General features: G+C 44.3%; 57 protein-coding genes, 2 tRNA genes and 1 pseudogene (1 of these 60 running past the window's edge). 46 read left to right on the top strand and 14 right to left on the bottom strand.

The window, feature by feature from the left end:
* The 9 genes in view from BLS58_RS02890 to BLS58_RS02850 are tightly spaced (at most 56 nt apart) and all read left to right on the top strand, a layout consistent with a single transcriptional unit that may run on beyond the window.
* Positions 1 to 605: the 3' end of a VirD4-like conjugal transfer protein, CD1115 family gene (locus BLS58_RS02890; protein WP_090396063.1), read on the top strand. The gene continues 1,945 nt to the left of window position 1, outside the view; 605 of the gene's 2,550 nt are visible here — the last part of the coding sequence; the start codon falls outside the window, past its left edge; the stop codon is at positions 603 to 605.
* A 19-nt stretch (positions 606 to 624) separates the two neighbouring features.
* Positions 625 to 819: a hypothetical protein gene (locus BLS58_RS02885; protein WP_090396062.1), complete on the top strand. Its 195-nt coding sequence runs from the start codon at positions 625 to 627 to the stop codon at positions 817 to 819.
* Positions 820 to 840: 21 nt separating this feature from the next.
* Positions 841 to 2,682 (top strand): pLS20_p028 family conjugation system transmembrane protein, encoded by a 1,842-nt coding sequence (locus tag BLS58_RS02880; protein ID WP_090396061.1) that lies wholly within the window; start codon positions 841 to 843, stop codon positions 2,680 to 2,682.
* A 56-nt stretch (positions 2,683 to 2,738) separates the two neighbouring features.
* Complete coding sequence (locus BLS58_RS02875; RefSeq protein ID WP_090396060.1) at positions 2,739 to 3,047, top strand: DUF5592 family protein; 309 nt, start codon at positions 2,739 to 2,741, stop codon at positions 3,045 to 3,047.
* Positions 3,044 to 3,679 (top strand): hypothetical protein, encoded by a 636-nt coding sequence (locus BLS58_RS02870; protein WP_090396059.1) that lies wholly within the window; start codon positions 3,044 to 3,046, stop codon positions 3,677 to 3,679. Before BLS58_RS02875 ends, BLS58_RS02870 begins: the two co-directional genes overlap by 4 nt.
* 20 nt (positions 3,680 to 3,699) lie before the next feature.
* On the top strand, positions 3,700 to 5,628 hold the full coding sequence (locus BLS58_RS02865) for a VirB4 family type IV secretion system protein (RefSeq protein ID WP_090396382.1): 1,929 nt from the start codon (positions 3,700 to 3,702) through the stop codon (positions 5,626 to 5,628).
* Position 5,629: 1 nt separating this feature from the next.
* The gene (locus tag BLS58_RS17910) at positions 5,630 to 6,724 is read left to right on the top strand and encodes a C40 family peptidase (RefSeq protein WP_245723035.1); all 1,095 of its coding nucleotides are present in this window, start codon (positions 5,630 to 5,632) and stop codon (positions 6,722 to 6,724) included.
* A gap of 20 nt (positions 6,725 to 6,744) precedes the next feature.
* Positions 6,745 to 7,365 (top strand): hypothetical protein, encoded by a 621-nt coding sequence (locus tag BLS58_RS02855; RefSeq protein ID WP_090396058.1) that lies wholly within the window; start codon positions 6,745 to 6,747, stop codon positions 7,363 to 7,365.
* Positions 7,362 to 7,556: a hypothetical protein gene (locus BLS58_RS02850; protein WP_090396057.1), complete on the top strand. Its 195-nt coding sequence runs from the start codon at positions 7,362 to 7,364 to the stop codon at positions 7,554 to 7,556. Before BLS58_RS02855 ends, BLS58_RS02850 begins: the two co-directional genes overlap by 4 nt.
* A 180-nt stretch (positions 7,557 to 7,736) precedes the next feature.
* On the opposite strand, the gene BLS58_RS02845 is transcribed toward BLS58_RS02850, so the two are convergent.
* Positions 7,737 to 8,856 (bottom strand): IS3 family transposase gene (locus tag BLS58_RS02845; RefSeq protein WP_090396056.1). Its coding sequence is split into 2 segments (ribosomal slippage): positions 7,737 to 8,589 and positions 8,588 to 8,856, totalling 1,122 coding nucleotides; the frame shifts between segments, so codons are not numbered across the junction.
* A gap of 86 nt (positions 8,857 to 8,942) precedes the next feature.
* Here BLS58_RS02845 and BLS58_RS02840 point away from each other — a divergent pair.
* The 8 genes from BLS58_RS02840 (at position 8,943) to BLS58_RS02805 (ending at position 15,527) form a co-directional block, all read left to right on the top strand.
* Positions 8,943 to 9,575 (top strand): hypothetical protein, encoded by a 633-nt coding sequence (locus BLS58_RS02840; RefSeq protein ID WP_090396055.1) that lies wholly within the window; start codon positions 8,943 to 8,945, stop codon positions 9,573 to 9,575.
* 309 nt (positions 9,576 to 9,884) lie between these two features.
* Positions 9,885 to 10,139, top strand: a complete 255-nt coding sequence (locus tag BLS58_RS02835; RefSeq protein WP_090396380.1) for a hypothetical protein — start codon at positions 9,885 to 9,887, stop codon at positions 10,137 to 10,139.
* Entirely contained in the window at positions 10,136 to 11,314 is a 1,179-nt protein-coding gene (gene mobP2 / locus BLS58_RS02830; protein WP_090396054.1) for a MobP2 family relaxase, read from the top strand. Before BLS58_RS02835 ends, mobP2 begins: the two co-directional genes overlap by 4 nt.
* 8 nt (positions 11,315 to 11,322) lie before the next feature.
* Entirely contained in the window at positions 11,323 to 11,766 is a 444-nt protein-coding gene (locus tag BLS58_RS02825) for a hypothetical protein (protein WP_090396053.1), read from the top strand.
* Entirely contained in the window at positions 11,767 to 12,054 is a 288-nt protein-coding gene (locus BLS58_RS02820; RefSeq protein WP_090396052.1) for a hypothetical protein, read from the top strand.
* Positions 12,032 to 13,726 (top strand): ImmA/IrrE family metallo-endopeptidase, encoded by a 1,695-nt coding sequence (locus BLS58_RS02815; RefSeq protein ID WP_090396051.1) that lies wholly within the window; start codon positions 12,032 to 12,034, stop codon positions 13,724 to 13,726. The genes BLS58_RS02820 and BLS58_RS02815 overlap by 23 nt, the downstream gene beginning before the upstream one ends.
* Positions 13,727 to 13,808: 82 nt before the next feature.
* Positions 13,809 to 14,786 (top strand): toprim domain-containing protein, encoded by a 978-nt coding sequence (locus BLS58_RS02810; protein ID WP_425433665.1) that lies wholly within the window; start codon positions 13,809 to 13,811, stop codon positions 14,784 to 14,786.
* A 60-nt stretch (positions 14,787 to 14,846) separates the two neighbouring features.
* Entirely contained in the window at positions 14,847 to 15,527 is a 681-nt protein-coding gene (locus tag BLS58_RS02805; RefSeq protein WP_090396049.1) for a restriction endonuclease, read from the top strand.
* A gap of 1,354 nt (positions 15,528 to 16,881) precedes the next feature.
* Here BLS58_RS02805 and BLS58_RS02800 read toward each other — a convergent pair.
* From BLS58_RS02800 to BLS58_RS02785, 4 genes are all read right to left on the bottom strand, one after another.
* Complete coding sequence (locus BLS58_RS02800; protein ID WP_090396048.1) at positions 16,882 to 17,085, bottom strand: hypothetical protein; 204 nt, start codon at positions 17,083 to 17,085, stop codon at positions 16,882 to 16,884.
* 14 nt (positions 17,086 to 17,099) lie between these two features.
* Positions 17,100 to 17,573, bottom strand: coding sequence for a hypothetical protein (locus BLS58_RS02795; protein WP_090396047.1), 474 nt, complete (start codon positions 17,571 to 17,573; stop codon positions 17,100 to 17,102).
* 200 nt (positions 17,574 to 17,773) lie between these two features.
* Entirely contained in the window at positions 17,774 to 18,832 is a 1,059-nt protein-coding gene (locus BLS58_RS02790) for a replication initiation factor domain-containing protein (protein ID WP_176764572.1), read from the bottom strand.
* Between the two features lie 268 nt (positions 18,833 to 19,100).
* A complete protein-coding gene (locus tag BLS58_RS02785; protein WP_090396045.1) occupies positions 19,101 to 19,325 on the bottom strand; it encodes a helix-turn-helix domain-containing protein in 225 nt (74 codons plus the stop codon).
* Positions 19,326 to 19,547: 222 nt separating this feature from the next.
* On the opposite strand from BLS58_RS02785, the gene BLS58_RS02780 reads away from it, so the two are divergent.
* From BLS58_RS02780 to ald, 11 genes are all read left to right on the top strand, one after another.
* On the top strand, positions 19,548 to 20,141 hold the full coding sequence (locus BLS58_RS02780; RefSeq protein WP_090396044.1) for a helix-turn-helix domain-containing protein: 594 nt from the start codon (positions 19,548 to 19,550) through the stop codon (positions 20,139 to 20,141).
* A gap of 68 nt (positions 20,142 to 20,209) precedes the next feature.
* Positions 20,210 to 21,343, top strand: a complete 1,134-nt coding sequence (locus BLS58_RS02775) for a tyrosine-type recombinase/integrase (protein ID WP_090396043.1) — start codon at positions 20,210 to 20,212, stop codon at positions 21,341 to 21,343.
* Positions 21,344 to 22,402: 1,059 nt separating this feature from the next.
* Positions 22,403 to 23,164, top strand: coding sequence for an IclR family transcriptional regulator (locus BLS58_RS02770; RefSeq protein WP_090396042.1), 762 nt, complete (start codon positions 22,403 to 22,405; stop codon positions 23,162 to 23,164).
* 294 nt (positions 23,165 to 23,458) lie between these two features.
* Positions 23,459 to 24,556, top strand: a complete 1,098-nt coding sequence (locus tag BLS58_RS02765; protein WP_090396041.1) for an amidohydrolase family protein — start codon at positions 23,459 to 23,461, stop codon at positions 24,554 to 24,556.
* Between the two features lie 303 nt (positions 24,557 to 24,859).
* The gene (locus BLS58_RS02760; protein ID WP_090396040.1) at positions 24,860 to 25,189 is read left to right on the top strand and encodes a Rieske (2Fe-2S) protein; all 330 of its coding nucleotides are present in this window, start codon (positions 24,860 to 24,862) and stop codon (positions 25,187 to 25,189) included.
* A complete protein-coding gene (locus tag BLS58_RS02755) occupies positions 25,186 to 26,409 on the top strand; it encodes an NAD(P)/FAD-dependent oxidoreductase (RefSeq protein WP_090396039.1) in 1,224 nt (407 codons plus the stop codon). The genes BLS58_RS02760 and BLS58_RS02755 overlap by 4 nt, the downstream gene beginning before the upstream one ends.
* Before the next feature lie 58 nt (positions 26,410 to 26,467).
* Positions 26,468 to 26,836: a Rieske (2Fe-2S) protein gene (locus BLS58_RS02750; RefSeq protein WP_090396038.1), complete on the top strand. Its 369-nt coding sequence runs from the start codon at positions 26,468 to 26,470 to the stop codon at positions 26,834 to 26,836.
* Between the two features lie 65 nt (positions 26,837 to 26,901).
* Positions 26,902 to 28,101, top strand: coding sequence for a M20 metallopeptidase family protein (locus tag BLS58_RS02745; protein WP_090396037.1), 1,200 nt, complete (start codon positions 26,902 to 26,904; stop codon positions 28,099 to 28,101).
* 20 nt (positions 28,102 to 28,121) lie between these two features.
* Entirely contained in the window at positions 28,122 to 29,363 is a 1,242-nt protein-coding gene (locus BLS58_RS02740; protein ID WP_090396036.1) for an SLC13 family permease, read from the top strand.
* 15 nt (positions 29,364 to 29,378) lie between these two features.
* Positions 29,379 to 30,227 carry an isocitrate lyase/PEP mutase family protein gene (locus tag BLS58_RS02735; protein ID WP_090396035.1) on the top strand — a complete coding sequence of 283 codons (849 nt, stop codon included), beginning with the start codon at positions 29,379 to 29,381 and terminating at the stop codon, positions 30,225 to 30,227.
* 168 nt (positions 30,228 to 30,395) lie between these two features.
* On the top strand, positions 30,396 to 31,523 hold the full coding sequence (ald, locus tag BLS58_RS02730) for an alanine dehydrogenase (RefSeq protein ID WP_090396034.1): 1,128 nt from the start codon (positions 30,396 to 30,398) through the stop codon (positions 31,521 to 31,523).
* Between the two features lie 59 nt (positions 31,524 to 31,582).
* Here ald and BLS58_RS17170 read toward each other — a convergent pair.
* From BLS58_RS17170 to BLS58_RS02710, 3 genes and pseudogenes are all read right to left on the bottom strand, one after another.
* Positions 31,583 to 32,175 (bottom strand): annotated as a pseudogene (locus BLS58_RS17170) (IS1634 family transposase); the annotation flags it as partial.
* 390 nt (positions 32,176 to 32,565) lie between these two features.
* Positions 32,566 to 32,641, bottom strand: a tRNA-Thr gene (locus BLS58_RS02715).
* 1 nt (position 32,642) lies between these two features.
* Positions 32,643 to 32,717, bottom strand: a tRNA-Asn gene (locus tag BLS58_RS02710).
* Between the two features lie 129 nt (positions 32,718 to 32,846).
* Between BLS58_RS02710 and BLS58_RS02705 the strand changes: the two genes are divergently transcribed.
* The 8 genes from BLS58_RS02705 to BLS58_RS02670 all read left to right on the top strand — a co-directional run bounded on the left by BLS58_RS02705 (position 32,847) and on the right by BLS58_RS02670 (position 40,264).
* Positions 32,847 to 33,245 (top strand): MBL fold metallo-hydrolase, encoded by a 399-nt coding sequence (locus BLS58_RS02705; protein ID WP_090396031.1) that lies wholly within the window; start codon positions 32,847 to 32,849, stop codon positions 33,243 to 33,245.
* A complete protein-coding gene (locus BLS58_RS18305) occupies positions 33,242 to 33,451 on the top strand; it encodes an MBL fold metallo-hydrolase (RefSeq protein WP_090396030.1) in 210 nt (69 codons plus the stop codon). Before BLS58_RS02705 ends, BLS58_RS18305 begins: the two co-directional genes overlap by 4 nt.
* A gap of 138 nt (positions 33,452 to 33,589) precedes the next feature.
* Entirely contained in the window at positions 33,590 to 35,431 is a 1,842-nt protein-coding gene (locus BLS58_RS02695) for an AMP-dependent synthetase/ligase (protein WP_090396029.1), read from the top strand.
* Positions 35,432 to 35,587: 156 nt separating this feature from the next.
* On the top strand, positions 35,588 to 36,409 hold the full coding sequence (locus BLS58_RS02690; RefSeq protein ID WP_143018855.1) for an esterase/lipase family protein: 822 nt from the start codon (positions 35,588 to 35,590) through the stop codon (positions 36,407 to 36,409).
* A gap of 7 nt (positions 36,410 to 36,416) precedes the next feature.
* Positions 36,417 to 37,157, top strand: coding sequence for an MBL fold metallo-hydrolase (locus BLS58_RS02685; protein ID WP_090396028.1), 741 nt, complete (start codon positions 36,417 to 36,419; stop codon positions 37,155 to 37,157).
* Between the two features lie 203 nt (positions 37,158 to 37,360).
* Positions 37,361 to 38,881: an acetaldehyde dehydrogenase ExaC gene (gene exaC / locus BLS58_RS02680; protein WP_090396027.1), complete on the top strand. Its 1,521-nt coding sequence runs from the start codon at positions 37,361 to 37,363 to the stop codon at positions 38,879 to 38,881.
* Between the two features lie 16 nt (positions 38,882 to 38,897).
* Positions 38,898 to 39,263, top strand: coding sequence for a DUF779 domain-containing protein (locus BLS58_RS02675; RefSeq protein ID WP_090396026.1), 366 nt, complete (start codon positions 38,898 to 38,900; stop codon positions 39,261 to 39,263).
* Between the two features lie 62 nt (positions 39,264 to 39,325).
* A complete protein-coding gene (locus BLS58_RS02670) occupies positions 39,326 to 40,264 on the top strand; it encodes an MBL fold metallo-hydrolase (protein WP_090396025.1) in 939 nt (312 codons plus the stop codon).
* A gap of 42 nt (positions 40,265 to 40,306) precedes the next feature.
* Here BLS58_RS02670 and BLS58_RS02665 read toward each other — a convergent pair whose 3' ends face one another.
* The gene (locus BLS58_RS02665) at positions 40,307 to 40,600 is read right to left on the bottom strand and encodes a hypothetical protein (protein WP_090396024.1); all 294 of its coding nucleotides are present in this window, start codon (positions 40,598 to 40,600) and stop codon (positions 40,307 to 40,309) included.
* Positions 40,601 to 40,713: 113 nt separating this feature from the next.
* Here BLS58_RS02665 and BLS58_RS02660 point away from each other — a divergent pair, with 113 nt between their 5' ends.
* Together BLS58_RS02660 and BLS58_RS02655 are read left to right on the top strand one after the other, a co-directional pair.
* Positions 40,714 to 41,205, top strand: coding sequence for a DinB family protein (locus BLS58_RS02660; RefSeq protein WP_090396023.1), 492 nt, complete (start codon positions 40,714 to 40,716; stop codon positions 41,203 to 41,205).
* Between the two features lie 212 nt (positions 41,206 to 41,417).
* Positions 41,418 to 42,359, top strand: coding sequence for a nuclease-related domain-containing protein (locus BLS58_RS02655; protein WP_090396022.1), 942 nt, complete (start codon positions 41,418 to 41,420; stop codon positions 42,357 to 42,359).
* Between the two features lie 132 nt (positions 42,360 to 42,491).
* Here BLS58_RS02655 and BLS58_RS02650 read toward each other — a convergent pair whose 3' ends face one another.
* The 5 genes from BLS58_RS02650 to BLS58_RS02630 form a co-directional block, all read right to left on the bottom strand.
* Positions 42,492 to 43,022, bottom strand: coding sequence for a chromate transporter (locus BLS58_RS02650; RefSeq protein WP_090396021.1), 531 nt, complete (start codon positions 43,020 to 43,022; stop codon positions 42,492 to 42,494).
* Between the two features lie 7 nt (positions 43,023 to 43,029).
* Entirely contained in the window at positions 43,030 to 43,602 is a 573-nt protein-coding gene (locus tag BLS58_RS02645; protein ID WP_090396020.1) for a chromate transporter, read from the bottom strand.
* Positions 43,603 to 43,617: 15 nt separating this feature from the next.
* On the bottom strand, positions 43,618 to 45,222 hold the full coding sequence (locus BLS58_RS02640) for a gamma-glutamyltransferase family protein (protein ID WP_425433664.1): 1,605 nt from the start codon (positions 45,220 to 45,222) through the stop codon (positions 43,618 to 43,620).
* A 114-nt stretch (positions 45,223 to 45,336) separates the two neighbouring features.
* Entirely contained in the window at positions 45,337 to 46,605 is a 1,269-nt protein-coding gene (locus BLS58_RS02635; RefSeq protein WP_245723033.1) for a hemolysin family protein, read from the bottom strand.
* A 251-nt stretch (positions 46,606 to 46,856) separates the two neighbouring features.
* Positions 46,857 to 47,762: an LCP family glycopolymer transferase gene (locus BLS58_RS02630; protein WP_090396018.1), complete on the bottom strand. Its 906-nt coding sequence runs from the start codon at positions 47,760 to 47,762 to the stop codon at positions 46,857 to 46,859.
* 650 nt (positions 47,763 to 48,412) lie between these two features.
* Between BLS58_RS02630 and BLS58_RS02620 the strand changes: the two genes are divergently transcribed.
* The 8 genes from BLS58_RS02620 (at position 48,413) to BLS58_RS02585 (ending at position 57,469) form a co-directional block, all read left to right on the top strand.
* Entirely contained in the window at positions 48,413 to 50,245 is a 1,833-nt protein-coding gene (locus tag BLS58_RS02620) for a phosphoenolpyruvate hydrolase family protein (protein ID WP_090396017.1), read from the top strand.
* A gap of 204 nt (positions 50,246 to 50,449) precedes the next feature.
* Entirely contained in the window at positions 50,450 to 51,667 is a 1,218-nt protein-coding gene (locus tag BLS58_RS02615) for a Tm-1-like ATP-binding domain-containing protein (protein WP_090396016.1), read from the top strand.
* 31 nt (positions 51,668 to 51,698) lie between these two features.
* On the top strand, positions 51,699 to 52,529 hold the full coding sequence (locus BLS58_RS02610; protein WP_090396015.1) for a phosphoenolpyruvate hydrolase family protein: 831 nt from the start codon (positions 51,699 to 51,701) through the stop codon (positions 52,527 to 52,529).
* Between the two features lie 101 nt (positions 52,530 to 52,630).
* Positions 52,631 to 54,004 (top strand): ABC transporter substrate-binding protein, encoded by a 1,374-nt coding sequence (locus tag BLS58_RS02605; protein WP_090396014.1) that lies wholly within the window; start codon positions 52,631 to 52,633, stop codon positions 54,002 to 54,004.
* Positions 54,005 to 54,125: 121 nt separating this feature from the next.
* The gene (locus BLS58_RS02600; RefSeq protein ID WP_090396013.1) at positions 54,126 to 54,977 is read left to right on the top strand and encodes a branched-chain amino acid ABC transporter permease; all 852 of its coding nucleotides are present in this window, start codon (positions 54,126 to 54,128) and stop codon (positions 54,975 to 54,977) included.
* On the top strand, positions 54,974 to 55,948 hold the full coding sequence (locus BLS58_RS02595) for a branched-chain amino acid ABC transporter permease (protein ID WP_090396012.1): 975 nt from the start codon (positions 54,974 to 54,976) through the stop codon (positions 55,946 to 55,948). The genes BLS58_RS02600 and BLS58_RS02595 overlap by 4 nt, the downstream gene beginning before the upstream one ends.
* The gene (locus BLS58_RS02590) at positions 55,945 to 56,739 is read left to right on the top strand and encodes an ABC transporter ATP-binding protein (RefSeq protein WP_090396376.1); all 795 of its coding nucleotides are present in this window, start codon (positions 55,945 to 55,947) and stop codon (positions 56,737 to 56,739) included. The genes BLS58_RS02595 and BLS58_RS02590 overlap by 4 nt, the downstream gene beginning before the upstream one ends.
* Positions 56,740 to 56,755: 16 nt before the next feature.
* Positions 56,756 to 57,469 (top strand): ABC transporter ATP-binding protein, encoded by a 714-nt coding sequence (locus tag BLS58_RS02585; protein WP_176764569.1) that lies wholly within the window; start codon positions 56,756 to 56,758, stop codon positions 57,467 to 57,469.
* Positions 57,470 to 57,671: the final 202 nt, after the last annotated feature.

Genomic DNA, 57,671 nt, shown 5'->3' with positions numbered 1-57,671 from the left:
ATGAACTGATGGAACTTGAAAAAGGAAGTACGGTGGTCTTTCGGACGATGAAACGTGAAACGCAAGACGGGAATCAACTTATCCGTCCGTTTCCGATTTATAACAAACGCATGCCTTACGCTTATCAATATCTCAATCTCGATCCAGAGTTATCTATCACAGACATTGAAGTAGATACCCCCCATCGTCACCTGCGTTTATCCGATCTCATCATCGATTTTGGCTTTGACAGTGAAGATGAAGGGATGTTGTCGGCGATGGCAAATAAAGAAACGAAGGCAACAACGCCGACACAAGTCGCAACCTCAAATGAACCGGACGAATGGAAACAAACCGCCATATCTCACGTCTTAACCGGTTCGTTATGGACGATGGTGATGGATCGCGTGGCGCCACGCTTGCATGCGGAAGAATCAACGATGCAGACGATGACCGTCAATGATTTTATGCAAACCCTACGGATGCTCGGTGACTCAGACGAGGTCGATCAAAACACGTATGCCTCAATCCGAAAAACGATTGATCAATATCATGCATCGTTGGAGGAAAACGCGGAAGAAATAAAGGATGAAAAGCAACAAGACATACACCAGGAAGCTATTTAGCTCAAACAAGGAGGCAGCGATGAAACTGAATATTATGCAAACCATCCAACGTTATCGCGATCAGATCGAGGATGGCGAGGTGATCACGATCGCCCTTCAAGATGCTGTGGTGACGTTGCAACCCGGTCAGGATCAAGCGCCGGTCGATGTCTTGATTCAAAATATTGACGAGAGAATTGATATAGACCGAGATGCTTTTATGGAAGATGCCTAATGTCAGGAAAGGAGGGAAACGGTGGAAGGAGAAGAACTGCTCGATATCTTACGCCAATTTGATGACGTCTTAAATACCGGGGATATTATAAGCTACCTATTCCGATTTGTCGGTTGGTGGCTGCTTTTAGGTTTTCGGGCGCTGGTGAGTGGTATGGAGGGCGTGATTGATGGTGTGCTTGTCCTCCTGGACTTCTTTCAAACCGATCCGGTTCTAGACTTTCTACAAACGGTCCAACCGGTGTTGTATATTTTACTTGCCCTCGCTCTCGCCTTTATTGGCTATCAACTCATCTTTCAAAGAAATCAGCAGCGTTCCCAGATTCCGGTCAACATCTTCATTTCGATCATGACGGTGACGCTTTTGACTTGGGGGATGGATCAAGCCAGCAGTTTTACCGATGATGCAGTGGAAGTGGCATCGGTCGGTGACGATGCCTTTGATATGGCCGATCAGATCGTTCACGACCATATTACCGATGTAGCCATTTATGATGAAACCGGCTGGCAAAGCCCGGATGTGGATACGCAACACCATGTCGATCCGGAAAACATTGACCAAATTGATATAAATGAGGAGATTACGGATGACTTTGAAAGGGCAGACGGAGAACCCCTTTCTAATAGTGGCCAAGAAATATTAACGAATAAGATTGGAATTGAATCCAACGGCGAAGAAGGACTTGTCAGCATAGGCGATGACGGCTGGTTTGATTTCTTCCCCGAAAACTATTATCGCTGGGACATCAATTGGGGTACAGCTTTAATTACACTTGGCGTTATGGCATTGACGATGATTTTGGTTTCGATCAAAATCGCTAAGTTGTGCTTTGAACTTGCGTTTAACAAAGTTGTCGCTCTGATTATGGCCTATGCAGATATTAGTAGTGGCCAACGGCTTAAAGAAATTTTGAAAAACATCGGCAGCATTTTTGTCTCCATCATCATGGTATTTCTCAGCTTGCGGATGTATATGTACTACACGGAGTTTATCGCGGACCAACTAAGTGGGTTTGGATATTTAATCGCAATGATCGCCGGAAGCCTGGCCGTGATCGACGGCCCGAACATTGTGCAAAAACTGTTTGGTATTGACGCCGGTTTACGGAACGCTTGGACGGTGGCCGCCGGTTCCTATTTCGCCGGAAAAGCTGCCAAACCGGCGATACAAGGGGCTGGCCAATTAGCGAGTAAAGGAGCGAAAGGGGCTGCCACAGGTGGCGTAAGCACGGCGGCGGCAACGGCTGGAGGTATCAAAGGACTGGCGAATGGTCAAGGCGGTGGCCAAGGCGCGAGTCCAACCAACAACGGGGTGACCGGCCAACAGGGATCGCCCGCGAAAGCCTCGACAGGTCAAGGGCAACAACAAGGGTCACAGCCCAAAGGTCAATCAGCGCCGGGAACACAAGGCGCAGGATCGCCGACGAACGCCCAAGCACCGCCGAGCGAAGGCGAAGGCTCCACCTCGAATGCTAACGCTCAGGCTTACCAACAAACCCAACTATCCGGCGGCAAGGAAACGCCTGGTCAAGCGAAGCCGACATCAACGCAAGGCGGAAAGACCCCGTCGCTACACGCTGAAATGCGTGAGAATGAACGACAACAAGGCGGAGCAAGCCAGCAGCGCCCGGCAACACTGAATCAACAGATGCAGGCGGCCGCCGGCGGCGAAGAACCGCCAAGTACAAGTGATATTTCGATGCCGCAACGGTCGGCCGGGGAATCCCGAACTGTCGGTCAATATATGCGAGACGGAGCATCCCGCCGCTGGAACAATAATCGCTACGTGCAGACCGGCCAACGAAGCTATCAACTCGGTAAAAACACCACGGAAAACTGGAGAAACAAACGTAACCACCGATAACGCGCAGGTTTCTTTTTCTTGAAACTTGCGTGTTTGTTTTGGAAAGGAGCTATGTCATGAACTATAAAATACCGACCGAAATTACGGCAGAGTTAAAACTGAATAAATGGTTTTATTTAACCGATTTATTGGTAGCGATCGGGATGCTTGTCATGGGTTTTGTTCTTCACGCGATGATTCATCCGTCGCTCACCATCCCGTTTATTATCTTTATGGTTGCTTTGTATGGCTTTTGGCTTTGGAAACCCAAGACGAACCCGCATATGCGGATGCTGAGTGCGGTTTGGATGATGCTCAGTCGAGACCGGGCCACGTATCACGCCCATGACCCCCATGAAGACGAAGCGAAGGAGGATAAAGCATGATTTATGAAGAAACGTTGGACCAAGAAGCTCTCTTTGATGAACAATCGAAATCAAAACGAGGGCTAAAGACCGGATCAAAAGCCAAACCGAAAGAGAAACGGGAGCGCGTACCGGATAAAATCGCTGACATTTTTCCGATCGGGGATATGACCGATGATGGGGCTTTTGTTTTGCAAGACGATCGTGGTTATGCGGACATGTTTCAAGTCCGAAGCAAAGATGTGTACGCGCAAAGTGATCAAGAAACAGAATTTGATATTTTGGCACTCACACAATTTCTAAGAGCGTTTGATGCCAATATTAAGATCGTCTCACTCAACTTCCCGGTGAATATGGCCGTTCAGATCGCCCACTTGCAAAAGAAAATCGACGCGAACGACTCGCCCCTCATTGACCACTTTTTACAAAAGAAAAAGGCGGAACTTGAATTTTTAGAGAAACACCGGACCAACCGGGAATTTTATCTTTATGTATACGGGGAGACGGTGAAAGATTTAACGGAACGTTGCCAGTTTGCGCGTCGGAAATTGCAACGAACCATCCCTATGGAAAACCTGGAAACAACGAAAAAATTAGATGTGATTTATAAACTCAATAATCAAAACTCTAAACTTGATCATCAGAGGGGGTAATAGCGATGAGTCTTTTACAAATGTTTGCACCGTGGAAACGCAAAGATACAACCGAAGCCACAGAGACGGAACGTAGAGGGTATAATCCCTATTTGCTTGCCAACATTCAACCACAAGGCGGTGTCAGTTTTAAGGAAAGTTTTATACGCAAAGGCGACGGCTATGAAACGTGCATCCATGTGTATAGTTATCCGAAAAATACGCAGGATTTTTGGTTGGAGTCCATCGTCAATATGGAAAACGTCATCACCACCATCGATGTCGCCTCGGAAGATCATCACAAGGTACGTGATGGCCTCAATAAAGGGATTGATGAGAAAAGCTCTCGGATGATGACTGAAAAAGAAAGTGTCAATATCCTCGAAGCCAAAGACGATTTAAACGATTTAGAAGAACTGTATGCCTCCATCTATCAAGAAGGAGAGGTCATTAAACGGGTGCATTTGCGCTTTTACGTGAGTGCTCGGACCCAAGACCAACTGGAAAGCAACGTCAACGTGGTCTTAACCGCGCTCGAAGGGGAGAACTTTAGGGGCGCGGTCTTTTTAAATGAATTGGATATGGAATGGAAAGCCCTCCATGAATCATATTCAGACCAAGCCAAGCAACGCAACCGCCGCCAAGGGCAAGGAATGCCAGCGATGACATTAGCCGGGGGGTTCCCTTTCCACTTCACCCAACTGCATGACCCCACCGGAACGTTTCATGGTACGACAATGACCGGCGGTAATGTCGTTTTTGATTTGTTTCATCGGGATAAAGACCGGAAGTCGTATAGCTCCGTGGTGATCGGCGCGATGGGCGCCGGAAAATCGACGCTTTTGAAAAAAATCGCGCTCGATAATGCCATTAAAAAGCACAAAGTCCGTGCCTTTGATGCGACAGGCGAGTTTCAAGGTCTGGTGGATGAAATAGGCGGGCAAAAGTTATCCTTAGATGGCACAGACGGGATTATTAATCCGTTGCAAGTCTATAAAACAGCGAAAGATGAATTTACGTCTTTTACGCAACATTTATCAAAAATGACCTCGTTTTACCGATTTCTAGCTCCGGAAGCCTCTGACAATGAACTGAAAGAATATGAAAATATGTTACGGAAATTGTACAAATCATTACATTTATGGAGCGATGATCATGATTTAGGGATTACCCAACAATCCGTTGAAGCGTATCCCATCTTTTCAGATTTTTTGACGTTTATACGCCAAGAATTATATGAGGACGAAGAACAAGGGAGACAACGATCAACGCTGAGTCCGGAACGCAAACGCCGGTTAGAGACGATTGAACTGAACGTCCAAAACATCGTTGAAACGTATAAGCATCTGTTTGATGGTCCATCCAGCATCGCTGATTTTCAGGAAGAAAAAGTGGTCATTTTCCAACTCCGCGGCCTCAGTCAGATGCGATCGGAAATTTTTCAAGCCCAACTGTTTAACGTGATGAATCTATTGTGGGATGCGATGCTCACCAACGGAGCGCCACAATTTGAGGCGTACAACAAAGGGGAATTAACCTTCGAGGATGCAGAACGGTATCTCATCTTGATGGATGAAGCGCATCACATCATCAACACCAAGAAAGGCAGTGGCCACGCACTAGAATTTCTCACAACGTTTGTCCGGGAAGCCCGTAAGTATTTCGCCGGGTTCACCTATGCGTCGCACTCGATTCGGGATTTTGTGCCGGAAGGTTCCGACCAAACGCTAGTCGAAGAAATTAAAACGTTGTTTGAGCTGACCCAATATAAATGGATCATGCAGCAGGACAGCAATAACCTGGAAATGTTAGAGCGCGTGTTTGCTGGACAGTTATCCGAAAGTGAGGTCGCGCAAGTGCCGTATTTGCAAACGGGGGATGTGATTTTGAATATCCAGGCCGTGAAAAATCTGCGCTTTTCCGTGGAAGTCTCGGAGGAGGAATTGGCGTTGTTCGGAGGGGGCGCGTAAGATGTCGGTCTCTGCGATTATCGCGTTCCTCGTATTCCTTTTTTCCTTGATTCCGAGTAAGTGGAAAGGACTCACGGTCTTAGGCGTTATTGTTGTGATCGGTGGTTTAATCGGCATGGTTGTTGTGGCGGTTATGGCATTGTCGGCTCAGTTTGACCAAGAGCAAGACGATGATGTTGATTCCGTGGACGGTGTGTCTGGTGATGAAATCCCCGAGGAATACATTCCGGTTTATGAAGAAGCCGGGGCAGAATATTCTGTACCGCCGGCGTTGCTTGCGGCGATTCATCGCGTGGAAACCGTTTTTTCCGAGGGCGACGAGGAAGATATGGTTAGTTACGCAGGCGCAGAAGGACACATGCAGTTTATGCCTTGTACGTGGGTTGGGTGGAACCATCCTTCATGCAGTGGCTTAGGCGCCGGTGACATTCCCGAAAATGAATTGATCGACTTAGACGTTATCGACGAACATGACGGATTTGCCGTGGATGGCAGTGGCACAGGGGATGCCGACCCTTATGACATTGATGATGCCGTGCATTCAGCCGCAAACTATTTGGCCGAACAAGGGGCTGCCGATGGGAACTTGGAGGAAGCTGTCTATGCTTATAACGGGGCGGATTGGTACGTGGATGATGTGATGGATTTTATGGATCAATATTCGGACGACGGTGGGGATGGTATTGATCCCGGTGACGGGGACATACCGGAGGTTGTTGAAGTTGGCGAGGAATGGATTGGCGATTCAGAGTATGTTTTTGGCGGTGGCAGGAATGAAGTTGAACAGGCGCAAGGTATTTTTGATTGTTCGAGCTTTGTGCATTGGGCGTTTCAACAGATTGGGATTCAACTTGGACCTTTATCTTCTGTAACCACCGATTCACTCGCCAACGAAGGTGAATCCGTTGACTCATATGATAAGGAACCTGGTGACCTAGTCTTTTTTGATACGTACAAGACAGATGGCCATGTCGGTATCTATGCTGGTGATGGTCAATTTATCGGTGCTCAATCCAGTGATGGTGTCGAATATGAATCTTTGGAAGATGGTTATTGGGGCGAAACGTATAACGGAAATGTGCAGCGTATAGGTTAAACGAGAAAGGAGCATTTCTTGTGTCTTCAAAAACGAAAATAACATTATTTAGTCTTACCCTTGTGGCTCTTCTTGTCGTCACAGGGGTCAATGTGTATAGTGCGATGGCCGGTGATGACGAAGGAGAATCGGTATCACATGATCAGATGCAGGAGATGATGCAGGCGAACCAGCAATTAGAAAATGAAGTCGAACGACTTGAAAACGAACAAGAGATGGAAGAACCGGCAGCGATGCAAGAACGACAGGAAGCTTTACAGGAAGCTTTACAGGAAACAGCCGCAACGTTCGTTGAAACCGTCTATACCGAAGACGCAGAGACGTATGAAGACCGTAAAGATGAAGCTGAAACGATCATGCAGGATAACTTGCATGGTTTTTTATTCTCGGAGGATGAACAAGAGGAAACGGAGAATAGAGCGATCGCCGAAGACGCTCATTTCTTCGCGGAAACAGGTGAACTCAATCAATCGGAAGCCACCATTATGGCTCGATTCACTCAAACGTATAGCACCGGTAGCGCTGAAGATTCCACGCTGACGTTTATTGAATTGGACGCTGAACAGCAAGAAGATGGCTCATGGATCATTCAAGACTTTAGGGATGCCGTTGAAAGCATGGAAGGAGAGGGTGACGCATGAGGCGAAAACGTTTTACGATAAGCACGAAAAAAACCGTACCGTTACTTGTCCTCACCTTTTCCTTTGTCGTTGTGGGGATGATGATCATGTTATCTCGAACGTTGTTAGGTGCGCCCCCTGGAGACATTCAACATACAGAGTCCGGATCGTCTGTCCCGATGCAAGGTAACGGAGAAGCTGTGGTTGAGTAAGGTGGACCCCATTGTCAAGACACTCATTTTATAAAAATAAGGTGGGTCATTCATTTTTTTGTTCTTCCCCGTCTAACTACCCAGCCTTTTCTATGTCAGGTTCTGTCAAGGGCGCACTTTCCCTTGACAGGTTCTGAGATAGGAAAGACAATGGCGCAAAGACGGGAAGGACATTAATCCCTATTGAAAGTAAATGGCACTTGGTGTTTTATAATTTAAAGACTGATGAGGCCGTTCGTGATTATAAAGATTCATATAATCCTTGATATTGCTTCTCGCTTCTCTCGGCGTGCCATAATCCTTTAAATAGACCTCTTCATATTTAAGGCTGCGCCAAAACCGTTCGATCATAATATTATCCAATGCGCGTCCCTTCGAGTCCATACTGATTTGAACGGTTGGGTGTCCCTTTAAAAGATTAATATACTTGGGACTGGTAAAATGACTTCCCTGATCACTATTGAATATTTCCGGAGTTCCTATCGTAAATGCGCGTTGAACAGCCTCCAGTACAAAGTCGATCTCCAGCGTCTGGTCCAGTTCCCAGCTGATAATATATCGGGAATACCAATCTATAATAGCCGTTAAATACATCCAGCTGTTGTGTAAGCTAATGTATGTTATGTCAATGGCCCAGACTTGATTGGGGCGGGTAATCGTCACTCCCTTCAGTAGATAAGGATAAATACGGTGCTGCAGATTGCGTTTACTTAAGTTAGGACCTGGATAAATGGCTTGTATGCCCATTTCACGCATGTGCCGCTGTACTCTTTTACGGTTGATGTTTACGCCTTCATCCTTTAATTTTTCAGCAAGCTTGCGTGAACCGAAATACGGAAATTTGGTGTAAATCTCATCAATTCGGTGTTTTATCGCAATTTCTTCCGGTGACGGCTGAACAGGCTTATAGTAAAGACTGGATCGATTAATTCCCAGTAGTTCAGCCTGTTGGGAAATGGGGAGTTCAGACACCTCCCAATCCACCATCTCCATGCGCTCTCGCCTAGTCATCGTAGATGCCAGATTTTTTTTTGATCCACGACAATTGCGTGGTTAACTTTCCGACTTCTGCATAAAGGTTTTCCACCTTTTCTTCATAGTCGGCTTTCATTTTTGCCTGATCCTTGTTTTGGTTTTCAAAGATCTGCGGCATGTCTTGCAGGAACTGTGTTTTCCACTTATGAAGCTGGTTCACATGGATCCCGTGTTCCGAAGCAATCTGGCTCATTGGCTTTTCTTCCTTCAAGATTTCCAACACGATTTGTGATTTGAATTCAGGCGTATATCTTTTTCGCTTCATATACCTACCTTAACATCCCCTTTTTTCGTGTCTAAAATCTTGGGTCCATTATAGAGGATTGGACGTATAACCCCACCGAGCATCATATGATAGCCACCTTGCATATTGATCGTTCTCAGGCTGATCGAAATGCAGAAACGACGTTTGCGGCACAAGATCGTGCCAACCCTCAAGAGGAATTACCCGTGACCATGCTTTATGAAGATCGAGACTATGTTGTGCTTCATATTGATAACGTTGATCCGTCGTTTGAAGTGATTGGTATGGATATTTTAGAAGAAACAACAGATGAGAGTTTGCTTGATCCAGATGAAACATCCGATGATAATATTCCGGCTGAACTGGCACGTATCTATGCGGACCATCGGGAGGTGGACGTTGATGAATCGATGACGATTGAAGATACGAACAGGTATGAACAACATGTATTACAGTTAGAAATGGATCGATTAGAAGAAGAACAACAAGATCATCGGCAAGTTGTTGAAAACATGGAAGAACGCATAGAGGAATTGGAACAAGAATTGGTCGATATTGAAGCCGATATTTTATACAGCACCGAAGATGAAGAAGTGGAACTTGAAAGCGAACACAGTCAAATTGAATCTGAAATTGATGGTTTAGAGACGGATATGGAAAATGAGAAGGAATCCTATCAAGTGGCCCAAGAAGAACAAGAGATGATCGAGGAACAGATGGAAATGGCATCAGATGGTTAATCAAAAACCAGACGACAACTTTGCACCACCATTGATGACAACCTGACACCAGCCAGACGACGACTTGACACCATCAGCAAAAACTGTAACCTACGTTCCCGAAAACTAGACGACAACCTGACACCAAATAGGCTTTTCTTGTTCCCAAATTTCGTCCGGCTCTGCCGGACTTCCCCCGTTTAGGGGGAACAGAAATCCCTTATGCTCTTTCTCCCTACCCCTCCTTACACGATCCAATCACCAATCGTTATAAGTGGGGCGAAGATGATGATTCACTTGCTGAATGAAAAATCAAAGGAGGCGATGATCTTGGAAGTACGAATACGCTACATGGAACCATGGGTAGTAAAAAAAATCGATGAACTTGCGAAACAAAAACAGATGACTCGGCAAGAATTTTTACACGCTCAACTCACGCAAATGGCTATCTTTCATCAAGAAGATGAACGCGTCCAACGATTGGAAGAATTAGTGGCTAGCAACCTACACGTCATGGAGCGTTGTGCGACCAGCATGCAAACGATGAATGCACTCATTGGTGACGAAACGGAGCCATCATCATGAGTGCGTCAACGATAACTCCGGGTGTGGTATTGAAGACAAAATTTATAACATCCAATGCCAAAGCCTTTGATCAGTACGTCAATTATGTGGATCGGGAAGAAGCCAAAGGGGAAAAGCAACTGCCTTCGCAAATGTTTTCGTTATACAATCATTACATGGATGATCCAGAAAAAACATCGGCGCTTTTTACGGAAACATCCGATCAACTTCATCACTGTGAAAAAGAGGATCTAAAACATGCCTTTCAACATGCGCAAGAAAACAAGAGTCTTATGTGGCAAGATGTTATTACCTTTGATAATCAGTGGTTAGAAAATCAAGGCATCTATGATCGGAAAACGGGCGCATTAGATGAAAAATCATTGAAAGATGTCACCCGTTCGTCGATGCAGACGATGCTCAAAAAAGAAGGGCTGGAACAAAGCACCGTTTGGTCGGCGGCCATTCACCGAAACACCGAGAACATACACATTCATGTGGCCACCGTTGAACCTGAACCGACCCGTGAGCGAGGCAAGCGAAAACCAAAAACCCTCAATGCAATGAAAGGGGCAGTGGTCAACGGCTTACAAGATCGAAGCAATGAGCGTGAACAGATCAATCAAATCATTCGAGGGAAGATGGTCGATGGCAAGAAAGAACAAAGCACACTGAAATGGCGCAATCGAGAATTGAAACCACTATTCAAAGATATATATGAACGATTGCCGGAGAACAAACGGCATTGGAATTATGGTTACAACACTTTAAATCCGATCCGGCCGATGATTGATCAACTGACAACGAAGTATTTGGAAAAATATCATCCGGAAGACCTTAAAAACTTGCACCAACGGTTGGATCGGGAAGTGAATGAAATGAAGGCAGCCTATGGAGATGGGCCGAAAGAAAGCAAACGGTATGAAAACTATAAAACGAATAAGATCGATGATCTCTATAAACGGATGGGCAACGCCTTTTTGAAAGAAATGAAATCGTTTGACGATCAATTGCACCCAAAATCAAAGGCAGAAGGAAAAGAAGAGCGTCATGCGTTGCGTCGTGGTCGGTCATCAGGGATCGCGATGCAGCAATCGTTAAACCGTCTGAACCGATCGATGAAACAGACCTATCAAGCGTACATGAATGACATGGATCATGAACGATTAGAACGAAACATTGAACGTGAAAGGTAGGGAAAGCAATGAGTGAACGCAAACGCATGAATATCCGTGTGCTTCCGGAAGTGATGGATTATATCGATGCTTACCGTGATCAGCATGATATTACCTATCACGGGCAAGCATTGGAAAAAATCATCCAAGAGCATGAAGCATGGAAAATTGAAGATCGATCCAATCGAGCCATTATGGATATAGCCGCCGAGCAATTCCATCAAGTGTTTGCATCAGAATTAAAGAAACTTCAATTGGGGGTGAATAATAGTGATCGAAACACGCAAATCCTTATGGAACTCATGAATGGCATGCTTATGAATGAAAACCACCTCATCACAACATCCAATATGGAGAGCAAGCCGGTAAGCATCGCCAAAGAAGAAGTCAAAGAACGTATCTCTCATCAACGGCAGAAAAAAATCGATTGGGATGAAAGTCAAAAAGCCAAGCGAACGAAAGGAGAGGTGTAAATGATTTTTTTAGATGATCGCTACGAAGTGGGTGTGTTTGAAAGTTTAGGGGATCATGACGTGAAGATTTTGGTGGGGAATACACGCTACACAATTGAACTCGATCCGGCAGATAAAGCTGCCCTTGAACAGCACTTGATCAATCAAGAAAATTTGTTGATTCCGTTTGATACGCAAACGAAAAAAATGGTATTGGACGTTGGTCAAAATTATCATGAAGCAGACATGGAAGAACTGATTGAGGCCGCCGATCGGGGGTGGGACGATGGCGAGAACGAGACCCCGTAAATCACCGGAAGCGATGAAACAAGAAGTCGAGGAACTAACCAAAGGCATGGAAGAAAAGGTGGCTAAACATTTTAATTCCAAGGATCAAATGAAGGAATACTTGCAGTTTATGGGACAGTTTCACAACTACTCCCGGAATAATATCCAACTCATGCAATCGCAATTTCCGGGCGCCGAAGCCGTTGGTTCATACAAGTTTTGGCAGTCTAAAGGTTTCCCCGTTCAAAAAGGAGAAAAAGGTTTCAAAATTTTGGTGCCGCAACGGCTTGGCGAGCAATTTCAAAACGAGGAAGGCACATGGAAGCCCGTCAAATATGCAACAAAAAATGAAAAGTCACACATTGAAGAGGGCCATCTCCCCAAACGAGATGGTCGTCTTGTATTTTCAACGGGAACTGTTTTTGATATTAGCCAGACGTCGGCCACACGGGATGATTTGCCGGCTTTATTTCCAAATAAATGGATGGAGGGGAAGGTGGAGGATTACGGCCAACTTCGTCAAGGCATGGAAGCCATCGCCAAGGAAAATGGCATTGCCATTGTGGAACCGAAACAAGAGTTAGGCGCAGCTAAAGGCGTCAGCTATACCTTAACAAAGGAGGTGGCTTTAAATCCGCGCAACGATGAACGGCAGAATGTCAAAACCCTGTTGCATGAATTAGCGCATGCGAAATTGCACACGGCAGAAACGCACCACCGATATTCGCAACCGGAAAAAGAGTTTCAGGCAGAGATGACGGCGTACACCGTCGCTTCGCATTTTGGCGTGGACACATCCGATTACTCGCTGGATTACCTTAAATCTTGGACGAAAAACCGCACCTTTGACGATCATCAGCAATTACTCAAAGAGGTGCAAGACACATCCCACCAGTTTATTACCACGATGGAACGAACGTTAGAACCGGAAAAAGCGCATGAACAGAAAAAAGAAGAGTCGAAAGGAGATGAATCGATGATTCATCAAACGAAAAAACAAGATGGAGCGACCATCGATCGGCAGGCATATAAGGACCTTTACAAACAAGAAGTTATCCAACAGGTGGAACCCGATAAAGCTTCCCGTGAAGCACAATATCAGGAAGTCAAAGGATCCACCTTGCCATTAACGGCTCAAAAGCCCCATGTAAGTCCTGTTAAACAGCAAGACGAAAATGAAAAATCCTCACTGATGCGGAAAGAAAGTCCATTACTCAAAGCCTACCGCAACGAAGTGACGGCTCATGAACGCAATGCAAGCCCGTTTGAAAAAGAGGATAAACCAACGGAGCATCAAACCTTTAAAGACCATTATAAGCGCGAAATCATGGGATTGATTGAGCCTGCCGTTGGGAAGCAATTGGATCGGGAAGAATCCGGCGACCAACAAGAACGAAAGAAGCGAATGCAAGCATTTGAGCAGGGACATGATCCGCATACAGTGTACCAATTGAAAAAAGAGTCACTGCAAGAAATCAAAGAACTTCCTCTCTCCGAGCAAGGCCAGAAACGACTAGGTTCCCTTGAAAAGCAATTAGACGAAGAATACACCAATGAGCAAGAAAAAACATCTAAGAAAGGCGCTGAACGATCCAATGAACGCGAACGACGCGAACAACAAGAGCCGGTGGCCACGTCATCAATCAGCGCCGGAACTCAAACAGGCATTAAGGGTCCGGAACCAGATGTGTGATGTATCAGAACCATAGGGGTTCAATAATCCCTGTGGTTTTTTCATTATATCAACCATGAATGAAAGGAGGGAGTACGGCATGGTGAACCGTGTCCGTACGGAGCAAGTGGAACGAGCTAAGCGTGTCGATCTGCTGGATTATCTTGAGGCGAAGGGAGAAACCTTTAAAAAAGAAGGGCGTTACTACCGGCACACGGAACATGACAGCTTGATTATTCGTGATCAAATGTATGCGTGGAACTCGCGAGGGGAAAAAGGTGCTGGCGTGATCAACTTTGCGCAAATGTACTATGGGATGTCTTTTCCGGAAGTTGTGAAAGATATTGCAAATGGCTCCTTTAAGGAAAAGGAACGGCCGCCATCAGCCAAGACACCGTCCGAACCCTACCGATATCCTAGCCACTATGAGGTGAGCGATACGACGCGCATGCATCAGTATTTAACCCAGGATCGCAAAATTCACCCTAAAGTCGTGAATTGGTTGGAGCGCAGGGATTATGTGGCGCAAGACAAACGGGGCAATGTCGTTTATAAGTGGAAACAGCAGGGCGAGGTCGTGGGGGCGGATCGACAAGGCACGCAACCGATGGCTCGTACTGGTGATTGGTTTAAAGGCATTGACAAAAACAGCCCAGGGAACGCTGGTTTCTCTTTTGATATTGGAAAGCCGGAAACGCTCTATGTGTTTGAAAGTGCCGTCGATGCGTTGTCTTATTGGAGTGAAAAGAAGGAGGATATACAAAATGCACGTATGCTTTCAATGTCTGGTTTGAAACGACACACTGTTAGCGCAGAAATGAACCGGATGAATAGGGAAGGCTATCCACCGAAACAAGTGATCATTGCCGTGGACAATGATCCGTCTGGTCGTGATTTCGCCTATGGCCTAAAAGATGTGTTGCAAAACTATGTAAATCAAGACGGGGAACGGGTTGGGAACGTTGATTTGCCAAAGGAAAAGGATTGGAATGAACAATTAAAAAAGAATGTGGTCGTAGAACAGCCGCGAGCGAAAGAATCCCAACCCTCTCCAGCCAAGGATACGGAACCGGAACGATAATGGAAACCTTTACGCACGGGTTTCGGCCCGTGTATTTTTGTTGGACGAGGAGTGTGAAGAATGATAGACGAGGGTACGATCGTCAGCATTTTTCTTATAGTGTTTTTTCTTTTCACCTTCCCACCGGTAATTGTTGGTTTTGTTTGGTTGATGAGAAAATGGATGAAGCGTCATCGAGAGAAACAAGCGTTCCAACGAGTCATTCAAAGTGGCATTCGTTCGATCGATCAAATGGATGGCCATCAATTTGAATTTTTTCTAGTCCAACTGTTTAAAGAATTGGGCTATCGATCCGTGAAAGAAACGAAACGTTCCAATGATTTCGGGGCTGATTTGGTGATGGAAAAGGAAAAAAAGATCGTTGTGCAGGCGAAGCGATACGGGTATAAGCAAAGGGTGGGAATCCAGGCTATTCAGCAAGTATTTGCGGCAATTCCTTTTTACCAAGCCCAGGAAGCCTGGGTGGTCACAAACAGCTTTTATACGGCTTCGGCCTGTAAACTCGCCCAGGCTTGTGGTGTTCATCTGTTAGATCGATGGCGCCTGCAGCAATTTATCGTGAATGTGAACCCGGAAATGACGGCTCAAAAGGTGTATGAAAATGTAGAGCCAGCGCGACGCAATTGTCCCTTGTGTGGCTCACCTTTAGTGGTGCGAAGTCATCAGGAGAATACGAGACGATCTTTTGGATGTTCTTCATTTCCGAATTGTCGGCATACGGAACCATTAAATGCTTCCTGATTTTCTCCTATGGGGGAGGCGAGTCCTTCAAAGTATGGTATACTAGAGAAACAATAAACAACTGTCCAGGGGTGGACGTTCACCTTGTCAACCTTCGTGCCAATTGGCGCCCTTTTTCTTGAGGGAGAAGGGAGGTGAACAGTCATGGTAATCACTTATGAAACGGCCATGCTATGTGTGGCCGTAGCCACGTTGGTGGTCTTGATGATGAAACATGACGATCAAAAAAAGAAGTAACCACCCCTGGGCTGCAATCCAAAAGGGTGGCTACTTCATCTGATTATTAGGTGAACAAATCCCTTGGTAGGAGTTGTTCTATTGGGAGACCGTTGGTGCAATCACACCACGGTCTTTTTAAATATATGCCTTTTCTAACCATAGTATACAATAACATCTTGCTGATGGCAAATAAAATGTGGAACCGATTAAACGATATGGTTTCTGGCCATCTATTTTGCTCGAACATTCGCAAACAATAAAGATTGCGGCCACTGTCATGTTTAAAAAATTATAAAAAGCACTTTAGTTAAGTAAAGGTGCCAAATTTGCGCCAAAAGACCTCATCCGTAATTGAAAAGCGAGCTTCGGTAATTGCCGGGACCCGCATCATGTAAGTATTTTCGCTGGAGCTTCCTGCCGGACTCGAACCGGCGACCTCATCCTTACCATTTCTGCATATATAATATTCTCAATTGGATTGAGCCTTGAAAACCTGATGTATCAGGGTTTTTATTTGTTTAATTTTTTTCACAAGATGGTTTTTGATGTTATATGCTAAATTTGGTCAACAACTGGTCAACAGAAGTCAACAAGATAAAATGTTGAAAAACCCCTTTTGCAAGGGAATGTATCACTCGTTGCGGAGACCCTCTACCACACAAAAAGAATGGGCTGAATATTGTTAGAGCTAGTGTGGGTTTTGTTGAGCCACTAACGGACTTTTGTCAAGAAAGCGGGCATAAAGCTCAGATCATCATACACATTGGTTCCTCCTGATCGTCTAGCCATATCCGCCACCTTTGACAGCTGTTTGGGTTCGTGGTGTGCATCTGATGGCGGCTGGGAGAAAAAAGCTCAAAGAGTCATCAGCCGCATGCGAAGTTTATCACGAACCCACCGCTTCACACGATTCGGCGGTGTGGCCCCATCCCCTTCCGGCGAATCGCGGATGCGGGCACAGCTGTCAAAGGCAAGCCCTTCGGGTGGCTTCCAGTAAGGCGATGTGGGAGAGCCTCGAACAGTTAGTGTCTTCGCCATGTAATAGGCCATTAAGTGCAGTCATGGGTGTAACCCATTGAATCGCTAAAGGTTCTTAATTACATTATGACATCACGGCTACAAAAAAAGCCCTCGGTTAATCCGAGGACTTCGAACGTTTTTCTTTATACTTTCGAACGAGGTCTCGTGTGAGTTCACGCTCTTTTTCTGTGTCTTTTTCATAACCAAATGCGTAAGCGCCTTTGTGGTGTTCGTCAATATACTGTTCATCAGGATCAACAGGAGCCATGGATCGACGTTCTTTCTTTGAGTCTAATGTTGGATGTTTTACTCTTCTCATCCCGATCACTCTCCTTAACCATAGTATAACGCAATGAGTTCCTTCGCAGCAACATCATCAATAATCATACGGTTTTTTCCAATATATAACGCTCCATATCGTTCATAATGTCGGATAATACGGGGAGACTTCTTGATTAAGATGACAACAAATCCTTCGTTACCTAAATACTCACTTTCATGAGAAACAAAGGACAGAACGGGACCTGTAATGCTTAATGCAATAGGATGCGTATTCATGTTGTTTTTCTCCAAGTAATGAATAGTTAAGAATCCCTCATCCATGGAGTAGGAAACAAGAGCTTGTATATCATTATTTCCTTCTACAACGAGTTTATAACAATAACGTTCAGAATTAAGGATTTCAGATCGCCAATCGAAGGTAGGAAAATTATCTTTATTTTGGACTTTATTTAAGTCTGATAAACCGAGGGATAGGAAATAACCTTCATAGCTTTCTGATTGTAACTTGTCGTGAACTAAAACCATATGGTGCTTCCTTTCATCATGTAGGGGATATAAAAACCATTTTATATTTCATATATTACAAAGCTTTACGCCAATCTTCATTTTTTGATTATGATTTTAACCCAGCGTTTATAGTAATTGTACCATCATCTTACCATACTCCATTTATTAAGAAACCCGAGTGTACGTTACTTCTTTGCATATCGTTGTTTCTATGATTGCTAATCTAATGATTCCATTTCCTTAGCTATATGGTCATTATGGAGATTTCTTAAATAATCCCTCTTAATCTTTCGGTGCTTTCGATCTAATTCAGTATTCTCTAGTATATAGTTCAATCTTGATGTTCCTTCTTTCTCATCTATTTCATAAATCAACCTAAATGCTTGTGCACACTGGTTGACGAACCACCTCAATTTCCGTTCAAAAGACTCTGATTCCCGTTCCGTGGATAAGTCAATGGTGCTAACATCACCTAAAAAAGCCGTCCAAAATGGACTTGTAGGGCAATCCTTCGCGGCCAGCTCTTCCTTTCTATCAATAAAGCGTATATAATAATGTAATAGAGATTTTGTGAAAGCTGTATTGTCTTGGTGTCTTATCAGTTCAGTCACCGCTTTTTTTGCTTTTTCATGTCTCAATCTTATTTCTGTTCGGTTCCATATGCCGTATTCATGAGCAGGCTTCCCCCATTGACTCGCCTGTTCATGATTTTTTTCATAGAATTTTATGCGGACATCAGATGTACGTCCACCGTACACGACTGTCTTTCCATGTTCTTCATGATCATCATACGTGTTTAACATTCCAATCGTCTGCCATTGCTTTAAAGGGGTATCATGCTCTTGTAGATGTGCTTTTTCTTCTATTTCGGAAATATAGAAATATGGTTCGCTATTTCTATCATCAATGGCTAAGTCTAATCGTGTAAAATTACCCCCGCTCTTTATACAATCTTGGAAAAAACTAAACCATGTCCTTTTTTGCGCATACAATATAGAAGCAAATGTACGACATGCTTGGCCTGACATTGTTAGCATACTGCCTTGATTTAATTTCTCGGTTTTTGTTACCGTATAATCGATTTGTATACCAAAGAATGTCATTTTGTGTTCATATCCCAAAATTCCGTTCCCCTCCTCTATTTCTTCGCTCATCATCTCCAAAGCGTCGCTCACGCAAAGAATATCTCGCAAAATTTTATCTATATCATTTGTCTTGAATGTAACGGTTACCCAGTCCATCAAACAATCTAAACTTTTTTCTTGATCTTCACTCATCATCCAACCTCCCATTTTTTACAATGTTCTATCCTGTGTATATATAATCATGGTCTGCTCGACCGGCCTCATTAGAAAGGGCCGGTCTAGGGTTTCCGTTCGTTGCACTCACTCCAACCCCTCGTCAGCAGTGAAACTCGCTACGCTGCCGCTGGCGGCTGCCGCCGCTGACGCTCCTTTCACTGCTGACGAGCCTTTTAATCATATACTTATGCTGTTAGCTACTGCCCATTTTTGACTATCGTTCTTACCTGACAAATCCAAATGGTTAAAAAATGGACAAGTTGATTTCTGACGTTTCTTTTGTATCCGTTACCGTTGCTTCTTTTTCCATTAACCACTGATCAATGGACTCACGGCGAAAAAGTTTTCGATTCCCTACAGGAATATATGGGATAGAGTTTTCTCGAACCATTTTATAAATCATATCTATAGAGACACCTATATATTCCGAAACCTCTTTAGCTGTTAACGTTTGCCTGTCTACACTCACGTTAGCCCCTCCTTTCTAAATGATCATTATTAAGATCATATTAATCAGACTACTGCCTAAATATCTTATCTGTCTCCATCTTACACAATCATTTCTTTTGTGTCAATAAAATTTGAGTATCATTTATTTGAATCAAAGTATAATATCATATTGACTTCTAAACTGGTCATTTTATCTGCGGTGTGATATTATAGAAAACAACAATAAAAAAAGAGGGATATCATGGGCTTCATTTACAGTAACTTGAAAGTATTAATGGCAGAGAGGGATTTGAATATCCAAAAAATCAAAGAAGAAACGACGCTTTCACGAACGACGATTTCCTATCTTGTTAACAATTACGGAGAGGGGGTTCATTATGAAACCTTAAAACAGTTGTGTCAGTTATTACGATGCCAACCTGGGGATATTTTCACGTATTATGATTTTGAAGTGTCTTTTGATGTTAGGGGAAGAAAGAAAGACTGGTCAGAGTTTCATGAGCCACAGGAAATGGAAGAGGAAGAAGATGAGGAACGCATAGACGTCGAAGTCATAGATACAGAATTAGATATACAAGTAGATACCTCTTACAAAGGAAAACCAGATCAATTTCAAATGACCGTATTTCCAACGGTCACTTTAACAACAAAAGGTAAAGAAAAAATATTAGAAAAATTAACCATTGGGGCAGATCATGGTTTACCCTTTGAAGAAGCCTATCCTTTGGCTGTTCAACGTTACCTTTTAGACCAGTTAGAGAAATTTCTCATTCAATGGGTTTCGGAAAAATCCTTAGATGTACCTCTTCATAAAAGCCTTCAAAATAAACTTTAGTCCTTTAAATGGACATGATTCGGCTATTGTGCGTTAGAGATTAATGATGCAAAAAGGAGGAAAATAAAATGGCGGGTAGTTATCAGAAAAGAGGCGACCATTCGTATCTGCTCACCTACCACATCGGGTATGATACAGATGGTAAACGAATTAGGAAAACACGTACTGTTAAAGCAAAAAACGATTCAGAAGCTGAAATCAAACTTGCTGAATTTATTACTGAAATTGAGGCTGGAGAATATGTCGCCCCATCAAAAACTAAGTTTGGTGATTACATCAAAATATGGCGGAAAGATATGGCTAAACAGGTCGCGCCTAAAACATTGGAAACCTATGATTACACCATTCATAAATGGTTACTACCTGTTTTTTCACATATGAAAATCCAAGACATTGACCATGTTCAGATCAACGCTTATTTAGAAAAACTGGAGGAGAGGAATCTATCATCCTCTACTTTAATTAGACATTACAACATTCTCAACAGCATTTTCAAACTTGCGGTCAGAAATGAAACCACAAAAAAGAACCCGGTAGAGAAGGTATCCCGTCCTTCCGTCACCTACAAAGAAGGCGACGTGTACACAACCGAGGAATTACAAGAATTATATCGTTTGCTGAATAAAGAAGAAAATCAACAACAAGCATTGATTGTCAAAGTTGCATTAATGACAGGCATGCGAAAAGGAGAAATATTAGCTTTACAGTGGAAAGATGTTGATTTTGAGAAAAATATTATTCATGTCCGTCATTCTCTAAGCCACACAAAAGAGCAGGGCTATATATTAAAAGAACCAAAAACGAAAAAATCCATTCGGAAAGTTGCACCGCCAGAAAAATTGATGCACGATTTACAGAAACATCGAACACAGAAAGAGGAAGATCGAGCAAATGCTCAAGAACTGTGGGAAGGCGGGACATATTTCTTTGTTTTTTCCAGCGATTTAGGAAAGCCTTTATACCCGAATGCGCCTGATAGGTGGTTAAGGAGATTTTTTCAACGAACCGGCTTCAAGAAAGTAAGGTTTCATGATTTGAGGCACACATCTGCAACAACCTTAATCAACAGGGGAGCAAACATGCATACAATTTCTAAACGATTGGGGCACACAAATATTACAACCACGATGAACCTATATGGTCATTACCTTGAAGAAGCTGATAAAGAACTTGCCCAATTGTTTAATGAAGATTATATATAATTGTCAATTTTGGAATAAATATCTAACGCCACGCTCGATAAGTTCTGTTATAAGCGCTGCTAATACGAGGATTACTGCGCAACAATCCTAACTTTACAACCGAGGATGGGAATGCTGGAAACTCGGAAAGAAAAGATATGCCGGCTGATATGCCACACGGTTGAAAAACTGGATATGGTGAGAATGGTTTCCGTGGAAGGAGACTGACGAACAACCGAATATACAGGTCTAGAGTTTGACTATGAGGAAACTCATAGGCCATCCAACGATGGCGTGAGTGGTGTAGAGTAAAACTGCGCTCTCTGAAACACGCTATACCGGACAACGGCGGTATCCAGCTCACAGGCTTACAGGGAACACCTACGTTCAGTATGGAAAGCTAGGGGTTGTAAGGGGCTTGGAAAACAAGGACCATTGGGTTGCTATAAGGCTTACGCCGAAAGGCATTGATCTTTGCGAGGATAGGGGCATGACCAATGAAGCTCCTGTAATGGGAGGGGAGGAACAGCCCCGAGTCTACGCCGCAGGTAGGTTTACCTTCCGGAAGAAGACTTAACCGTTGAAGTCCGAAACAAACTCAAAGACTACTGCCCAAAGAAAAGTCCGTAGGAAGTGGATTGAGAAAGAATGGAGGGCTGCTACCCCTCTGCCAGAAAGTGTTCATTTTTATTTAGCGGAAATAGTCTACTTTAGTTTAGCAGTTCCACATGTTTAAAATATTCCTCTGAAATATACCTTTTGGGGGCATTGGACAAAGATATCCACTATGAAATAAATATTTTCCAGTGTGGCCCTTCAATCTGCAAATCGTTTCCGTACTTCAATTACGAATTTAATAAATTCCACGAATCGGTCAACATGGATATTATTCAGAAATTGAATCAGTTCGTTATATTCCTAAAAGGACAAAAAAGCACCTCTTCCCATGTTATATCTGATATAAGCGAAAAATTATTGCAACGCAAAAACTTGACATAAAAAAATAATTAGTGTAATCTTCAATTCAACTTAAAAATAGAACACTGTACCGATATATGGAACAAATGTTAAGTGAGTGTGATGAGTATAATGGAAGCAAAAAGGAATAATGTTATTAGTAAATCGTTCAAAATAATTCAAACATTTATTGATGTGAAATCCCAATGGGGTGTGCGTGATTTAGCAAGATATCTCGATATGCCAGTAAGTACTCTACATAGACTTTGTAGCAATTTAGAAGAAGAAAAAATTCTTGAATTTAACCCACAAATAAATAAATATGAAATTGGTATTGAGATGATTAGAATGAGTGCTTCCGTATCATCTAAAATAGATATAAAAAAAATATCAAAGCCTCTTATGGAAGAATACGTAGAAAAACATAAACAATCACTATACTTGATTCTATATCACAAATATGAAAGAAAACTTTCATTTATCGATAAAGTGAATGGACCGGATCCACTACAGTACCATATAAATATAGGTGATCTCCAACCAATTCCGTATGGAGGTAGCGGCAAGGCGATCTTAGCTTTTTTGAGCCAATATGAATTTGAATCAATTGTAAAAAATGAAAATTTTACTGATGAACAAATTCAAGCATTAATTCAGGAATTAGAAATAATAAGGGAAAATTATTTTGTTTATGGTGAGGAGGGGCGAATAAAGGGTTCAAAAGGTTTTGCAGCCCCCGTCTTCGATGCATTAGGAAACGTAATCGGTTCAATTTGTCACACAATTCCAATCACAGATGATTTTTCAAATGAGGAAGAAATAATTGTTGATATCAAAAAGACAAGTAAAGAGATATCCAAACTTATTGGTTACAAAGAGACATAAAAATAAATATGAAAATTTCCTTTTCATATAAAATATTTTACGAGGGAGTGTTTATAATGAAAATATATCCTAGGTCTAAATTTAAAATTCCTAACACATTTTAAGAAGAACTGATGAAAGTTGATACTGGAACCATTAGGCACTGGTTGTAATTTGACTTTATGGATCCAAGGATTAAAAAGAAAAGTTGGATAAAAGAGAGCGTTTTTCTTCTCTTGCCAATGCGGATAAGTTGATGAGAGGTAAGGATGTTATTTAAAAAATTGATTGTATAAAAAAGAGGTGTATATTTTTATGGATAAATTGAGAAGTTCGAATCAAATTAAATCAATAGACTGTGATGTTCATCCTGTGGTTAATAATGGTCTAGAACCACTTTATAAATATATGACACAATCATGGAAGCAAAAATTTAAAATGTCAGGTCTTGTTCCCCATTCGAATCGGCACGTTAACCCCCGTGGTTCTGTTACAAGGAAAGACATTACTCTTGATGGATCAACCGCAGGATCTGATCCTATATTGACGAAAGATTATTTAGATGAATTTAATGTAGAAAGTGCTGTTTTAATTGCTATGCAACCCTCACAATTATCCGTAGTATGGACAGATGCTGACATGGTTAACGCCGTAGCATCAGCGTATAATGACTACTTTATTGAAAATTGGTTAAGCGCTGATAAACGGTATCATTTAACAATAAATGTTAACCCACAGGACCCTCAATTAGCCGTTAAAGAAATTAAGAGATTGTCAAAAGTCAGTGGTGTTGTAGGGATAAATTTACCTTTAATAAATATAATGCTAGGTGATAGATATTATTATCCAATTTATAAAGCAGCTATAGAAGAAAACCTCCCCATTGTGACTCATATTACTGGTGCAGAAGGTACCTATTTAGGATCGGCTTCTTTAGCAGGAGGTCTAACAAAATATTATGTTGAGAGGTATATCACGTACCCTCAAATAGCATATTCAAACATAGTTAATTTAATTTTTGAAGGTGTTTTCGAGAAATTTCCTGACTTGAAAGTGATTTTTGCTGAATATGGCTTTAGTGGTTTAGGTCCATTAATGACAAGAATGGATCAATCTTGGAGAAATTTGAGAATAGAGACGCCGTGGGTTAAAAAAAGACCTAGTGAATATATTAAGGAAAATATATTTTTTACAACACAACCAATTGACGAAATGCAACAAGACCATTTTGATCAAATGATAGAGATGATTGATGGAAAAAACAACTTACTATTTAGCAGCGATTATCCACACTGGGATAATGATATGCCTGACGAGACTTTTCATAGATTGTTTAAAGACGATGATGTTAGAAAATGTATACTCCGAGATAACGCTTTGCGTATATTTAATGAAAGGCTAAGAAATGACTAACAATCTAAAGAAAATGAAACTGCTTTATAAATTAGACGGAGGGTTTATCCTCTAACAGGCAGTAGCCGCCAACTTGATTTTTTAAGCAGGACGAAAAAGATAAGTGGGGTCAGAAGCTAGATAAGGGAAGGCATTTAGTGCGGCATAACTGCAGCGTCTGCAACTATAGGCTCTTAATGGCTCCAAGTATTTTTATGATTGTTTATGTGGTAATAGCTGATGTAGTAAATAGGAAGTTTATAGCAGGTATGAGACTGGGATGACTAATTTCTTAATTATAAAACAAAGAAAGGCGATATAAATATGGAAGGTTACACATGTATTGATAAAGTTGAAAGTTTTGAGGATGGTGATATGGATAATTACAAAGTTAATGGTTATGATATATTGCTTTCCTGTGTTAGTGGCGATTTCTATGCAGTTGAGGCTATATGTACACATGAATATGCTGAACTGGCGGATGGTGATTTGGAAGATTATTTTGTTACTTGTCCACTGCATTTTGCCTGTTTTGATGTTCGGGATGGGTCTGTTAAAGACCCTCCAGCAACAAAATCTCTACAAACTTTCGAGGTTAGGGTGGAGGATAATTTAATATGGATTTCTAATAGTCCGAAAGAGGTGAGAACGTGAATATAAATGAACAGTATATTATTATTGGTGCTGGTGTTTCAGGAGTGAATGCTGCTGCTACATTAAGATTTGAGGGCTTTGAGGGCAGGGTTATATTAATTGATAAAGATCATGAATTTCCATATGATAGGCCTCCATTATCGAAGGATTATTTATCGGGAAAGATTAAAGAAGAAGATATTTCACTACGAGCTCATGAATTTTTTGAGAAAAATAATATTGAATTAAAGTTAGGTAAAAAAGTAATTGATATAGATTTTGATGATCAGTATATAAAGCTTGATGATAATGAGGTAATCCCTTGGGATAAAGTTTTGATCGCTATGGGATCAAAATTAAGAAGATTAAAGATCCCTGGGAGGGAACTCGATAATATTTATTATCTTAAAACAAAAAAAGATGCTCAACAAATGAAGAAAGATTTAAAATATGTAGATGATGTAGTAATTATTGGTGCCGGATTTATAGGGTCAGAGGTAGCAGCAACCTGCCGTCAATTAGGGAAAAAGGTCACTCTTATAGAGGCGGAAACAGTTCCACTGAGTAAAATCTTAGGGGATTATGTAGGTAACTTTATTAGCGATATCCATCATTCAAATGGTGTGAGGTTACTTACGAATGAATTAGTCACTGAATTTAAAGGAACGAAAAAAATAGAACAGGTGGTTACAAATACGGGAAAACAAATAGAATGCCAGGCTGTTGTCGTTGGAGTTGGAGTTGAGTTGGATTTAAGTTTATTTGATGGAACGAAAATTAAGGTGGAAGATGGAATTGAAGTTGATGAATATTGTGAATCAAATATTCCAGGTGTATTTGCATCCGGTGACTGCGCTCTCTGGCCATATAATGGGGAGAGAATACGGGTTGAACATTGGAATCATGCAATGAACCAGGGCATAACTGCTGCTAAAAATATGATGAACGGAAAATCAGAAATCTATAATACCATTCCATATTTTTGGTCAGATCAGCATGATTTAAAAATCCAATATCTAGGTTTTTCCAAGGATTGGGAAAAGACAGTATTGAGAGGTAGCCTAGAAAAACAAGAATTTACGATGTTTTATCTTAATGATAACAAGATTGTGAGTGCATTATTCGTCAACAATCCTCGGAATGTATTACCTACCCGGAAATTTATGATGAGAAACACTAAAATTGAAAACATCAGTAATTTAGCTGATGAAAAAAGAAATATAAAGAAAGCTTTTAAATAGTTTGGATGTCTATGATTGAATATACTTGGCTCTAATTACATGAATTGGAGGAATTGATATGAAACATTATGTTGGTACGGTTGGTGAAGTAGCCGAAAGTCAACCTAAGATTATAGAAATAGATGGTATATCTATAGGTATAATATATAAAAGTGGGAATTATTATGCTATTCGTAATACCTGCCCTCATAAACATGGGCCGATATGCAAGGGAACTGTAAGAGGCACGATGTTGCCAAGTAATCCTCAAGAATATATATATGGAATGGAAGAACAAGTAATTGCTTGCCCATGGCATGGCTGGGAATTTGATTTGGAGACGGGAAAAGGTTTTGGAAATGATAGGAAACTGAAAAAATACTCAATAGAGATCAATGATGATGAAATTTATGTAGAAGTTAAGGGTAAAAGAAAAAAGAAAAAATAAAGGTGTAACATTACAACTCTAACAAGTATAGCATCTAAACGTGATAACTTTTAGGGGGAATATAAGTGGTAGTTAAATTTCAAGAAGCTGTAAATGATTTTATGGAAAGGACTCATGAAAAACTGATTGAATTTCGAAGAACAATGCATCAGAATCCAGAATTAAGTAGTGAAGAATATAATACATCTGAAAAAATTTTCTCACTTCTAAAAGAAAAAGGACTAAAGCCAGAATTTATAGAAGAAAGAGGAATCGGTGTTACTGCTTTAATCGAAGGCAAAAATAAAGGGAAAACAATTGCATATAGAGCTGACATAGATGCACTACCGATTGAAGAAAAAACTGGGCTCGATTTTAAATCTAACGAAGCAGGAAAAATGCATGCTTGTGGCCACGATATCCATACAACTACTTTATTAGGAACAGCACTGGCGTTGAATGAATTTAAGGATCAACTAAACGGTAATGTACGTGTGATTTTTCAATCTGGAGAAGAAACTTTTTACGGTGCTAAAAAGGTTATAGAATCAGGTATTTTAAATGAACCTAAAGTGGAAAAAATCGTAATGTTTCATACATGGCCAGATCTACCAGCCGGAACAATAGGGTTGAAAAAAAATGAAATGATGGCTTCTAGCACTAGTTTTAATTTTAAGATTATGGGTAAAGGAGCACATGCAGCGCACCCACAAAAAGGTAATGATCCTGTAGTAATAGCCTCTAATCTCGTTTCAAACATGCAAAGTATAATTTCCAGAAGAATAGGAGCTCAGGAATCTGCAGTGGTTACTATTGGAAAACTTGAAGCAGGAAAGGCGTTTAATGTAATTCCAGAAACAGTATATGGCGAGGGAACAATTAGAACATTAGATTCAAATTTAGATAAATTTGTTCAAGAACGTTTGACTGACTTATTCGAATTTGGAACAAAAAGTTTTGATGCAAAAGGGGAAGTGAATTTTTCCCAAGCTACATACCCTGTTGTCAATGATCCTAATGTAATTGATATAGTCGAAAAATCTGCAGAAAAAGCAATAGGAATAGAAAATATTCATTGGTTAAAACAAGCTTCTATGGGAAGTGAGGACTTTTCATTATATTTACAAGAAATACCAGGAGCTTTAATTCGTTTAGGTACAAATAATGAGGATGAGAGGTCAAAGAGGGCACTTCACAGCAATGATATTCATTTTGATGAAAGCGCTATCCCTACGGGAATAAAAGTAATGACTAATGCTTTGATTGATTTATTAGAAAGGAATTAAGAAACAAAGGGGGAATTATTATGACTACTGAGGCAATCATAGCTTTAGTTATCTTCGTTACTGCAATAATATTATTAATTTGGCGGCCAATCAGTCCAATTGTAATAGGGGCAATGATACCAACTTCTTTAGCATTATTTGGGGTAATAGATGCTGATAGAGCATTTGCTGATTTTGCTAACAGCACCGTCATCTTTTTTATGAGTTTACTTGTTGTAGGGAGAGCTCTTTTTAAAACTGGTTTAGCTGATTTTATCGGAGAAAAAATCATTGGACTAACAGGTAAAACTGAACGTGGAACTCTTTTTGGAACCAGTATTGTATCCGGTGGGATGTCAGGATTTTTAAATGATACAGGTACAACTGCATCATTAATGTCTATCGTAAGTGCTGTCTCAGAAAAAGCTAATGTTTCTAAATCCAAACTACTCATGACACTAGCATATTTTGCTACTATTGGTGGATCATTAACTTTGATTGGAACAACGCCAAATATTGTATCTAGTGGTGTTTTAGCTGATTTTGGATATCGTAATTTTGGTTTCTTTGAGTTCACACCTATTGCGTTACCGGTGTTTATTGTAGCGTTATTATACATACTCACTATCGGTCGAAACCATTTGCCAGATATCGAATTAGAAAATGAATTCAAGGAGGAAAAAATTACAAAAAAACCATGTAAAATGATTTTAGTAGCTATAATATTTATCTCTATTATCATTGCAATGGGAACTGGGGTTATCCCTATGCACGTGGCAGCAGCTACTGGTGCTATATTAGTTGTTTTGACAAGATGTATTAACGTAGATGAAGCGGTAAACTCTTTCAGTGTAACAACTTTATTTTTAGTAGCAGGAATTTTTCCATTAAGTACTGCCCTCGTTGAAACAGGTGCAGCAGAGTTCATTGTTAACTCTCTTTCTCCTTATTTAACTAGCCTCTCGCCTGTGCTAATAATAACTGCAATTACGTTTATTATGTTGACACTAACACAATTTTTAATGAGTACTTCTACAGTTGCGATTATGGCACCGATGGGCATTCTAATTGGAGAGTCCGCTGGGATAGATCCTGCCGGTGTTGTCATAGCCATTGCAATTGCTGGTTCTACATCATTAGCTACTCCTTTCGGAACAGGTCCGACTCTTCTTATTTGGGAGGCTGGGGGTTATAAAGCAACAGATTATCTACGAGTAGGTGTTCCGTTATCAATCTTATCAGGAATAGTAATTTCGACATTAACTTCAATAATTTATCTATAGAAAGGATTATAAAATATGAAGCATTTTAAAGACGTGCTAAAAGATAAAAAATTCACTATATTGCCTGGAGTATACGATGCATTATCTTCTAAATTAGCTGAAGAAGCTGGTGCTAAAGCTATATTTATTTCAGGAGGCGCATTATCTATTACTAACCTCGCTAAACCAGATATGGGCTTCCTTACATTAGATGATTTTATGGATGCTATAAATAAAATTAAAAGAGTTGTGAAAGTACCAATTATTACAGACGTGGATAATGGGTTTGGAAATGCAATACATGCGGCTAACACCGCACAATCAGTCTTTAAAGCTGGTGCAGACGGATTACAAATTGATGATCAAGTACTGCCTCAAACTAAACCAACGACTTCAAAAGAAGCAATAGCAATGGATTTAGTTATCCCTAAAATTAAAGCTATGAGAGAGAATGTTGATGAGTCTTTCACTATAATTTTTAGAACTGTGGCTAATTATAATGGCGATGTTAAAGAAGCAGTAGACAGAGTGAATTTAGCTGGTGAAAATGGAGCAGATGTTGTTTACGTTGATGGATTATCAACATATGAAGAAGTTTTGTATGTTGCTGACAATGTTAAATATCCTTTACTGCTTAATATGAATGAAAAAGGGTTTCCAGCTACCTTAGAAATTACCGAAGTAAAGAAACTCGGTTTTAATATAGGGTTGTATCCAGTCTCAACAATGGCAATTACTGCAAATGCTACAAAAAGGTTGCTTGATACTCTTATGAAAGACGAAACAACTCTAAAATTAAGAGATGAAATGATGAATCCAGCAGATATTTATAATTTATTTGGTTTGCAATCTTCTGTTGAAAACGAATCCAAAAAATACGAGTAATATTTAATGCGAACCCTATAAATGGAGCAATCTATGGGTAAATGGTATAACAAAGACCATGAATTGACTTTAGCCGCGATGCACAAAGAGTGGGAAACCGCTTAATCATTTAACTTGAAATTTCCTAACCACTCAGGTTGGGGGATTCAGCGCCAGGAGGTTTAGCACATGATTATAGGAGTGCCAAAAGAAATAAAAGCAGGAGAAAACAGAGTCGGATTAACCCCAGCGGGGGTTCATGCCTTAGTGAACGAAGGTCACCAAGTGTTTGTAGAAAACAACGCTGGTGTCGGAAGCGGATTTACAGATGAGGAGTATAAAGAAGCCGGTGCAGATATTTTTAAAGATCAGAAAGATGTTTGGACCCAAACAGAGATGGTCGTGAAAGTAAAAGAACCGCAAGTATCGGAATTTCAATATTTTCGTCAAGACCTCATTTTATTCACTTACCTACACTTGGCTGCAGAATTTGAAGTGACAAAAGCCTTGGTGGAAAAAGGCGTCAATGCTTTAGCTTTTGAAACGGTGGAGGTAGACGGCAAGCTCCCTTTACTCACGCCGATGAGTGAGGTGGCCGGTCGCATGGCGGCACAACTTGGGGCACAATTCTTAGAAAACACATACGGAGGAAAAGGTGTTCTCTTAAGTGGCGTGCCTGGGGTCCCCCGCAGTAAAGTCACGATCATTGGCGGTGGAATTTCCGGTGTCAATGCAGCTAAAATTGCCATTGGTCTTGGGGCAAGCGTGACAATTATTGATGTAAACCCCGCTCGCCTTCGGAAGTTGGATGATCTATTCGGCAATGAGGTTCAAACGTTGATATCCAACCCTGTAAACATTGCAGAAGCGGTCAAGGACTCAGCTCTTGTCATTGGAGCAGTGCTTATCCCTGGCGCAAAAGCCCCTAAGCTGGTTACTGAGGAAATGATCAAAACGATGACCCCGGGTTCTGTCGTATTGGATGTAGCCATTGACCAAGGAGGTATTTTTGAGACGGGTGATCGGATCACCACGCATGAAGATCCTGTTTTTGTTAAGCACAATGTCGTTCACTACGCTGTCGCCAATATCCCTGGAGCTGTCCCGCGAACAGCAACGATAGCTTTAACGAATGTGACACTCCCTTATGTCACTCAGGTCGCTAACCTAGGGATTCAATCAGCCATTGAACAAAACAACGCTCTACAAAAAGGGTTAAACGTAGCCGCCGGCTATGTCACCCATAAAGCCGTAGCCGAGGAGCTAGGGTATACGTATGTAGCCCCAGACGAAGTATTTTTAGTGGAAAAAGCATAATTACGGGAGGAATGACCATGTCTACTAGCGAACTATTACCTAAAGTTCAATCATTTTTGGAACCGCCGAAGATGGCCGTCAATCTCCATATGAAGGATGTCGACGGTGTCCAAAAGTTCCAAAACAGATTCACCCGTGGGGCGAAAGCTTCTGCGTCCTCCTCCGCCAAGTTGGTTCAGGGGTTCGGAGGCCCCTTCCATGTTTTTGCGAATCAGGTATTCAAAGAGGCTGTACACCATGACACTGATCATCATCACACATGCAAAAGCTTCCACGCGTTTAGGTTTTGCCAGATAGACCCTGCCGACAAAAAAGGGATTTTTGAGGAAACGAAAGCGATTTTCCACCGTCTGTTGCCCTTTATAGGCCTTTAACAGCTCCACGTCTGCTTGATCATCTTTGGCGACACTGGTCACGAGAATAAAGATAGAGGCTTGCTTTCGAAGCACCTCGAGCTGTTCGGGTGTTTCTTGAAAAATGCGCCCAGCGCCTCTTCCGCGTCGGCTTCGCAGGAGAAGTCCTGACTTTCCAGCTCGGCTTGTTCCTTGTGCCAACGTCGCTGTTCCTTTTCCAAGTTGCTTTGGATGGTTTTTTCTTTTCGGGCATCCATATGGTCGGATTGGATCACCAGAAACCGGTAGGTTTTCCCGTTTTTTTCCATCAGCTGGCGGATCACTGGCGTTGATCCGATACGAACGGGTTGAATGTCGGGAAGATCTTCTGGTGTTAGGCTCAAAGGAATCACCTCATGGGTTGTCTTCCCTGAACCTTTGATAAAGGTAAGGCAAATTCCTGCCAAAAATTAAGAAACATACTCAAACGGGCGCGAAATGTGGGTTTTAAAACGACTGTTAAATTATTTATATTTATAGGGAATGGAAACGTTTCGTAAATCCGCCACTATAGGTATTCTAAGTTGTGCGAAGTATAGGAACCTATATTCCGTATTTTTGGAATGGTCAACAACTGGTCAACAGATCAGCGTTATTTATAATCACTCTAAAAAAAAACGCCCAATCCCTTGTGAGAATAGCGTTTAAGCTGGAGCTTCCTGCCGGACTCGAACCGGCGACCTCATCCTTACCATGGATGCGCTCTGCCTGCTGAGCTAAGGAAGCATGGCTCCGCAGGCCGGATTCGAACCAGCGACAGATCGATTAACAGTCGATTGCTCTACCCCTGAGCTACTGCGGAATAGGTAAGTATTGGGCACCACGTATTGTATATTATCACATTGCTTATTAGGTAGCAAGTGGTACAATCCGTTTCGATACAGTAGTATTGTTTCGGGTGAGGCTGGGTGATATACACGATGGCGGGGCAATGTTATCAAAATGTCAGTACATCCTGAATGCCACAACGGCGATTATGAGTGGTAAAATCAAGACAAAGGGACCGAGATTGCCTGCTTTTCCGTACCTGCCCTTAATGTCTTTCTACCTATACTACATCGACGGGGTGCTCGTTGACACGGGGCCGAGTAGACGTCGGAGAAGCCTTATTCCTTTTTTTCGTGCCTGGGATATTGACCGGGTCGCGATTACGCATTATCACGAAGACCATTCCGGCATGGCTTCATGGATCGGTCGACATATAACGGCGGATATTCTCGTGCATGAAAAACGATTCCCATCGCTGATGAAAAATCACACAGTCCATGGTATCAGGAACTTTTTGCCGGCCGTCGCCTTCCTTTTGGTGCTAAGCCGTATCCCCACGTGATCGAAACCTCCTATCATCGTTTTTACCTGATCGAGGCCCCTGGTCATACCGCAGATCATGTCTGTTTGTTTGAGCCGTATCAAGGCTGGTTGTTCAGCGGGGACCTGTATATAACACCTTATCCAAAAGTTTTTTTACAGGAAGAATCGATGTCTGCTCGCCCGAACGATCAAGAAGAAACTTTTCCCGGAAAAAGTGAAACTTGAACAACTGTCTTCGGGACCTTTTTACGTGCGAACATGATTTCCAATCATGATTTTGCAAAGAGTCGGAAAAGAGGAACTTTTATCGGCATAATGATATAATAATAAGAAACCGACTTTAAAATGATGAGGGGGGCGAAGATGGATCCGAAAAATTTGCTGGAAATGTTAAGTCAAACGGTCGAGCGCTATTCGGAAAAAGATGCCTTGATGTGGAAACAGGACGGCAGCTATGTGAGCATGACCTATCAGGCGTTGTGGGATAGAATCCGTAACCTGGCCGCCGGCCTCGCGAGGCTGGGGGTCAACCCGGGGGACAAAGTGGCGATTTTGTCGAACAGCAATCAGATGTGGGCGATTTCAGATTTTGCGATTGGCAGTTTGGGTGCCGTTAGTGTACCGGTTTATCCGACCATTCCTTACAATCAGGTGTCTTATGTGCTCAAGAACGGAGATTGTACGATTGCTATTGTCGAAAATGACGAACAGTTACAAAAAGTCCGAGATGGGGATGCTGAACTTCAGCATGCAATCGTAATGGAACCGGGTCCGGATTTTACCGCTACCGGCCATGTTTCTTCGTTGGCTTCACTGGAAAAAGATGGAGCAATCCATCCTTTAAATGACTGGGAAGAACGCTGGAAAGCGATTGCGGAAGACCAGCTGATGACGATCATTCATACGTCCGGAACGACCGGAGAGCCCAAAGGGGTGATGCTTAGTCACGAAAATTTCTTGAGTAATATGAAAGCGATTCAATTTTGGTTGATCGAACTGAAACCGGAAGATGTTCAACTCTCCTACCTTCCGCTGTCACATGTCTTCGAAAGGCTGGCCGGTCATTATATGCCTCTGTCTGTAGGGACGACGATCGCTTATGCCGAAAGTATCGATACGATTCAGGATAACATGCAGGAAGTGCAGCCGACGATCATGACGAGCGTCCCGCGACTTTTCGAAAAAGTGTACGCAAGAGTGGTGGAACAAGTAGAAGGCGGTTCTCCCGTGAAAAGGAAAATGTTCAATTGGGCGCTTGATGTGGGAGGGCAAAGGTATGATTACTATTTAAACACCCCTGTGCAGGAAATGCTGCTCAATAAGCAAATGCCGAAAAAATTGCAGCGCCATTTGCTGCTGGCTGACCGCCTCGTTTACCAAAAAATCAAGCAGCGACTCGGCGGCCGCATGCGCAGCATGGTCGTCGGTGGCGGGACATTGAACCCGGACATTGCCAGGTTTTTCTGGTCGCTGGACATTCCGATTCTGGAAGGGTATGGCCTCACGGAAACCTCTCCGGTGGTAACGACGAATCCGATAACGCGCGCCAAGGTGGGGACGACCGGCAAACCGCTTCCGAATGTCAAAGTGCGCATAGCCTCCGATGGGGAAGTGCTCGTCAAGGGTCCGAATGTGATGCAAGGGTATTATAAAAATCAGGAAGCGACCGACAAAGACATCGTTGACGGCTGGCTCCATACCGGCGATATCGGTTCCCTTGATGAAGAAGGGTATTTGAAGATCATCGATCGCAAAAAGCGTATGCTCGTGCTCTCCACCGGAAAAAATGTGGCTCCGGCGCCGGTGGAAAGTGTCATCAATGAAAGCAGTTATATTGAGTTTGCCGCCGTCGTCGGAGACGGGCGACAATATGTGATCGCCCTCGTGACGCCCGATATGGAAAACCTGCTGCCATGGGCGAAACAGCAGGGCATGGACGTCGGATCAAGGGCCGAATTATGCAAACGTGACGAGGTGCAACAATTATTAACGGATGAAGTGGCACGCCTTACCCAATCCCACGCCGATTATGAGCAACCGAAGAAAGTGGTCGTCGTCAAAGACGAGTGGACGGTAGACAGCGGGGAATTAACACCAAAACTGTCCCTGAAAATGAACCATATTCTCGAAAAATATAAAAGCGTGATCGAGGAGACTTATGATGAAACATCCGTCTCCGAAAGGGAAGTAGCCGCTGGCACGTGACGAAGACAGCTAAATTTTTTAGCAGGATAAGAAAGTATAAACCACTTTCTTATCCTGCATAAGTGCAACTAAGGCTTATCGCCTTAAAGGCTTGGCGATAAGCCAAGTTTTCTTTATAATGGACATCCGGTTATTATAATAGAAAGAGTTGAGACAATGACAGACGTACAGGATGTCGTGCTCATTCACGGTTTGTTTAATCGCCATCGTTGGAGTGAAGCTTTTTTGGAGGCGATGGCAGACATTTGGGGGTCTGAACATGTGTATATCATTTATACAAACGCGCCCAATGATGTGAATGAAAAAGTCTTTAATGGCAACGTCATTTATACGATCGGTCACAATAACATCACGGCGGGGACGAAGTCACTGGATGAGCAAGTACGAGAAGTCGAGAGAAAGATTCATATTTTCCAAAAAAGCTATGGTCTCGGAGAGACATTTAACATTATCGGTCACAGCATGGGAGGTATCGTCGCGCGTCAATATATCTACCATCAACCCGGTACCGTCGCGGACCTCGTCACTTTAGGCACGCCGCATCATGGCAGCCCGTTGGCCGATTACTTCGGGTGGTTCGGGTATATTATTAGATCGGGAAAAGCCTTTGCCGACAATACGCCTAAGAGGATGAGAACCTTTAATGAGCGTTATCCGGTGGCCGAAGCCCCGCTTTATAATGGCGGGAAAATATACACGGTTCGCGGCTATGCCGAAGGGAAAATTCGGAAAAATTGGGGATTGACAGGCGAAGTTTATCTTGGCTGGCTCATCTTGCGTTTAACCAAACGAACAGCGAGTGACGGCCTTGTACCGCATGATTCCGCGGTCATCAAAGGTGCTGAGCATTTGGCTGATTTTCCGAATTACGACCATCACGGGTTGGCCGTGCGTTCATCGGTCGCAAAGGAAGCATCTCTGAAAGTCTTTAACTATCGGCTCCGGACGACAAATGGTATAATCAGTCAAAAAGGATGATTATACCATGAAAATAACCCCATTAGGTGTTTGGGGCGCGTATCCAAACGCGAATGGCGCGACGTCGGCCTTTTTACTGGAAGAGCAAGGATTTCGCTGTCTGATCGATTGCGGAAGCGGCGTGTTGTCCGCGCTGCAAACCCATATCGCTCTCCATGAACTCGACGCGCTCGTGATCACCCATTATCATCCCGACCACATCGCGGATATCGGTGTGTTACAGCACGGCTTGATGATAGAAACGTTATTGAACAAGCGCGATCGACCGTTACAAGTATATGCCCATCCCCGGGGTGAGGAGCATTTTTCACAATTACAAAAGAACAAGTATATGAAAACAACCGCTGTTTCGCCGCAGCAAAATCAAACGATCGGTCCGTGGAACGTGAGCTTTCGTGAGACCGAACATCCTGTCTATTGTCTGGCGTTAAAATTTACGAGTGAAAATAACGAATCCATAGCCTTTACAGCGGATACGGCCTGGACGTCAAACCTGCTCCCTTTTATAAAAGGGAGTCGAATGCTCGTCAGCGAAGCGAGCACCTATCATAGCATGATTGAGCAGATCCCCGGCCACTTAAGCGGCCGACAAGCGGGGCAATTGGCTTATGAAACGGGGGTTGATCGCCTGTTATTAACACATTTTCCTCATTATGGAAACATTAACGATCTGGTGAGTGAAGCGAAAGAAGTATTTTCCGGTGAGACGGAACTCGCGGATCCTACGAAGTCTTATTTTATTAAATGAAATAAATCTGGAAAAGCGCCAGATTCTGAGTAAAAAGCGCCAGATTATCGTTCAAAAGCGCCAGATTCCCGCACGAAAGCGCCAGATTCCGAGCGCGAGCAACTTGTTTAAAATAAATGGAAAAAGGGTATTCCCTATTAAAGCTTGCAAGTAATGTAAGCGTATACAATCCGCTCATTACAATACAAGGGGGACATCAAAAAATGCATTACGCAAAACCGGGAACAGCTAACGCTATTGTGGACTTCGATTCGCACTATGACAATTTCATCGGCGGGGAGTGGGTCGCGCCTGCGGATGGCGAATATTTTGACAATGTCAGTCCGGTCGATGGACAAGTTTTCACGAAGATTGCCCGCTCCAAGGAAGCGGATGTCAGCCGGGCGCTGGATGCCGGCCATGAGGCGAAAGCTGCGTGGGCCGCGACTTCCGTAGCCGATCGCTCTCGTATTTTGAATAAAATTGCGGATCGTATGGAAGAGAATCTGGAAACGCTGGCCGTGGCGGAAACGTGGGATAATGGCAAGCCGGTGCGTGAAGCATTGGCGGCGGATATTCCCAACGCTATCGATCATTTTCGCTATTTTGCCAGTGTGATTCGCGCCCAGGAAGGTGGCGTTTCGCAAATCGATGAGGATACGGTAGCGTATCATTTCCACGAACCGCTCGGCGTAACGGGACAGATTATCCCCTGGAATTTTCCTCTCCTCATGATGTCCTGGAAAGTGGCGCCGGCGCTCGCAGCCGGAAACTGCACCGTTTTGAAACCGGCGGAACAAACCCCCGCCTCCATCAATATCTGGCTCGAGCTCGTGCATGACCTGCTTCCGCCTGGTGTGCTCAACGTCGTGCAAGGCTTCGGTCTGGAAGCCGGTAAGCCGCTCGCCCAGAGCGATAAGGTCGATAAAGTGGCCTTTACCGGCGAGACGACGACCGGGCGGATGATTATGCAATACGCATCCGAGAACATCATTCCGGTGACGCTTGAACTCGGCGGAAAATCCCCTAATATTTTCTTCGCCGATGTCATGGACAAGGATGATGGCTTTCTCGATAAAGCGATCGAAGGATTCGTCATGTTTGCCCTTAATAACGGTGAGGTCTGTACATGCCCGTCGCGCGCTCTTATCGATGAGTCCATCTATGATGAATTTATGGACCGTGCCTTGAAAAAAGTAAAAGAAATCAAAGGCGGCGATCCTCTCGACACGAATACGATGATCGGGGCGCAAGCGTCCGAAGAACAATTGGAAAAAATCATCTCCTATTTTGATATCGCCGAGCAAGAAGGCGCAGAAGTCGTCACCGGCGGCAACCGTAAAAAATATGAAGGCGAACAAGCCGAAGGCTATTACGTCGAGCCGACGATTTTCAAAGGGAACAACAAAATGCGCGTCTTCCAGGAAGAAATTTTCGGTCCCGTCGTCTCCGTGACAACGTTCAAGGACAACGATGAAGCTCTGGAAATCGCCAACGACACGTTGTACGGCCTCGGTGCGGGCGTCTGGTCCCGCAACATTAATACAGCCTATCGGTTCGGCCGCGCGATTCAAGCCGGACGCGTCTGGACAAATTGCTTCCACGAGTATCCGGCGCACGCAGCCTTCGGCGGCTATAAAAAATCCGGGATCGGGCGCGAAAACCATCTCATGATGCTCGATCATTATCAACAGACGAAGAACTTGCTCGTCAGCTATAGCGAAGAGCCGCAAGGATTATTTTAAAGAAGGAGGAATCTCCATGGTGGATAGAGTCCGCGCTACCGATGAGACGATCAACCTCATCCAGAAGCTCGAAAAGAAGCACGGACCGCTCCTTTTTCACCAATCAGGCGGATGCTGTGACGGCAGTTCCCCGATGTGTTTTCCGAAAGATGAATTCAGGGTCGGCAAAAGCGATATTTACCTCGGCGATATCGGCGGCGCGCCTTTCTATATCGCGAAAGATCAGTATGAGTATTGGAAACACACCCAGCTTATTATCGATGTCGTGAAAGGCCGCGGCGGAATGTTTTCCGTCGAAGGACCGGAAGGCGTGCGCTTTCTGCTCCGAAGCCGTGTCTTTACGGAAGAGGAACGCGAGGAACTGCAACTGTCAGCGACGTAAAATCTATGCCGCCCGGGAGCAGACTCCCGGGTGTTTTCGCGGATAAGAAAGGAAGGACATAAATGCAGCCAGATCTGGGAATTGAAACCTTACGCTTAAATTTACCTTTTCGCTTAAATCATGTGAATGTGTTTTACGCTGAAGGGGAGAACGGTTGGACGATCATTGACGCGGGGTTACATAATGAAGAAACGGTCGCGGCGTGGGATCCGATTTTAAAAAATAAACACGTCGATCACATTTTCGTCACCCATTATCATCCCGACCATTATGGCTACGCCGGCGCCATGCAGGAACGCACCGGCGCCCGTGTTCATATGACGGAGACGGATGCGAAAGCAGGCGCGCATGCCTGGACGAAAGAATTTTTGCAAGACATGCGTGCCTACTACGATTATGCGGGTATTCCCGATGAGGTCGCTGACGACATGCGCGCGAACACGGAATCCTTTATTCCGCGGGTGAAGCCGCTGCCCAGAATCGACCACTATTTCCAGGAAGGGGAAAAAGTGCAGATCGGCAAATTGGAATATGAAATTATATTCACCCCTGGACATTCCGACGGTCTGATTGTCTTTTTTAATCAGGAAAATAGCGTCCTGCTCGCGACGGATCATTTGTTGCCGAAAATTACGCCCAACATTTCCTATTGGTTTCACGGCGATGAAAATCCTTTGAAAACTTATCTTCAGTCACTGGAAAAAATCGAATACCTGGATGCCCATTACGTCATCCCTTCCCACGGCAAGCCGTTCGAAGGCGCCAATGGCAGGATAAAAGAAATCCGCGATCATCATACGGAACGTCTGGAGACATTACATGGCTATTTAGACGAGCCGGCTACGGTTTATGAGATCTGCCAGAAGCTTTTTCCGAAGGTGCTGACGGTTCATGAAACGAGGTTCGCCATCGGAGAGACGCTCGCGCACCTGGAATATCTCCGTTATGAAGGGAATTGCAAGCGCGAGGCTGGTGGAGGGGTTTGGTATTATTCTTTGTAATGGGAAAGCCCCCGGCGCACAGTGTCCAGGGGCTTCTTTTTTTTAAAAGAAACTAAAGACGCCCAGGATTTCCCATTCATCATCGATTTCAGCTACCAGCGTGTCGTCAATCCCGGGAAAATCGAAATCTTGTTCATGATACATGACCTCTACTCGAACACGATAAATGTCCGTATCATCGTCCAATTCATCGCGAATATCCTGAATGTCATTAAAGTCATCATGTAACGCCTCGTCATCAAACACTTCAGTGGTGGCAATCGTATAATCAAAATCGATGTCTTCTTGCGCGTAAATCTCTACATATGTATTCTCATCCATTTGCATGTCGTCCAATAGATCAGCGCTCCAATAGTCGACAGCTTCCTCAAATTCCTGATCATGAAGGTGCGCGTAATATTATGGTTTTTATAAGGAAGATGTGATTGAATGGAGAGGGGTGATGCGACATGTTTGGTATTGAAGACGCGAGAAAAGAAGTGCTCGCAGGCGTTGAAGACCTGACCGATGAACAATTGAATCGTGAGGTTGAAGAAGGACGGTGGACGATCGCGCAAGTGCTGGAGCATCTTTTTTTAATTGAAAAAGAAATGACGCGTACGATAGAGAAGGAATTGGCGAAGGAAGACAACGAGCCCGCGCGGAAAAAGAAACCGATTGAATTAACGCTTGAACGCTCGGGAGCGGAAAGGGAAGCACCGGAGCCGTTTCAACCGACGAGTGAATTTATGACACTTGCGGAGATTAAAGAAAGGCTCGACCACTCACGAGCGACATTAATGAAGGCGTTGCACGTCGTTGAAGATGATGCGATCTTATCGCAAAAGTCAGCCAAGCACCCAGCGTTCGGAACGATGGATTTGGAGCAATGGATCGAATTCATCGGACTGCACGAGCGCCGTCATCTTAAGCAAATTGAGGAGTTGAAGGCGGGGCTTTAAGCAAAAGCGCCAGAATATTGCTGGAAAGCGCCAGAATATCGTTGGAATCCGCCAGATTCCGAGCGAAAAGCGCCAGAATATCGTTGGAATCCGCCAGATTCCAGGCGAAAAGCGCCAGATCCAGCGCCGGGGCAGGTCATAGATTTCACTTGACCCGGCGCGTATTTCCTGTCATAGTTTAAATACAATCATTTTTTGAAAGGACTGAAGATTTGAACTCTACACCTCGCACGTTCCCCGCTAAAATCCGCCAACTGGAAGCGTTGGAATCACGTCTTCCTGTCGCGCATGAAATTTATCCGGCCATCATATCCGAAGTCAAACGCGCCCGCGCCGGCTGGCGTGGTGAAGTATCAATGGATTATTATTACCGGCAGCTGGACTTGCCACGACAGCATTATTTTGTGCATCAATTGCGCCTCGCCCGCAATAGGGATTTTTTTCAAATGGATACTTTGCTTCTTACCGCATATTTTTTCCTCATTCTTGAGATCAAAAATCTCACCGGGACCCTCACATTCGATCATGAGCATCAACAGCTGCTTCGCGAGCAAGAAGTGTTCGCCGATCCGGTTTTGCAGGTGCAGCAACAGGCCGCATCGCTCAAAGTCTGGCTGCAGCGGCATTTCGGCTCGAGCCCGCCGATTTACGCGTATGCCGTCATGACGAACGAAAACAGCATTTTGAAGAACGCCACCCCGCACCCTCTGCATCGCCAAATCATCCGCCCTCCCGCTTTGCGTCAAATTCTCCAGGATCTTTTTGAAAAAGAAAGATATCATGCGCTAAATGCCGAGGTGAACACCTACGTATCAACATTGCGAACAGCCCATCGTCCCCTGAAATACCGCGCTATGGAAAAATATGGACTCGATCGCGCCGATTTGAAAAACGGCGTGTTCTGCCCGTCGTGCCCCGGTATGATGAAGTGGTGGTACGGGACATGGGTTTGCCCGCGCTGCGAAAACAAAAGCCGAGATGCTCATCGTAAGGCTTTGGACGATTATGCGCTTCTCATCTCGCCACATATATCGACCGGCGAATGCCAAAATTATCTCGGTCTCCCCTCGATTAACAGTGCCCAACGCCTACTTAAAAAAATGAACCTCCCGCACAGCGGAGGAACAAAATCACGGAAATATCATTTGTCGTAAGCGCCAGAATATCGGTCAATAGCGCCAGAATATTACCGGAAACCGCCACATCCCGCTGCAAAACCGCCAGAATATTACCGGAAACCGCCACATCCCGCTACAAAACCGCCACATCGCGCACCCGGCGAGCCCCTATGACAGCACCACTGCCCCGTACACGAGCGCGCCGGCGATCACGATCGCGGGGTGCACCTTGAATTTTTCCAAAAGCAACAAACTCGTGCCGACGAGAACAACCGTGTGCACCACGCCGGAATCGTCCCACGACATGAAGAAAAACTGGAACGCCAGCACGCCGAGCAACACGGCGATGGGCGCGCGGATGAATGAGGTCATTTGCTGCACGCGCGGGTGATCCTTATACTTGAGCAAAAGTTTCATCAATAAAAGCATCGCGGCAAGGCTGGGCGCGACGGTGGCGAAGATCGCGACGAGCGCGCCCGGCACGCCCGCGACTTCAAAGCCGATGAAGCCGGCCATTTTCGTGGCGATCGGTCCGGGGAGCGCGTTGCCGAGGGCGAGCACTTCTCCGAATTCCTGCGTGCCCATCCAGCCGTAGCGGTTGACGACTTCGTGTTCGATCAGGGGAATCGACGCGGGGCCGCCGCCGTATCCGACGATGCCGGGGATAAAAAATGCGACGAATAAATGCCAATACACCATGATCGAACTATCCTTTCTGCTGCGCCTGTTCCCGTTCCTGTTCGGGGCGCCGACTAAAAGCAATGACCATCAACACGACGATCAATATCGCCGGGTGAATATTCAGCAACTCGAGCACGACCAGACTCACAAGAGTAAGCAAAAAAGTACCCCAGAAACCGACTTTTTGCCGGGATTGTTTTAAAAAATTGTACGTCATCACGATGAGCAAGACGCCAACGACCGGGGCGATCGCCTCCGTCATGCCCTGCACGGCGGGAACGTCCTGAAAAGAAACGAGCGTTCCCACCAAAAGAATCGTCAGAATCGCCGTTGGAAAAACGGCCGCGACCAAGGCGTTGATCATCCCGATCAGCCCGCCGACATGATGGCCGATATACCCGCTGAGCTTCGTGACGATCGGGCCGGGGAGTGTGTTCGCCAAAGCGACAACATCGCTGAATTCATCGTCTTCCATCCATTTATAAGTGCCGACCACTTCCTTATGGATGAGCGGAATTGTCGCAGGGCCGCCGCCATATCCGAGCAGATTGGCCCGTAACATAGCGACGAAAATATGCCATTGTTTACGAAAATCCATGGCTTATCGCGCTCCTTACCAAATCGCCAGATGTCCGTCGGCTCGTGACTCCGTGCCGCCGACGAGCACGCCGGTGTCCGGATCGCGCCAGATCGCCTGCCCACGGCCGAAGCCCCCCGCTTCAAGCGTGGGCGCGATCTCGTGTCCTTTGCGCACAAGCTGACGCGCAATTTCAGCAGGAAAGTGAGCTTCCACTTCCAACTTTTTGCCCCAAAGCCATTTCCAGCGGGGCGCGTCCAGCGCGGCTTGCGGGTTGAGTCTGTAATCGATGGCGTTAGTGAGCACTTGCAAGTGCCCCTGCGGCATCATATAGCCGCCCATGACGCCAAACGGCCCGACCGGCTGCTCGCCTTTCGTCAAAAACCCCGGGATGATCGTATGATACGTGCGTTTATTCGGCGCGAGCGCGTTTGCTTCATTTTTTTCCAGCCTGAATTCCCAGCCGCGGTTTTGCATGCTGATGCCGGTGCCGGGGATGACGATGCCGGAGCCGAAACCGGCGTAGTTGCTTTGAATCATTGAAACCATGTTGCCGTCGGCGTCGGCGGTAGCCAAATAAACCGTGCCCCCGCGTGGTGGGGTGCCGGCGTGTGGGTCGATGGCTTCAACTCCGATCAAGGAGCGACGCTCAGCGGCGTATTTCGGAGTGAGCAATGTTTCCGGATTTATGTTCATATGTTCCGGATCGGTAATGTACTCGAAGCTGTCCGCGAAGGCGAGCTTCAAAGCTTCGATATGTTTATGGTAGGTATCGGCACTTTCTTTCTCCGGTAAATCAAAGCCATTTAAAATATTCATCGCCATGAGTGGGACGATGCCCTGACCGTTGGGCGGCAGCTCCCAAACGTCATAGCCTTTATAGTTCACAGACAAGGGCTGAACCCAGTCCACGGAAAATTGTGCAAAATCTTCCTCACGAATGAACCCGTCGTGATCACGCGAAAATTGATCGACGCGCCCCGCGAGTTCGCCTTCGTAAAAAGCTTTGCCGTTCGTTTTCGCGATTTTACGCAAAGTCGCCCCGTGATCGGGGAGATGCCAGATGTCGCCGGGCTCAGGCGCTTTGCCATATTTCGTAAACGTATCAAACCATGGCTTGAATTCCGGTTCATCGGATGGATAGAGACGCGTCGCCGCTTTCCAATGTTTAGAGACGACCGGGCTCACCGGAAAGCCTTCCTCGGCCAACCGAATCGCCGGCGCGAGCACTTCTTCGAGCGTTAATTTTCCGAATCGATTCGATAGTGCCACCCAACCTCCGGGAGCACCGGGAACGTTCACCGGGATCAATCCTTGCCGCGGCATTACCTCGTGCCCACGCTCTCTAACGGCGTCGATGGAAATATTACCGGGCGAGCGCCCGCTTGCATTCAAACCATGCATCTCGCCGTCCAGCCAGACGATCGCGAATGAATCGCTGCCAATACCATTGGACGTCGGCTCCACAACCGTCAACGCCGCGGCCGTTGCAATCGCCGCATCCACAGCATTCCCGCCTTTTTTCAGCATATCAATACCGGCCTCAGACGCGAGCGGCTGCGATGTGCCGACCATACCGCGTCGACTGTACATCGGCGTTCGCTTCGATGGATAAGGATGGTACCACGGATCAAACTGCATCATAATGACATCGCCTCTTTATTTTCAAAATAGCGTCTTTCATTTTAGCAGGTAAGAAAGTATAAACCACTTTCTTATCCTGCATATCATAGATTTATTGTATCAGCCGATTTATTAGCCGTCTGCCCCCTCCACGACAATCTCCAGCTTCCGATAGCGATACTCGTCGCGCTTGATGACGCGGATTTTCAGCGTGTCGAATTGCCATTTTTCGCCTTCCTGGATATTCGGATCCATGGAAAAGAGCCAGCCGCCGATCGTGTCGAACTCGTCTTCTTCGATTTTCGTTGGCAGATACGCGTTAATATCATCGATGAGCACGATGCCGTCGACGAGGAAATGCCCGTCGGCGACCTCTTCGATTTCGGGCGTTTGGCCTTCGTCGAATTCATCGCGGATGTCGCCGACAATTTCTTCGAGAATGTCTTCGATGGTGACCATCCCTTCCGTGCCGCCATATTCATCAATGAGAATCGCCAAATGGGCGCCTTCGGTTTGCATTTTTTTCAGCAACCGCTGAATGGGGGTTTGCTCGGAAACAGTAAGCACCGGGCGAGTGATTGCATCGATGTCCACATGATCTTTTTCAATATTGTGCAGCAGGAACTCTTTCGTGTTAATAAAGCCGAGAACCTCATCTTTATTCTCCCCGACCATCGGGTAGCGCGTGAACCGTTTGTCTTTTATTTTTTCCATCGACGCTTCTAAAGGTTCGTCCCGGTAGAGACAGGTCATATCCGTGCGCGGAATCTTGATTTCGTTGGCTTTCCGCTCGTCGAATGTGAAAATGTTATTGACGTAACCGAACTCGGCCTGGTTGATCTCCCCTTGCCGCAAACTTTCGGAAAGCAGCGCCTGGAGCTCCTCTTCCGTGTGGGCTTCATCCAGCTCCTTCGCCGGGGTCAGACCGAACATGCGCACGATTGGCGTGGCGACGCCATTAAGCACATAAACCACAGGGTAAGTGATAAGATAAAAAAAGTGAAGCAGACGCGCGAGGGCAAAACTGATGGCCTCCGGCTTTTGCATGGCCGCCGTTTTCGGCAACGACCTCCCGATCACGACATACAGAAAGACGACCACTGCAAAAGCGATGAGAAAAGCGAGTGGCGCAGGCATATTCACGTAGACCGGATATGGCGCGAGCGCGCCGATCCAGCCCAACCCGATGGTACTCATGGCAACGCCGAGATGACAGGCCGCAAGATAGCCATCGATGTTGGTTTTTATTTTTTTCAGGAGCGTTGTTTTCCCGCGACCTTCCTGGAAGAGCTCCTCGATACGACTATCCCGCAGCCGCGAGATGGCATGCTCCCCGGCTACAAAAAAAGCCGTCGCGGCGAGTAAAAAAATAAACAAAGCCACACTTATACCTATACTCAACGATACATTCTCCCCTAATCGAATGTTGTTACGGCGATTATATCATGAATCGGGCGAAGAAGGGAGAAGATTGTTTGGGAATATGGGCGGGGTCGGGCAGCGGCACTTGGGGTGCGCGGGGGCGTCCAGCGCACCCGAAAAAATGGTATCAGCCCATTTGGGGTGCGCGGCAACGTCCAGCGTCCCTGGGAAAGGTATTATTTTACAAAATGAAGGACGCGGACCGACGTCTGTGACCACATCTTTTATACTCACTCCTCCAACTCCAAATGCTCCCGCAAAGTATTCGTCACCCGTTCCTTTTCAACTTCATCCACTACATAGTAATACACGCCATCCAACTGCGAATGTTCGCCGCTTAATGAGAGCTGCTCGAGATCATGGCGACTGGATTCGTATCTGTGCATGTCAATCATTTCCTGGAAACCCATATTCGTCTGAATATTCGAGCCGATCGCGTCAAGGATCGAGCCGACGCTCGTAACAGAAGTAAGGTTCGCACCCTCGCGCAGCACGCCTTCAATGACCTGTTGCTGGCGTTCATTCCTTCCCGAATCCCCTAACGGATCGTCTTGACGCATGCGCACGTACGCGAGCGCTTCCTCCCCGCTTAATTCCAGCTCCCCTTGTTCGAACGCGAAGCCGCCATATTCAAAATCCAAACGATTATCAACGGTAATGCCGCCAACCGCGTCGACCATTTCTTCGAATCCGTCCATATCAATCGTTACGATATAATCAATCGGTATATCGAGAAAATGTTCCACCGTGTCGATCGCCATCTCTTCACCGCCGTAATAGTAAGCGTGATTGATTTTATCATTCCAGCCGCGACCGACGAGCTCCGTGTTCGTATCACGCGGAATGCTCACCATTTTCATCGATTGATCCCCGGGATTCACCGTCGCGACAATCATCGTATCCGCCCGCCCCAAATCCACTCGATCCGAATCCAACCCGAGTAATAAAAAAGAAACCGGATCCCTGGCCGCAAAATTAATGTCATCGGAGCGAAAATCCGAACTGTCCCGTTCGATATGCGTATGCATATCATCGGCCGTGGACGAAAACGAAACATAAAGATAAAGCGCGTAGCCCCCGACGAGCAAAATAAGTGCGGAAACAACGATCGCAAGAATGATTAGAGCTTTTTTCATAGAGCAAACTCCCCGAATTCATGTTACAACATGATATGCTCGTCTTTAGCGCGGTATGCTCGTCTTTTCTGTGGTCGCCAGCGACTCACGGAAAGTGACAGAATATCACGCGAAACCGCCAGATTCTGCCCGCGAAGCGCCAGATTATCACGCCAAACCGCCAGATTATCAACCGAATCCGCCAGAATCCCAATGCCCCCTCCCCGCCAAAGGTATTTATTGATACATCGGTATTGTGTGGAGCACTACGGGTTGCTGGTGTAAATCGAAAAATTTTAAATGCGGCTCGTGTTCCTCATTTATCTCAACTGATTTTATCAAGGGTATGCTTTATTTGAATTCGTGCGTAATGCCATTCAAGGACTCGGAACCGGTTAATAGTTTGATCGGACGATATAGTGTGGAAACATTATGCGAGAGCATCGTCCCATCGGAGAAGTGTTAGTGAAACTCAGTGAGTGTGACCATGAAACCGCCCATCAAATAGCCTCTACGCAGGAGATGTCCGAGCCGCTTCATCACACTTTTAGATACAATGGACCATAGTAAGCCCAAAATAACTTACACTGGCAAAAAGGAAACTCGTATCATCGTGTCGAAGTCTATATAATAAAGCGAGTGACGACTTCGCCATTGGAAGGTGAATGAGGATGTTAAGCAAACGAGAGATCAGGGAGCAATTGAGCCATGTTATCCAAAACAACAAACCGGTTATTGGTGTAGCAGCGGGATCTGGTCTTTCTGCAAAACAAGCATATGAGGGTGGGGCGGATTTATTTCTCGTGCTCAATGCAGGCAGATACAGAGCAGCAGGAGTATCATCTTTAGCATGTTTGATGCCCTATTCCAACAGTAATGAACTTGTCATGGGATTTGGCCGTCAAGAAATCTTACCTCGTGTAAAAGATAAGCCAGTCATTTTTGGTGCTTGTGCAACAGACCCGACAAAAAGTCAGGAAATGTTACTTGAAGAAATTATTCAAGCCGGGTTTCATGGTGTGAACAATTTTCCCAGTGTTGGTGTCATTGATGGTATTTACCGTGAAGCATTGGAAGAAAACGAGATGGGCTTCCAGGCTGAAGTCGATTTGATGAAAAAAGCGAATGATAAAGGTTTGTTTACGCTTGCGTTCACATTTGATGAAGAACAATCCATCCACATGGCCGAGGCGAACGTAGATGTTATATGTGTCAATTTAGGGTGGACAATAGGTGGAGATCTCAGTGTTACACAACGAAAAAGCGTTCATGAAAGTATGAATTTGCTCAATCGTATTTTTGATAAAGCGTTGGAAGTGAATCCCGATGTATTTACGATGGTGTATGGCGGTCCCATTAACGATCCAGAGCAAGCCAGTATGATTTATGAACAAACGAAAACAATCGGGTATATTGGCGGATCCAGTTTAGAGCGAATACCGGCAGAAGCCAGTATTAAAGAAACGACACAAGAGTTTAAAAATGTTTTTAAATTGAGAGAAGAAAATAAAAGCTTGAAGAAGGAACTAGTCAAGAAAAAAGGTTTCGATGAAATCGTTGGTCATAGCAGAAGTATGCAAGAAATTTATGATGTGGTCAATAAAGTAGCCGACAAAAATATTAATGTTCTTGTTCATGGCAAGAGTGGTACGGGTAAAGAGCTGGTCGTCAGAGCCATTCATCATAATAGCCCTCGTTATCAAGAGGCTTTCGTGAAACTGAATTGCGCAGCCATTCCAAAGGATATTTTGGAAAGTGAGTTATTCGGACATGAAAAAGGAGCATTCACCGGTGCGGACCAGAAACGAGTCGGGAAATTTGAATTGGCCCATAAAGGAACCCTTTTTTTAGACGAAGTCGGGGAGTTGGATCCGGATATTCAAGTAAAATTTTTACGGGTCATCCAGCAACAAGAATTTGAAAGAGTAGGCGGGAATCAAACGATTAAAGTGGATGTCAGAATTATATGTGCTACCAATATGGATTTACGTGAAGCCGTCCACCAGGGAAAGTTTCGGGAAGACTTGTACTATCGGCTGAATGTTATATCTATCTATATACCTCCGTTACGCAAACGAAAAGAAGACATTCCTTCGCTCGTCAATCATTTTTTAAGAAGCATTAATGAAAAGTTTGATTTGAACATCAAAAGGTTGTCTGCGGAATCTCTGGATGCCATGGTCAAATATGATTGGCCAGGTAATATTCGTGAATTGGAACATGCTTTAGAAAGAGCTGCCATATTGTGCGATGGGAATATGATCGGTCTACATGACTTGCCAGAATCGTTCCAGATAACCGAGGACCCCGTTCGAGAAGATCATGCACCCATTTTAAGCCAAGTGAATAACCGCAATGTGTCTCAAATGGAGAAGCAGATGATCCAGGATAGTCTTGAAATATATTCCTGGAATCGGACTCAAGCAGCACAGCACTTGGGCATAACCAGGCGAACCTTATATAACAAGATCAAAAAATTTCAGCTTGAACCACGTGAAGAATAACAGTGCGAGAAAATTATTCTCAACATATGTGAAACGCACACAAAAGAGTGAGAATTTATTTTCTCGCTCTTTTGTGCGAATTTTTATTAAAATTCTTTTTGAATCGATAATATCGTGTGGTTAGCGCTAGATAATGGTTGATTGACAATGTTGGCATAGCAATTGCATTAAAATGATTGAAACGGCAAGAAAGGGGGATTGAGTTTGGGGAAAATTCTTATTCTGGGTACTTTGGACACTAAAGGGGAAGAGTTTGCCTTCATCAAAGACATTATTGAAAATAGCGGAATTGAAACCGTTATCATGGACTGTGGTGTGAAAGGAGAACCTTTTTTTGCAGCGGATATCAACCATGCGGAAGTAGCCCACCGGGGAGGTGAATCACTGCAAAAATTAATAGCTGCAGATGATCGCGGTGCCGCCATTGATGTGATGATGCGCGGTGCTCGGCAGTTAACGGCGCAGCTTTATGAGGATGGCAAGATAGCGGGCGTGATCAGTTTAGGAGGATCTGCTGGCACGACTATCGCAGCGCATTCAATGCAAGCTTTGCCTGTGGGTTTGCCAAAATTGATGGTCTCCACTGTGGCTTCAGGGGATACACGGCCTTATATTGGCGTGAAAGATGTAACGATGATGTATTCGGTCGTAGACATCTCTGGTATTAACTTGTTGTCTTCGAAAATATTGGCTAACGCAGCTTTTGCCATATCCGGCATGGTTAAAGGGGAAACACCACAACTGGACGAGGAGAAACCTTTGATTGCCGCAACGATGTTTGGACTGACGACACCATGTGTAACGCAAGCGAAGGCATATCTGGAGAAAAAAGGATATGAAGTGCTTGTCTTTCACGCTACGGGAACAGGTGGCAAAGCGATGGAAACATTGATTGAAGGTGGCTATTTCAAAGGAGTTCTCGATGTGACGACAACGGAATGGTGTGATGAATTAGTCGGCGGTGTGCTGAGTGCTGGCCCGCATCGTTTGGAAGCGGCAGCTAAAGCAGGCATTCCACAAGTTGTATCCACAGGGGCATTGGATATGGTCAACTTTGGAGGTATCGAAACCGTACCGGATCAGTATAGAGATCGACACTTGTATAAGCATAATGCCACCACTACCTTAATGCGCACTACACAAGAAGAAAACCAACAATTGGGAAAAATCATTGCCCAGAAAATAAATATGAACCATGCATCTTCGGCTATATTCCTCCCACTTCATGGTGTTTCAGAGATTGATAAGGAAGGAAAGCCCTTTTTTGGTCCCCAAGAAAACAAGGCTCTGTTTGCTGCCTTGCGTAACAATATTACAAATGACGCGGTAGAAATTCTTGAAATGGAGCAACACATTAATGATGAAGCATTTGCTGTGACCATGGCCCAAAAATTAATCCAGTTAATGGGACATACGGATTGATCCTAACGTAAACGGAAACGGAGGAAGAGTTATGACTTTATCACGTACAGAAATATTATCAAGGCTTAAAAATCAGGTGAATGAGGGTATCTCTATTGTCGGGGGAGGTGCAGGTACTGGCTTATCCGCCAAATCTGCTGAAACCGGGGGCATCGATTTAATTATCATTTACAATTCCGGTAGATTTAGAATGGCGGGTCGCGGGTCCTTGGCTGGCTTAATGGCATATGGTGACGCCAACAAAATTGTTGTGGAGATGGCCGGGGAGGTATTGCCTGTTGTGAAAAGTACACCTGTATTGGCGGGAGTTTGTGGGACAGATCCATTTCGAGTGATGGATGTCTTTTTAAAGGACTTGAAGCGGATGGGTTTTTCAGGTGTACAGAATTTCCCGACGGTCGGATTGATCGATGGTGTGTTACGTAAAAATCTGGAGGAAACCGGAATGGGCTATGATATGGAAGTGGAGATGATCTCCAAAGCTCATGAACTGAATCTATTTACGACACCATACGTGTTCAATGAAGAAGAAGCAGCGAAAATGGCTCAGGCTGGGGCAGATATACTGGTCGCTCATATGGGGTTAACGACAAAAGGTGCCATCGGTGCCCAAACGGCTCTCACTTTGGATGATTGTGTTGAAAAAATACAGGCTATACATGACGCCGGAAAAGCAGTAAATCCCGACATTATGGTTATTTCACACGGTGGCCCCGTTGCTGAACCCGAAGATGCAGAATATGTTATGCAAAGAACAAACGGAGTAGTTGGCTTCTTCGGAGCGTCTAGTATTGAACGCTTGCCGACTGAAACGTCCATAAAGGGGCAAGTTGAACAGTTTAAAAAGATTTCTTTCCAATAGGTAAGACTGCCATAACAAACGATTATGACAGTCACATTGTCACAAGCGCAGAAGAAGAAACATCTTTTTCTGTACCTATCTAATTAGGGGGTAACAAAACCATGAATAAAAAGTTTCATTACTTTTTGTTTACCGTACCGATGGTTTTTGTTTTGGCCATTGCAACAGCATGTGCCGAAGATGCAAACGACGATGATAACAACGACGGGGAAGCTGCTGAAGAGGAAATGAGTATCGGTCTTGTCGGTCCTATGACAGGCGGGTTTGCTGATTACGGAGAGAAAGCTCATCGAGGTGTTGAGTTAGCCTTGGACGAAGTGGACAATACGATCGCAGGATATGAAGTGAACCTTGTTGTTGAAGATTCTCAGGCTGACGCGGAACAACTCACTACGAGTCTGGACAGTTTACATCAGCGCGATGAAGTTGATGTCATTATCGGCCCTTCTACAGGTGATGAAGGTGAAGCTGCTGCAAGTTGGGCACAAGATCATGAAGATGTTTTGATCATGCCCGGTTACTCTGCAGCAGAAGATATGACGATGCGCGCAGCATCTGACAACTTGATTCGTGCCGGATGGACAGGTACACAAACCATCTATCACTTCGGAAAGTTTGTACATGATGAGCTTGGTCACGACAGAATTGCTATGGTCGGTCAAAACTATGCCTATCCGTGGGATCAGGCTGCAGGGTTTAAGCGTGGATTTTATGAAAATGGCGGTGAAGAAGTGCACACGATTTGGCATGAGACTGATATTTTGGACTTCAGTTCAATCATGAACGAATTGCAGAGTATATCTGATGATTATGACGCTGTTCTGTTGAATAGTGGTGGAGCCGATACTATTGCCTTCTGGGGTGCCTGGGAGCAGTATGGTATGGGTGAATATTACCCTCAATTGCTCGGTGGAACAAATGTAGCAGATATCCCGATTTTGGAAGAGGTAACGGATAACTTTGAAGGCGTATATTCTTCCATGCATTATTCTGAAGATCTTGATCATGAAGAAAATATGCAATTCAGAGAAAATTATGCTGACATGCACGATGAGGAAGCAGACGGAATTGCCCTACAAGGTTACGATACGATGAGGGTTATCATTGACGCGCTTGAAACAACTGGTGGCGATACGAGCGATGTTAATGCATTGACTGATGAAATCATGGCCATGGAAGTTGATGATTCTCCTCGCGGTTCATTCTACTTCGACGAATACGGTCAAGCGGTACAAGACATTTATATCAAGGAAGTTCAAATGGTCGACGGCGAATTGGAGAACCAGGTCATCGATACGTATGAAGAAGTTTCTCAGTTCGGTCCATATGAAGGATTGGAAGAAGAATATATGGAGCAACCAAACAACTCAGCAGATTTCCCCGCTGATACGGCCGAAGAGTATTTTGAAGAGCTTGAAGAGTATTTCGGTCAGGAGTACATTGATGAGCTTGAGGAAAATGATGGCTGGGAATAAACCGTGACACATGATTAGAAGAAAGTTGAGATGGTGAACAGATGGTGATATCTGCCAAGGTGGATGATTCTGATTACTTCCCCTTGGCAGTACCTTCTTTACCTTACTTAGGGGTGATCTAATGTGGATGACAGTAATCGACGGCATAACGATGGCTGCTTTGCTGTTTATCATTGCTGTTGGATTGAATCTCTCATTTGCCTTATTGAGAGTTGCTAACCTTGCTCATGGTGCATTATATTTATTCGGTGCATATGTAGGCTATAGTGTAATGAGCTATACGGAAAGCTGGCTCCTGGCTATTGTTGTAGGAGGTTTGGCGACAGCGTTATTAGCACTTTTATTGGAATTTTTCTTATTGCGAAAAGTACGAGGAGATAATCTGCGGGAAACGTTGGTGACTTTGTCGGTTGCTATCATTTTGGCTGATGTCATGATCGTTATATGGGGAGGAAGCCCCATGTCTATTCCTTATCCTGATTTATTGCAAGGTCCTTTGATCATGGGTGATGTTATTGTTCCCAAGTTGAGTTTGTTTATTTTAGGTTTTGCTATTGTCATCGGAACGTTGCTATGGATGCTTCTTAATAAGACAAAAATCGGTATGATCATTCGTGCCGGTGTTGATGATTATGAAATGGTAGCGGCTCTTGGGACGAATATTCGCTTGGTATTTACATCCATGTTTGTATTGGCCGGTTTTCTGGCAGGTATCGTTGGAGTTGTCGGTGGATCCCATCTCATTGTCTCTCCGGAAGAGGATTGGCGCATTCTTACATATGCGTTGTTAATTATTATTCTTGGAGGTATGGGCAGTTTTGGTGGCTCTGTCGTTGCTGCTCTTATTATGGGTATGATTTACAGCTTCGGTAGTTTGTATGTACCTGAGTTTCAACTGTTTCTCATGTTTACCCCGGTTGCACTCGTACTCATATTCAAACCAAAGGGATTGTTCGGGAGGGGATTAGAGTGAATCAAATCTCCAAATGGATTATTTACACAATAGTCGCCTTGTTTTTACTTGCTGTGCCGTTTATCATGAGTGAATTTTTTACAACTATGATGGTTCGTGTGCTTTATTTCTCATTAATGGCTGTAGCATTTGCCTTTTTGGCCAGTCAAATCGGGTTGGTTTCGCTGGCGATTCCGGCTTTTCTCGGTCTTTCCGGATACACGATCGCCATTCTGGAAACGAGAGAGATTATGTTTTTCCCGTATTCCGCAATGGCAGCGATTGTTGTGGTCTTGTTCGTTTCTGCTGTATTTGGGATTTTTGCTAACAGGTCCAAAGGTATTTACTTTATTATGCTTACATTAATCCTCGGCCAAATTATTTGGGCTGTGGCGCGACAATGGGCTTCAGTGACGAACGGTGTTAACGGCTTGATCGGAATTTCTACACCTGATGCCATGCAATTCAATGTCTTTGGTGCCAATGTTGGTTTCTACTACGTTATACTGTTCACATTTGTATTGATCGTGTGGGCGGTACTGGCTCTCACTCGCTCCTCTTTCGGAATGAAGTTGAAAGGGATTCGAGAGAGTGAATCGAGAATGATCATGCTCGGTTATCGAGTTTCACGACTGAAATGGGTTGCCTTTGTCATTTCGTCACTTGTAGCTGGAATTGCCGGAGTCTTTTTCGTTTATTTTGTCGGAGTCATGCATCCAAGTGCTATTGATCTGGATTCGTCAGCAATGGTTCTGATTGCCGGTATTTTCGGTGGTGTATACAGCATTATCGGTGCTGTATTAGGTATGAGTATTGTGCAGACGCTGGAAGTTGTCTTGAATGCTTATACGCAAAGATATTTGATCATTATCGGAATCATGTTCCTGTTAGTCGTCATTTATGCACCGAAAGGTCTGATGGGGCTCATCTACAAGAACAAGTACATGAAGAGCCTGTATGATAAATGGTATAAGGGGAGAAAAGATTCATGATTAACAATGAGCAAACCACTCAAAAGAAGAATCGAAAACCTGCTTTGGTCGTTAAGAACGCTTCCAAATCATTCGGCGGCGTCAAAGCGATTGATGACGTGTCATTAACCATTGACAGCGGACGTAGTCGAGTCATGATCGGTCCTAACGGGGCAGGAAAATCCACCTTATTTAACCTCATTACCGGAGAAATCCCATTGGATGAAGGTCGAGTATTCATCTACGGAGAGGACGTCACGAAAAAAGCCGTACAGAGAAGAAGTGAACTGGGTCTTTCCAGAACATATCAAATTTCGAACTTGTTTCATGAACTCACCGTCAAAGAAAATATGTATCTCGCCTTACAAGGAAAAGGATGGGAGCTGCCAAACTTCTTTTCCTTTTTCATTCCGTGGTTCAAAAACGAGAAACGCACTAGTCGGGTGAAAGAGGTAGCTGAAAGTGTAGCCTTGGAAAACAAGCTGGATACGCTTGTCAGCAATCTTTCTCATGGTGAACAGAGACAACTGGAACTGGGCATTGCCTTGGCACCCGATCCGGATATCATTTTGTTTGATGAACCGATGGCCGGTTTATCTCCGTCTGAGAGAGTCTTTATGAAAAAATTGATCAAACGTCTTGCCACGGAAAAAATCATCCTAGCTATTGAACACGACATGGATTTTGCCTTAAGTCTGACAAACGACGTTACTGTGCTTCATCAAGGAGCAACCATTGCAGACGGAACTCCGGATGAAATCAAACAGAATGAAGACGTACGCAAGATCTATAAAATACAGAATACAGAATGAGCTGAGGAGGTTATGTATGTCTGAATCATTACTCTCTGTAGAAAATTTGAATGCTTATTATGATAAGGCCCATATCTTGCAAGATGTTTCCTTTCAAGTCAATCCATTGGAGCGCGTGGCCATATTGGGACGAAATGGGATGGGAAAATCGACACTGTTTAAGTCCATTCTCGGTTTAGAAAAGATTCGCCGGGAAGGAGATGTGTATCTTAATGGTCATAATGTGATGAATAAGGAGACGTTTGAGACAGCCAACCTGGGGGTTGCTTATGTACCACAGGGTTGGCAGCTGTTTCCTTCTTTGTCTGTCGATGAACATTTGCAAATAGCTCATACCCCTCATGCGGGCGAACATGAATGGACGCCGGACTCAGTTTATGAGTTGTTTCCGGAAATAAAGGCCAGGAAAAAGGTGAGTGGCACGAAGTTAAGTGGTGGCGAACAACAAATGCTGGCCATTGCCCGTGCACTTGTTCGAAATCCGTGGTTAATCCTTATGGATGAGCCTTCAGAGGGGATTTCCACTTTTGTGATTGAGAGAGTGATTGAAGTCTGTCAACATATGGCTGAACGGAATGTTTCCTTGCTGCTGGTTGAACAAAATCTGGATCTGGCCCTGAGAGCTGCGCAGAAAGTGTATATTCTGGTTAATGGAAGAATAGTCTATACAACCAGTACAGAGGATTTTAAAGAGGATAAAGAAAGCCAAATTCATTATCTGGGGGTATAGGAGAACAAGAACCATTCGGTGTTACCGGATGGTTTTTTGATGCTTTAGCTGCCCATTGCCCAATCCCGGCGCAAAACCGCCAGATCCTCTCCACGGTTCCGTCAAAGTCCAAATATATTCGCGGATATCCGAGGGAACGGAGATCGCTCCGATCTTTATGACACTTGAATCGTGTTGTTATACCCCAAAAGCAGGGTATCTC

The sequence above is a fragment of the Natribacillus halophilus genome, assembly GCF_900100185.1.
Lineage (GTDB): Bacteria > Bacillota > Bacilli > Bacillales > Marinococcaceae > Natribacillus > Natribacillus halophilus.
The sequence above is the reverse complement of the archived record's forward strand: the minus strand, read 5'-3'. Positions and strand labels throughout refer to the sequence as shown.

Excerpts from the sequence above, each read along its gene's own strand:
- BLS58_RS02885 (WP_090396062.1), top strand. The coding sequence starts at position 625 with ATGAAACTGAATATTATGCAAACCATCCAACGTTATCGCGATCAGATC.
- BLS58_RS02875 (WP_090396060.1), top strand. The coding sequence starts at position 2,739 with ATGAACTATAAAATACCGACCGAAATTACGGCAGAGTTAAAACTGAAT.
- BLS58_RS02870 (WP_090396059.1), top strand. The coding sequence starts at position 3,044 with ATGATTTATGAAGAAACGTTGGACCAAGAAGCTCTCTTTGATGAACAA.
- BLS58_RS02865 (WP_090396382.1), top strand. The coding sequence starts at position 3,700 with ATGTTTGCACCGTGGAAACGCAAAGATACAACCGAAGCCACAGAGACG.
- BLS58_RS17910 (WP_245723035.1), top strand. The coding sequence starts at position 5,630 with ATGTCGGTCTCTGCGATTATCGCGTTCCTCGTATTCCTTTTTTCCTTG.
- BLS58_RS02850 (WP_090396057.1), top strand. The coding sequence starts at position 7,362 with ATGAGGCGAAAACGTTTTACGATAAGCACGAAAAAAACCGTACCGTTA.
- BLS58_RS02840 (WP_090396055.1), top strand. The coding sequence starts at position 8,943 with ATGATAGCCACCTTGCATATTGATCGTTCTCAGGCTGATCGAAATGCA.
- mobP2 (WP_090396054.1), top strand. The coding sequence starts at position 10,136 with ATGAGTGCGTCAACGATAACTCCGGGTGTGGTATTGAAGACAAAATTT.
- BLS58_RS02825 (WP_090396053.1), top strand. The coding sequence starts at position 11,323 with ATGAGTGAACGCAAACGCATGAATATCCGTGTGCTTCCGGAAGTGATG.
- BLS58_RS02820 (WP_090396052.1), top strand. The coding sequence starts at position 11,767 with ATGATTTTTTTAGATGATCGCTACGAAGTGGGTGTGTTTGAAAGTTTA.
- BLS58_RS02815 (WP_090396051.1), top strand. The coding sequence starts at position 12,032 with ATGGCGAGAACGAGACCCCGTAAATCACCGGAAGCGATGAAACAAGAA.
- BLS58_RS02805 (WP_090396049.1), top strand. The coding sequence starts at position 14,847 with ATGATAGACGAGGGTACGATCGTCAGCATTTTTCTTATAGTGTTTTTT.
- BLS58_RS02800 (WP_090396048.1), bottom strand. The coding sequence starts at position 17,085 with ATGAGAAGAGTAAAACATCCAACATTAGACTCAAAGAAAGAACGTCGA.
- BLS58_RS02795 (WP_090396047.1), bottom strand. The coding sequence starts at position 17,573 with ATGGTTTTAGTTCACGACAAGTTACAATCAGAAAGCTATGAAGGTTAT.
- BLS58_RS02790 (WP_176764572.1), bottom strand. The coding sequence starts at position 18,832 with ATGAGTGAAGATCAAGAAAAAAGTTTAGATTGTTTGATGGACTGGGTA.
- BLS58_RS02780 (WP_090396044.1), top strand. The coding sequence starts at position 19,548 with ATGGGCTTCATTTACAGTAACTTGAAAGTATTAATGGCAGAGAGGGAT.
- BLS58_RS02775 (WP_090396043.1), top strand. The coding sequence starts at position 20,210 with ATGGCGGGTAGTTATCAGAAAAGAGGCGACCATTCGTATCTGCTCACC.
- BLS58_RS02770 (WP_090396042.1), top strand. The coding sequence starts at position 22,403 with ATGAGTATAATGGAAGCAAAAAGGAATAATGTTATTAGTAAATCGTTC.
- BLS58_RS02765 (WP_090396041.1), top strand. The coding sequence starts at position 23,459 with ATGGATAAATTGAGAAGTTCGAATCAAATTAAATCAATAGACTGTGAT.
- BLS58_RS02760 (WP_090396040.1), top strand. The coding sequence starts at position 24,860 with ATGGAAGGTTACACATGTATTGATAAAGTTGAAAGTTTTGAGGATGGT.
- BLS58_RS02750 (WP_090396038.1), top strand. The coding sequence starts at position 26,468 with ATGAAACATTATGTTGGTACGGTTGGTGAAGTAGCCGAAAGTCAACCT.
- BLS58_RS02740 (WP_090396036.1), top strand. The coding sequence starts at position 28,122 with ATGACTACTGAGGCAATCATAGCTTTAGTTATCTTCGTTACTGCAATA.
- BLS58_RS02735 (WP_090396035.1), top strand. The coding sequence starts at position 29,379 with ATGAAGCATTTTAAAGACGTGCTAAAAGATAAAAAATTCACTATATTG.
- ald (WP_090396034.1), top strand. The coding sequence starts at position 30,396 with ATGATTATAGGAGTGCCAAAAGAAATAAAAGCAGGAGAAAACAGAGTC.
- BLS58_RS02705 (WP_090396031.1), top strand. The coding sequence starts at position 32,847 with ATGTTATCAAAATGTCAGTACATCCTGAATGCCACAACGGCGATTATG.
- BLS58_RS02695 (WP_090396029.1), top strand. The coding sequence starts at position 33,590 with ATGGATCCGAAAAATTTGCTGGAAATGTTAAGTCAAACGGTCGAGCGC.
- BLS58_RS02690 (WP_143018855.1), top strand. The coding sequence starts at position 35,588 with ATGACAGACGTACAGGATGTCGTGCTCATTCACGGTTTGTTTAATCGC.
- BLS58_RS02685 (WP_090396028.1), top strand. The coding sequence starts at position 36,417 with ATGAAAATAACCCCATTAGGTGTTTGGGGCGCGTATCCAAACGCGAAT.
- exaC (WP_090396027.1), top strand. The coding sequence starts at position 37,361 with ATGCATTACGCAAAACCGGGAACAGCTAACGCTATTGTGGACTTCGAT.
- BLS58_RS02675 (WP_090396026.1), top strand. The coding sequence starts at position 38,898 with ATGGTGGATAGAGTCCGCGCTACCGATGAGACGATCAACCTCATCCAG.
- BLS58_RS02670 (WP_090396025.1), top strand. The coding sequence starts at position 39,326 with ATGCAGCCAGATCTGGGAATTGAAACCTTACGCTTAAATTTACCTTTT.
- BLS58_RS02660 (WP_090396023.1), top strand. The coding sequence starts at position 40,714 with ATGTTTGGTATTGAAGACGCGAGAAAAGAAGTGCTCGCAGGCGTTGAA.
- BLS58_RS02650 (WP_090396021.1), bottom strand. The coding sequence starts at position 43,022 with ATGGTGTATTGGCATTTATTCGTCGCATTTTTTATCCCCGGCATCGTC.
- BLS58_RS02645 (WP_090396020.1), bottom strand. The coding sequence starts at position 43,602 with ATGGATTTTCGTAAACAATGGCATATTTTCGTCGCTATGTTACGGGCC.
- BLS58_RS02640 (WP_425433664.1), bottom strand. The coding sequence starts at position 45,222 with ATGCAGTTTGATCCGTGGTACCATCCTTATCCATCGAAGCGAACGCCG.
- BLS58_RS02630 (WP_090396018.1), bottom strand. The coding sequence starts at position 47,762 with ATGAAAAAAGCTCTAATCATTCTTGCGATCGTTGTTTCCGCACTTATT.
- BLS58_RS02620 (WP_090396017.1), top strand. The coding sequence starts at position 48,413 with ATGTTAAGCAAACGAGAGATCAGGGAGCAATTGAGCCATGTTATCCAA.
- BLS58_RS02610 (WP_090396015.1), top strand. The coding sequence starts at position 51,699 with ATGACTTTATCACGTACAGAAATATTATCAAGGCTTAAAAATCAGGTG.
- BLS58_RS02605 (WP_090396014.1), top strand. The coding sequence starts at position 52,631 with ATGAATAAAAAGTTTCATTACTTTTTGTTTACCGTACCGATGGTTTTT.
- BLS58_RS02600 (WP_090396013.1), top strand. The coding sequence starts at position 54,126 with ATGTGGATGACAGTAATCGACGGCATAACGATGGCTGCTTTGCTGTTT.
- BLS58_RS02590 (WP_090396376.1), top strand. The coding sequence starts at position 55,945 with ATGATTAACAATGAGCAAACCACTCAAAAGAAGAATCGAAAACCTGCT.
- BLS58_RS02585 (WP_176764569.1), top strand. The coding sequence starts at position 56,756 with ATGTCTGAATCATTACTCTCTGTAGAAAATTTGAATGCTTATTATGAT.